General features: G+C 42.5%; 45 protein-coding genes and 3 pseudogenes. 22 read left to right on the top strand and 26 right to left on the bottom strand.

Features of this window, described 5'->3' with window-relative positions; translation table 11 throughout:
• Positions 1–213: pseudogene (locus tag HWQ40_RS20250) on the top strand (hypothetical protein); the annotation flags it as partial.
• Between the two features lie 197 nt (positions 214–410).
• Here HWQ40_RS20250 and HWQ40_RS20245 read toward each other — a convergent pair.
• Together HWQ40_RS20245 and HWQ40_RS20240 are read right to left on the bottom strand one after the other, a co-directional pair.
• Complete coding sequence (locus tag HWQ40_RS20245) at positions 411–2123, bottom strand: diflavin flavoprotein (RefSeq protein ID WP_292780944.1); 1713 nt, start codon at positions 2121–2123, stop codon at positions 411–413.
• Between the two features lie 164 nt (positions 2124–2287).
• Positions 2288–4012 (bottom strand): diflavin flavoprotein, encoded by a 1725-nt coding sequence (locus HWQ40_RS20240; RefSeq protein WP_292780941.1) that lies wholly within the window; start codon positions 4010–4012, stop codon positions 2288–2290.
• A gap of 109 nt (positions 4013–4121) precedes the next feature.
• Between HWQ40_RS20240 and HWQ40_RS20235 the strand changes: the two genes are divergently transcribed.
• A complete protein-coding gene (locus HWQ40_RS20235; protein WP_292780938.1) occupies positions 4122–4970 on the top strand; it encodes a pantothenate kinase in 849 nt (282 codons plus the stop codon).
• Between the two features lie 403 nt (positions 4971–5373).
• Here HWQ40_RS20235 and HWQ40_RS20230 read toward each other — a convergent pair whose 3' ends face one another.
• Both HWQ40_RS20230 and HWQ40_RS20225 read right to left on the bottom strand, forming a co-directional pair.
• The gene (locus HWQ40_RS20230; RefSeq protein ID WP_292780935.1) at positions 5374–6216 is read right to left on the bottom strand and encodes an alpha/beta hydrolase; all 843 of its coding nucleotides are present in this window, start codon (positions 6214–6216) and stop codon (positions 5374–5376) included.
• Positions 6217–6412: 196 nt separating this feature from the next.
• Positions 6413–6907 (bottom strand): NUDIX hydrolase, encoded by a 495-nt coding sequence (locus tag HWQ40_RS20225; protein WP_292780932.1) that lies wholly within the window; start codon positions 6905–6907, stop codon positions 6413–6415.
• A gap of 645 nt (positions 6908–7552) precedes the next feature.
• Here HWQ40_RS20225 and HWQ40_RS20220 point away from each other — a divergent pair.
• A complete protein-coding gene (locus HWQ40_RS20220; RefSeq protein WP_167407613.1) occupies positions 7553–7717 on the top strand; it encodes a hypothetical protein in 165 nt (54 codons plus the stop codon).
• A gap of 185 nt (positions 7718–7902) precedes the next feature.
• On the opposite strand, the gene argH is transcribed toward HWQ40_RS20220, so the two are convergent.
• The 9 genes from argH to trmD form a co-directional block, all read right to left on the bottom strand.
• The gene (gene argH / locus HWQ40_RS20215) at positions 7903–9288 is read right to left on the bottom strand and encodes an argininosuccinate lyase (protein ID WP_292780929.1); all 1386 of its coding nucleotides are present in this window, start codon (positions 9286–9288) and stop codon (positions 7903–7905) included.
• Between the two features lie 104 nt (positions 9289–9392).
• On the bottom strand, positions 9393–9599 hold the full coding sequence (locus HWQ40_RS20210) for a hypothetical protein (RefSeq protein ID WP_292780927.1): 207 nt from the start codon (positions 9597–9599) through the stop codon (positions 9393–9395).
• Between the two features lie 107 nt (positions 9600–9706).
• Positions 9707–10495 (bottom strand): nickel pincer cofactor biosynthesis protein LarB, encoded by a 789-nt coding sequence (larB, locus tag HWQ40_RS20205; protein WP_292780925.1) that lies wholly within the window; start codon positions 10493–10495, stop codon positions 9707–9709.
• Between the two features lie 80 nt (positions 10496–10575).
• On the bottom strand, positions 10576–12366 hold the full coding sequence (locus HWQ40_RS20200; protein ID WP_292780922.1) for an ABC transporter substrate-binding protein: 1791 nt from the start codon (positions 12364–12366) through the stop codon (positions 10576–10578).
• Positions 12367–12593: 227 nt separating this feature from the next.
• Positions 12594–14378, bottom strand: a complete 1785-nt coding sequence (locus HWQ40_RS20190; RefSeq protein WP_292780919.1) for an ABC transporter substrate-binding protein — start codon at positions 14376–14378, stop codon at positions 12594–12596.
• A 24-nt stretch (positions 14379–14402) separates the two neighbouring features.
• Complete coding sequence (locus HWQ40_RS20185) at positions 14403–14972, bottom strand: hypothetical protein (RefSeq protein ID WP_292780916.1); 570 nt, start codon at positions 14970–14972, stop codon at positions 14403–14405.
• A gap of 39 nt (positions 14973–15011) precedes the next feature.
• Positions 15012–15524 (bottom strand): hypothetical protein, encoded by a 513-nt coding sequence (locus tag HWQ40_RS20180; RefSeq protein ID WP_292780913.1) that lies wholly within the window; start codon positions 15522–15524, stop codon positions 15012–15014.
• A 54-nt stretch (positions 15525–15578) separates the two neighbouring features.
• Positions 15579–16064 (bottom strand): 2-C-methyl-D-erythritol 2,4-cyclodiphosphate synthase, encoded by a 486-nt coding sequence (gene ispF, locus HWQ40_RS20175; RefSeq protein WP_292780910.1) that lies wholly within the window; start codon positions 16062–16064, stop codon positions 15579–15581.
• 41 nt (positions 16065–16105) lie between these two features.
• Positions 16106–16831: a tRNA (guanosine(37)-N1)-methyltransferase TrmD gene (gene trmD / locus HWQ40_RS20170; RefSeq protein ID WP_292780907.1), complete on the bottom strand. Its 726-nt coding sequence runs from the start codon at positions 16829–16831 to the stop codon at positions 16106–16108.
• Positions 16832–17369: 538 nt separating this feature from the next.
• On the opposite strand from trmD, the gene HWQ40_RS20165 reads away from it, so the two are divergent.
• Positions 17370–18233, top strand: a complete 864-nt coding sequence (locus HWQ40_RS20165; protein WP_094348499.1) for a cyanophycinase — start codon at positions 17370–17372, stop codon at positions 18231–18233.
• Between the two features lie 174 nt (positions 18234–18407).
• A complete protein-coding gene (gene cphA, locus HWQ40_RS20160; protein ID WP_292780950.1) occupies positions 18408–21113 on the top strand; it encodes a cyanophycin synthetase in 2706 nt (901 codons plus the stop codon).
• A 48-nt stretch (positions 21114–21161) separates the two neighbouring features.
• Here the strand turns inward: cphA and tatA are convergent, their stop codons facing one another.
• Both tatA and HWQ40_RS20150 read right to left on the bottom strand, forming a co-directional pair.
• A complete protein-coding gene (gene tatA, locus HWQ40_RS20155; RefSeq protein WP_094348761.1) occupies positions 21162–21335 on the bottom strand; it encodes a twin-arginine translocase TatA/TatE family subunit in 174 nt (57 codons plus the stop codon).
• Positions 21336–21416: 81 nt separating this feature from the next.
• A complete protein-coding gene (locus tag HWQ40_RS20150; RefSeq protein ID WP_292780904.1) occupies positions 21417–22811 on the bottom strand; it encodes a serine/threonine-protein kinase in 1395 nt (464 codons plus the stop codon).
• Between the two features lie 93 nt (positions 22812–22904).
• Here HWQ40_RS20150 and cbiT point away from each other — a divergent pair, with 93 nt between their 5' ends.
• Both cbiT and HWQ40_RS20140 read left to right on the top strand, forming a co-directional pair.
• The gene (gene cbiT / locus HWQ40_RS20145; RefSeq protein ID WP_099100273.1) at positions 22905–23507 is read left to right on the top strand and encodes a precorrin-6Y C5,15-methyltransferase subunit CbiT; all 603 of its coding nucleotides are present in this window, start codon (positions 22905–22907) and stop codon (positions 23505–23507) included.
• A 208-nt stretch (positions 23508–23715) separates the two neighbouring features.
• Positions 23716–24603, top strand: a complete 888-nt coding sequence (locus tag HWQ40_RS20140; protein ID WP_292780947.1) for a phosphatidate cytidylyltransferase — start codon at positions 23716–23718, stop codon at positions 24601–24603.
• Positions 24604–24733: 130 nt separating this feature from the next.
• Here the strand turns inward: HWQ40_RS20140 and HWQ40_RS20135 are convergent, their stop codons facing one another.
• Positions 24734–25447: a DUF2993 domain-containing protein gene (locus HWQ40_RS20135; protein ID WP_292780901.1), complete on the bottom strand. Its 714-nt coding sequence runs from the start codon at positions 25445–25447 to the stop codon at positions 24734–24736.
• Between the two features lie 134 nt (positions 25448–25581).
• Here HWQ40_RS20135 and HWQ40_RS20130 point away from each other — a divergent pair, with 134 nt between their 5' ends.
• On the top strand, positions 25582–26340 hold the full coding sequence (locus HWQ40_RS20130) for a pseudouridine synthase (RefSeq protein ID WP_292780898.1): 759 nt from the start codon (positions 25582–25584) through the stop codon (positions 26338–26340).
• 29 nt (positions 26341–26369) lie between these two features.
• The gene (locus tag HWQ40_RS20125) at positions 26370–27182 is read left to right on the top strand and encodes a RodZ family helix-turn-helix domain-containing protein (RefSeq protein WP_292780895.1); all 813 of its coding nucleotides are present in this window, start codon (positions 26370–26372) and stop codon (positions 27180–27182) included.
• Positions 27183–27274: 92 nt separating this feature from the next.
• On the opposite strand, the gene malQ is transcribed toward HWQ40_RS20125, so the two are convergent.
• The gene (gene malQ / locus HWQ40_RS20120; protein ID WP_292780892.1) at positions 27275–28783 is read right to left on the bottom strand and encodes a 4-alpha-glucanotransferase; all 1509 of its coding nucleotides are present in this window, start codon (positions 28781–28783) and stop codon (positions 27275–27277) included.
• A gap of 201 nt (positions 28784–28984) precedes the next feature.
• Between malQ and HWQ40_RS20115 the strand changes: the two genes are divergently transcribed.
• Together HWQ40_RS20115 and HWQ40_RS20110 are read left to right on the top strand one after the other, a co-directional pair.
• Entirely contained in the window at positions 28985–29416 is a 432-nt protein-coding gene (locus tag HWQ40_RS20115) for an NUDIX hydrolase (protein ID WP_292780889.1), read from the top strand.
• A gap of 109 nt (positions 29417–29525) precedes the next feature.
• On the top strand, positions 29526–30716 hold the full coding sequence (locus HWQ40_RS20110) for a Rid family detoxifying hydrolase (RefSeq protein WP_292780886.1): 1191 nt from the start codon (positions 29526–29528) through the stop codon (positions 30714–30716).
• A 73-nt stretch (positions 30717–30789) separates the two neighbouring features.
• On the opposite strand, the gene tumE is transcribed toward HWQ40_RS20110, so the two are convergent.
• Both tumE and tumA read right to left on the bottom strand, forming a co-directional pair.
• Positions 30790–31173: a toxin TumE gene (gene tumE, locus HWQ40_RS20105; RefSeq protein WP_292780884.1), complete on the bottom strand. Its 384-nt coding sequence runs from the start codon at positions 31171–31173 to the stop codon at positions 30790–30792.
• Positions 31163–31393: an antitoxin TumA gene (gene tumA, locus HWQ40_RS20100; RefSeq protein WP_292780882.1), complete on the bottom strand. Its 231-nt coding sequence runs from the start codon at positions 31391–31393 to the stop codon at positions 31163–31165. The genes tumE and tumA overlap by 11 nt, the downstream gene beginning before the upstream one ends.
• Before the next feature lie 166 nt (positions 31394–31559).
• Between tumA and HWQ40_RS20095 the strand changes: the two are divergent.
• Positions 31560–31838 (top strand): annotated as a pseudogene (locus tag HWQ40_RS20095) (hypothetical protein); the annotation flags it as partial.
• Between the two features lie 136 nt (positions 31839–31974).
• Here the strand turns inward: HWQ40_RS20095 and HWQ40_RS20090 are convergent.
• The 3 genes from HWQ40_RS20090 to HWQ40_RS20080 all read right to left on the bottom strand — a co-directional run bounded on the left by HWQ40_RS20090 (position 31975) and on the right by HWQ40_RS20080 (position 33678).
• Positions 31975–32397 (bottom strand): hypothetical protein, encoded by a 423-nt coding sequence (locus HWQ40_RS20090; protein WP_292780879.1) that lies wholly within the window; start codon positions 32395–32397, stop codon positions 31975–31977.
• A gap of 291 nt (positions 32398–32688) precedes the next feature.
• Complete coding sequence (locus HWQ40_RS20085) at positions 32689–33357, bottom strand: (2Fe-2S) ferredoxin domain-containing protein (RefSeq protein WP_292780877.1); 669 nt, start codon at positions 33355–33357, stop codon at positions 32689–32691.
• A gap of 63 nt (positions 33358–33420) precedes the next feature.
• Positions 33421–33678 (bottom strand): Asr1405/Asl0597 family protein, encoded by a 258-nt coding sequence (locus tag HWQ40_RS20080; protein WP_292780874.1) that lies wholly within the window; start codon positions 33676–33678, stop codon positions 33421–33423.
• A 455-nt stretch (positions 33679–34133) separates the two neighbouring features.
• On the opposite strand from HWQ40_RS20080, the gene HWQ40_RS20075 reads away from it, so the two are divergent.
• The 7 genes from HWQ40_RS20075 to nblB all read left to right on the top strand — a co-directional run bounded on the left by HWQ40_RS20075 (position 34134) and on the right by nblB (position 43025).
• The gene (locus HWQ40_RS20075) at positions 34134–34688 is read left to right on the top strand and encodes a Dps family protein (protein ID WP_194044835.1); all 555 of its coding nucleotides are present in this window, start codon (positions 34134–34136) and stop codon (positions 34686–34688) included.
• A gap of 539 nt (positions 34689–35227) precedes the next feature.
• Positions 35228–38494: a carbamoyl-phosphate synthase large subunit gene (gene carB / locus HWQ40_RS20070; RefSeq protein WP_292780871.1), complete on the top strand. Its 3267-nt coding sequence runs from the start codon at positions 35228–35230 to the stop codon at positions 38492–38494.
• A 569-nt stretch (positions 38495–39063) separates the two neighbouring features.
• Positions 39064–40020, top strand: a complete 957-nt coding sequence (locus HWQ40_RS20065; RefSeq protein WP_292780868.1) for an RNA polymerase sigma factor, RpoD/SigA family — start codon at positions 39064–39066, stop codon at positions 40018–40020.
• A gap of 222 nt (positions 40021–40242) precedes the next feature.
• The gene (locus HWQ40_RS20060; RefSeq protein WP_292780866.1) at positions 40243–40587 is read left to right on the top strand and encodes a DUF760 domain-containing protein; all 345 of its coding nucleotides are present in this window, start codon (positions 40243–40245) and stop codon (positions 40585–40587) included.
• A 605-nt stretch (positions 40588–41192) separates the two neighbouring features.
• Positions 41193–41609 carry an 8-oxo-dGTP diphosphatase MutT gene (mutT, locus tag HWQ40_RS20055; RefSeq protein WP_292780864.1) on the top strand — a complete coding sequence of 139 codons (417 nt, stop codon included), beginning with the start codon at positions 41193–41195 and terminating at the stop codon, positions 41607–41609.
• A 180-nt stretch (positions 41610–41789) separates the two neighbouring features.
• A complete protein-coding gene (locus tag HWQ40_RS20050; protein WP_292780861.1) occupies positions 41790–42254 on the top strand; it encodes a CBS domain-containing protein in 465 nt (154 codons plus the stop codon).
• 105 nt (positions 42255–42359) lie between these two features.
• Positions 42360–43025: a phycobilisome degradation protein NblB gene (nblB, locus tag HWQ40_RS20045; protein ID WP_292780858.1), complete on the top strand. Its 666-nt coding sequence runs from the start codon at positions 42360–42362 to the stop codon at positions 43023–43025.
• 247 nt (positions 43026–43272) lie between these two features.
• Here nblB and HWQ40_RS20040 read toward each other — a convergent pair whose 3' ends face one another.
• Positions 43273–43959: a PEP-CTERM sorting domain-containing protein gene (locus HWQ40_RS20040; protein WP_292780855.1), complete on the bottom strand. Its 687-nt coding sequence runs from the start codon at positions 43957–43959 to the stop codon at positions 43273–43275.
• Between the two features lie 548 nt (positions 43960–44507).
• A complete protein-coding gene (locus tag HWQ40_RS20035) occupies positions 44508–45026 on the bottom strand; it encodes a DUF456 domain-containing protein (protein ID WP_292780852.1) in 519 nt (172 codons plus the stop codon).
• A gap of 328 nt (positions 45027–45354) precedes the next feature.
• On the opposite strand from HWQ40_RS20035, the gene HWQ40_RS20030 reads away from it, so the two are divergent.
• The gene (locus HWQ40_RS20030; protein WP_292780849.1) at positions 45355–46269 is read left to right on the top strand and encodes a M48 family metallopeptidase; all 915 of its coding nucleotides are present in this window, start codon (positions 45355–45357) and stop codon (positions 46267–46269) included.
• A 163-nt stretch (positions 46270–46432) separates the two neighbouring features.
• Here HWQ40_RS20030 and HWQ40_RS20025 read toward each other — a convergent pair whose 3' ends face one another.
• On the bottom strand, positions 46433–47071 hold the full coding sequence (locus tag HWQ40_RS20025; RefSeq protein ID WP_292780847.1) for a cofactor assembly of complex C subunit B: 639 nt from the start codon (positions 47069–47071) through the stop codon (positions 46433–46435).
• Between the two features lie 65 nt (positions 47072–47136).
• The gene (rpaB, locus tag HWQ40_RS20020) at positions 47137–47865 is read right to left on the bottom strand and encodes a response regulator transcription factor RpaB (RefSeq protein WP_012412029.1); all 729 of its coding nucleotides are present in this window, start codon (positions 47863–47865) and stop codon (positions 47137–47139) included.
• A 170-nt stretch (positions 47866–48035) separates the two neighbouring features.
• Here rpaB and radA point away from each other — a divergent pair, with 170 nt between their 5' ends.
• A complete protein-coding gene (gene radA, locus HWQ40_RS20015; RefSeq protein WP_292780845.1) occupies positions 48036–49562 on the top strand; it encodes a DNA repair protein RadA in 1527 nt (508 codons plus the stop codon).
• 73 nt (positions 49563–49635) lie between these two features.
• Positions 49636–50385: pseudogene (locus tag HWQ40_RS20010) on the top strand (Uma2 family endonuclease).
• Positions 50386–50491: the final 106 nt, after the last annotated feature.

Raw genomic sequence — 50491 nt, 5'->3', positions numbered from 1 at the left:
TCCGCGCTTCCTAAATATTCTCGAATGGCTGGTACTTTATTTTTTCGCAAGTCCCTTATCAGAGTCCTTGCACGTTTGGGCGGAGGATCTGATCTCATTGCTATGGCTGTTATGTCGAAGGCTGAAGCTCTTCAATTATTAGAATCAGGTGGGTTGATTGTGGAAAATTCTAAAGACTATAGCGATTCCCATTCAGATGCGGTACAACGTTAAATCGCAAGTAGGGGAACGGTATGGCGTGCCCTTACAGGTCTACCTCACGTCAACGAGAACTGTTATAGTATCGCAAGGCAGAAGTCAAAGTTCAAAATGAATACAGCGTAAGCGTTTCGTTCATTTTGAATGAGCGGTTTATTTCCGCCGCGCTGTACTAGGTAAGAATTTCCTAATAGCCAGTCCCCAGTCCCCAATTAATAATGAGTTGCCGACTTGCGATGATGAACAGCTGTAACGCCATCATTATCTAACAATTTGCCACTCTCGACAGTCGCATAAACCAGCCAGTGGTCGCCAGATTCCATCCGGTTTTGTACGGAACATTCGAGATATGCTAGAGCATCCGTAAGTATGGGAGAACCGCTTTCAGTTTCTTCGGCGGCGACATCAGCAAATCGGTCTTGTCCTGGGCCAAAAGGTTTGAGGAAGTGCTTCATCAACCCCAAGTGATTGCCTTCTTTAAGGATGTTGAGGACAAATTTGTTTCCTGTATGGGTCAGTGTTTCTACTGCGCGGTCTTTGGCGACGGCGATGGTTAAACCAGGGGGACTAAAGCTAGCTTGAGACACCCAAGAAGCTAACATGGCACTGGAGCGATCGCCTTCCTTGGCAGTGAGAACGCAAAGAGAACCGACAATCCGACCAACTGCTTGTTCTACAGTTGTTGCAGGTTGACTTGGCGATCGCACTTTTCTCGCTTTCTTCAGTGCTTGGGCAAAGTCGGTTCCAGCTTCTTCACACAATTGCAGGGTAGCATCGTCGGGTTTGAATTTTACGCGGATCGTATCAAAACCAAACCGATAGCCAGCATCTTTTAATTTACTCTCAATTAAATCAACCGCTTCCCCACTCCAGCCAAAGGAACCAAAAGCACCAGCGAGTTTATTGTTAGTAGCAGTGGATAGCACAATTCCTAATGCTGTTTGCACAGGTGTGGGTGCATGACCACCAAGGGTAGGAGAACCAATGATGAAACCACCCGCTTTTTCCACAGCCGCCCGGATTTCTTCTGGTTCCGTAAATTCGCAGTTAATCGATTCTACGGCGACGCCAGCTTTTGTAATTCCACGAGCGATCGCTTGGGCTAATGTGGCTGTATTTCCATAAGCGGATGCATAAATTAACGCTACTGTCAAGTCAGCAGAAGTTTGCTGTTGACTCCATTCCCGATAAGCTTTGGTTAGGTCTATTAAGCCATAGCGTACCAAAGGGCCGTGTCCAGTGGCATACATTCGCACAGGAAAATCGACAAGTTTATCCAGTGTTGTTTCAACTTGACGCGCGTGGGGAGCCATGAGGCAATCAAAATAATAGCGCCGATCCTCGTTATATACTTCCCACCCTTCATCAAATACCTGATCTCCACAAACGTGCGCCCCAAATAACTTATCTGTGTACAGAATTTCTGTTTGCGGATCGTAGGTGCAAAGTTGATCTGCATAGCGGGGATTGGGGGTGGGAATAAATTGTAAATTATGCCCGTTACCCAAATCTAGAGTTTCTTCGCCCCGCATAACAAGAATTTGCAAGTCTAGATTTTCCAGCGCCGCACGTAAATTTATCGCCCCTGGATTAGAACAGACAAAGGTGATTTGCGGGGCTATTTCTAACAAAGCTTTTAAAGTTGCAGCGCGGTTAGGATTTACGTGTCCCAAAATTACATAATCTAAATCTTCGAGATGGAAACGTTGTTGCAAAGCTTCTAAATAAATTTGCGTAAACGTTTCCCCTGGAGGGTCAATGATGGCGGTTTTATTGCTTTCGATTAAATAAGAGTTAGCAGTTGTACCCTTAGCAAGAGCGTATTCAATTTCAAATCTGAGCCTTGACCAACTGCGCGATCGCAGTACTCTTATATCTGTAGCAATGGGAAAAACTTGAACGTCACGGGGTTTATTTTTTGACATGGCTAAAACAGGAGTTATGAGTTGTGAGTTATGAGTTATGAGTTGAAGAAAGTCGTTAATCTAAATTTTTTAACTTCCGTTGTGCAGACGATATTTTTTATTAAACTCGTCTCTACAACTCCTAATTTTTAACTTCTAACTCCTAACTCCTAACTCCTAACTTTTTAGTAGTGGTTGCCAACTTTACGATGATGCACAGCAGTCAAAGCTTCTGGCTTAGAAACCCGTCCGGCGTAGACTGTGCTGTATACTGCCCAATGGTCGCCGCAATCCATTCTACTGATGACTTCGCACTCCATGTAGGCGAGGGCGTCGTTAAGGATGGGCGCACCATTTTCGGCTGGCTGAGTTCTCACACCTTCAAAGCGATCTGCACCAGGGGCGAACCGTTTCAAAAAGTGTTTCATTAGTGGTTGGAAATTGCCTTCTTCTAAAACGTTGAGAACAAAGCGATCGCCTACTTGCATGAGTGATTCAATTGCCCGATCTTTGGCGACTGCAATGGAAAATCCCAAGGGTTTAAAACTGGATTGAGCAACCCAAGAGGCTAGCATGGCACTGGAAACATCGCCTTTTTTAGCAGTAATAATATATAACCCACCGCTGATTCTACCTAGTGCTTTATCTAAGTCAGCACTAAGGGATTTCATAGCTTTGATGCTGCGATCGCGTGTTACCCATTGAGCTAAGTCTGTACCCGCTTCTTCACACAACTTGTAAGTGTTTTCTGTGGGTGTTTGTTTAATCCGAATCGCTGGAAAAACTGTTGTCAAACCTAAATTGCGGAATTTACTCACCAAAGGATCTATTGGCTCATCATCGCCACCACCGGTTTCAAATACGCCAATAGCTTGCTTTTCTTTGGCTGATCCTAAAACTGTGCTGAGTGCAGATTGGATGCTAGCAGCACCAGAAGCCGGAGTTAGACCAACGATTAGCCCAGCACACCTGCTGACTAGTTCCCGCAGTTCTTGTAAATCGACTTCAGATCCCAAATCGACAATTTCCACAGCGACACCAGTTTTACCGATGCCGTTAGCAATTGCTTGCGCGAGGCGATCGCTATATCCGTATTCAGAAACGTAAAATATCCCAATTGTTGTTTCTGCCTTGGTTTGGCTTTGGCTCCAAGTGCGGTAACGTCCAACTAGTTCTTCAACATTGTGAGATAATAATGGCCCGTGGCCTGTAGCAATCATGCCGATGGTTTTCAGTTCTGCCATCCGCTTCAGGGCAGACAGAACTGATCGGGCATTCGGCCCCATCAAGCAATCGTAGTAGTAATGAAAGTCTTCTTCGATCGCTGCTAAGTCTTCATCAAAGGTGCTATCAGAGCAGTAATGCAACCCAAAGGCATCGCAGGTGTAGAGAATTTTGGTTTTGTGGTCGAAGCTGAAAATGGTATCCGGCCAATGTAAATTTGGAGCAATCACGAATTCAAATTCATGACCATTGCCCAAATCTAAGCGATCGCCATTTTTCACAATCCGCCGTTTAAATGGCTGATGTACTAAATCCTCAAGAAACTGAATCGCCACTTTAGAACCGACAACGGTTATTTCTGGAGCCATTTGCAGCAAATCTTTAACTAAACCGCTGTGGTCTGGCTCAGTGTGACTGATAATTAAATAATCAATCTCTGTTGGGTTGATTAGTCCAGTAAGCGTATCAAAGTATAGTTGACGAAACTTTTCATGGGAGGTATCAACTAAGGCAGTCTGCTCCCCACGAATGAGAAACGAGTTATAAGTAGTACCGTTTTGCAGACCAAACTCAATATCGAAGCGATCGCGATCCCAATCCAAAGAGCGAATAGCCGTCGTCTCTTGAGCAATCTTTACAGTCTGTATGGTGAGCCGTTTTTCAGTTTTTTCGGTGAGCGCTACCATAACTCCCTCCTTGACACAATGAGTATTTGTTCCTCTTGTTTTATTGTTACACGGCTTGAATGTTAATTTTTATTAAAAAACCTATAGTTGACTTAAAAAAGTTAAAAGTGTGAAACCGCAGAGGCACACAGAGGAAATTTGGCTAGCCTTGGAAATTGGTAATTCTCGGCTGCATTGGGCATTGTTTTTAGGCGAGACGCTTTACTCAGCTTGGGATATCGACTATCTTCCTGAATCCGTCATCATACAACATCTAGCTGAATATCAAACTCTAGATGATTTATTACTGGCAATTTCTCCACCCGATCAACAAGATAATTTTCTCACAAATACTGCACCCCTTTGCGCTTTTGTCTCTCTGCCCCCGTGCCCTCTTCTCCTTGCCTCGGTAGTTCCCAGCCAAACTGCTATTTGGCAAACTTACCCAAATACTCGCGTTATTACCTTAGACCAAATATTACTAACAGGCGTGTATCCCACACTAGGAATTGACCGCGCTTTAGCTTTGTGGGGTGCGGGGAAAACTTGGGGTTTTCCGATGTTGGTAATTGATGCTGGAACAGCGCTGACTTTTACAGCTGCGGATGCTAATGAGTCTCTAGTTGGAGGTGCAATTTTGCCAGGATTAGGTTTGCAATTTGCAACTCTCGGTCAACAAACAGGACAATTACCATTTGTAGAGACGCAAAATTTTCCTTCTCTACCACCACGTTTTGCGCTTAATACAACAGAGGCTATTCAAAGTGGAGTTATTTACACTTTATTAGCTGGAATTAAAGATTTTATTGAGGCGTGGCGGGATTTATTTCCTAATGGAAACATTGCGATTAAAGGGGGCGATCGCATTTTTTTACTAAACTATCTGCAAGCCTTATATCCTGAAATTACAGCATCTTTAATTGTGGAACCAAATTTAATTTTTTTGGGAATGCGGGAAGTATTCATAAATGATGGTTAAGTTGCCTTACCCAATCAACTAAGCTAATCGATAATCTGTTGGCAACTTTGCAGCTTACTTCATTACGATTGCACAGGCGAGTATAGCAATGTTGGGAAACAGTTAAATATTGGTATCGAGTCACAAGATAACCAACATTCATTTACAAACGGAACTTCTGTCGAAAATATCGGGTCTTATCCTGTAGGTGCATCAGGATTTCAGAATTACACTGGAACTGCACCTGTCGCTGCAGAAAATAATAACCGTGGGTGATACATTTTTTTGCTTCTCCATAAATAAATTTAGGGGCTTGTATCATGAGTTGTTTTCGGTCATAGTTATGACAACAAACTTGAAACACATATCACGCTTTGAGAGCGAAGGAATATGTGTTGTGGATTGGCAGCAAACTCTTAATGAGCTAGTTTAATTCGTTGAAATTATGGTTTTTCAAAATATCTTGAATAAACTCCCGAATCTCCATCGCTACAACCCCAGCAGAAGATTCTGGTAAGTCATTTCCGGCATGGGCAATCATTTTCAACTCGACTTTCGGCATCAGTTGAGTATAAACCCGGCTCTTGGCTAAAGCATCTGGTGTATCTTGGCCACCTTGTAAAATAAAAACCGGAATATCTATCATGTAAAGCCGCTTTTGGACTAATTCCGCGTCAATTTCTGCTTGTCGCCGTTTGAAAAGTAACTGGCAAGCTATGGGGTAACGCAACAATTCCTGACGTAATTGCAAATCCTGTGCAATTTTTTCATACCAACCCAGAATTTTAGTGAAGGGAGTTAGCGATCGCAAAAATTTAACTATTAGTGGTGGATAATTCAATAATCGCCGCATCTTCTGGCAATACTCTTCTTGTCCTGCTATCTCTACGCCCTCTGGTGCTAGCAGTACCACACCATCAACTTTCTCTGGATACTTTAAAGCATAGCTAGCAGCAATCCAACCCCCAAGAGAATGCCCCACTAAATATACTTTTTCTAGCTTCACAGCTTGCAAAAATTCAGCTAGACACTCAACTTGTAAATCTATCGAATGGTGGATATTAGGATTTTCTGATTCCCCAAACCCTAACAAATCAGGTGCAAAACAATGAAAATCTTGTGCAAGGGACTCCATCACAGATAACCATTGACTGCTCTCATTCCAAGCACCATGTAAAAAAATTATAGGAGTTTTTTCACCGACTTCACGCCAGAATAATAGCCCTTGAGAGAGCTTTCTCCGGGAGTTACGGAATAGTGTATCCATTTTATTTAGTAGTTAACTTTTAGCACCATAATAAATAGTCATTAGTCATTAGTCATTAGTCATTGGTTATTGGTCATTATTAACTAGTTCTGGACAAATTACAAAGAGAGAAATGTGAAAATGTGAGCCAAGGCTTCGTGAGATCATAACTTTGGCGGCAAATGATAAAGGACTAATGACTAATGAAAAAATATTGTTATGCCAGTGTTGTCAAGCCATTCAAGTAGTCTTGCAACTGCCGAGTATGGTCGTGAGACATCTTTCCTGAAGGTAGTAAACTGGGAGAGAAAGCTTGGATTTCCATGACTTCTAAAGTGTCTTTAATCTCCATTGTCCCATGCACCTCGGCTTCAACCACAATACAAATTGAATGGATTCTGGGATCACGGTCTGGTGCGGAGTAAACTCCTACTAAACGGTTAATTTTCACCAATTCTAGCCCGGTTTCCTCCATCAATTCCCGGCGGACTGTATTGGGAACATCTTCTCCCCAATCCACAATCCCTCCAGGCAATGACCAAAGACCATTGTCGCGCCGCCGGATCAGTACAATCCGACCATCGGGTAAAATTGGGATGATACTAGTGCCAGTAATGGGATGACGAAATATTATACCCAATACTGTTTGTCCAATACGCCATAAGCTACGTGTGGACTCGACAGCTGCCGGAAAAAAAGCAATAACGTTCAATCTTCAAAATTTATGTGTTGTATTCTATAGTTCTCTACCACTTACATAGGCTCAACTAATAAAATTTTTGTTGAGTTTTGTTTTATACAAAAATGTTTGTGGTTTGAGATTTTATTCTCACGATTTACGTAGAATATTATCAATTCTAACATCAAGTTTCATGAGAAGCACTGTATTTATATATACATGATATTTCTTGAGCCAAGTAAATTTTCAGTTTATAGCTAGCATTAGTGCTGCTGAAACTAGCTGTTACTAATAGATTTTTAGAACACAAAAAAATAATATGAATAATAAGTCAAAATCCAAAATTCTGAATTTATTAAGCTATGTCTCCTGAGTTTTAATGACTGACTCTTGAATTATTTTTTGATAATATTGGTTTGTTTCAAGAACAACAACTAATGAGCTAATTTACAATCATTTGACAGGTTGGAATCTCAGAAAAGATATTTTTCAGCTTACTGGCGGGGATAATTCAGAATTTTTATTGACAAAGTTGGGTATAATGCGATAGGCTAGTACACTGTTTAAAGCGTATTTATTGCTGCACTAGGCTAAAAGTATATCAATAACATTGGTACCTCATATTGCCTACGTGATGCCTAGTTGCTACTTTTTTGTTGTTTATTAATAGAGGTGAACATGGCCAAGCGCCGTAACCCGAAAAAAGAAAAGGCGCTACGTAACCAGGCGTATGCCAGAAAGTTTCGTAAACGGACTACGACAGGAAGAATGCAGAGAAGGTTCCAACAAAGACCACCAAAGAGTGAGGAAGAAGAAGGCGCAGCAGCAGCTGACACTGAATAAGCTGCCTGCCTAAATCCTTATTGTTTGGGTTATTTACCTTTTGGGGCGCACATTTATTTGTACGCCCTTATTTATTTTTGGGAATTGGGGCATTGGGCATTAGGCATAGAGAAAAGACAAGGGAGAGGTTTATTCAATAATTCCCCTTCTTCCCTTATCCTCCCACTCTCCATTCCCCAATCCCTCTATTGAGCAATTTGAGCACGGGCGGCTATGAGTGCTTTGCTTACCTGTACAAAGCCAGTACCTCCGTAACTGTTGCGGGCAGCAACAACTTGACGGGGGGATATTGCCTCATAAATATCTGCTGCAAATGCCGGGTGTAGTTGTTGCCACTCTTCCAATTTCAAATCTTTTAGGAGTTTACCTGCGGCAATACTAGTTTTTACCACCTTACCCACAAGGTTGTAAGCTTCCCGAAAAGGAACGCCCCGTGCTGCCAGATAATCTGCTACATCGGTAGCATTAGAAAAATCTTCCGCCACAGCTGATGCTAACCGCTGGGTACGAAATTCTAAGCCTTCCCTGAGCAAAATCGTCATCGCTTCTAGAGACGCTTTGACTGTGTTAACGCTATCAAATAGACCTTCTTTATCTTCTTGTAAGTCTTTGTTATATGCCAGGGGTAGCCCCTTCATGATGACTAACATCGCCTGGAGATGACCGAATACACGTCCTGTTTTCCCTCGCACCAATTCTGGGACATCGGGATTTTTCTTTTGGGGCATGATACTGGAACCAGTAGCACAGCTATCTTTGAGGGTGACGAAGCGAAATTCTTCAGATGACCAAAGAATGACTTCTTCTGCAAGGCGGCTGAGGTGAACCATAATCAAGCTAGCAGCACACAAGAATTCGATCGCAAAATCGCGATCGCTCACTCCATCGAGGCTATTAGCATAAATATCGTCAAAATTCAAGAGTTTGGCTGTGTAGTGGCGATCGATAGGGAAAGTAGTTCCCGCTAAAGCACCACATCCCAAAGGTGAGATATTCACGCGCCGAGAAACATCTCCTAAGCGTTCCCAGTCACGTTGCACCATTTGAAAGTATGCCAAGAGGTGATGAGCTAAACTCACCGGTTGGGCGCGTTGGAGGTGGGTATAGCCAGGAATCAGAGTTTCAACGTGCTTTTCGGCTATATCCAGTAAAACACTTTGAAATTCTCGCAATTCGCTTTTGATTTGTTGGATTTGCTCGCGGAGGTAGAGTCTGGTGTCGGTGCCAACTTGGTCATTACGCGATCGCGCTGTATGCAACTTTTTACCCACATCGCCGACAATTTCTGTCAGTCGGCGTTCAACTGCAAAATGCACATCTTCAGCATCGACACCGGGCTGAAATTTACTCTGGCGGTACTCTTGGCGAATTTGTTCTAAACCGGCAACCAGTTGCTCTCCTTCTTCTGAGGAGATGATGCCCGTGTGAGCAAGCATTTTGGCATGAGCTTGAGAACCAGTGAGGTCATATTCGATTAATTCAATATCAAAACTTATACTGGCATTAAAACGAGCGATCGCTGGATGCAACGCTGATTCAAACCGCTGGCTCCAAGTTTCTTTTTTAGTCATAAATTATGAAAAGAGTGGGCGAGAGTTAAGAGTTAAGAGTGAGGAGTTATGAGTTTTTGACTCCTAACTTCTCACTCCTCACTTTCAACTCCTAACTTTTAAATTTAACCGTAGCTAGTTAGATTCCGAATCATATAGCCAATGACTAAACCAATCAACAATGCCCACACTTGACCTGTTTGTATAAAGTGGCTCCAAGCTTTTTGCATCTGACCCATAACGTTTGGATCGGTGATTGTTTGTGCTAATGCTGTCCAATTTACAGGCAAATGCCAAAGTAACTGAGATGTCAAATCGCTGTAATTGCTCATCTTTGGTGATTAAGAAGTTAGGGGTGGCAAATTTCAGCATCAGTTTATTATTTACATTAATTACTGATATTTACTGAAATATTTGGATGTAACTTCAATGTCTTAACTCAAGATGTAGCTGATGCCAACCGCAATTTCTCGGCAGTCCGCAAAATCTGTCCCGCCAAAACTGCTGCACCAAAACCATTATCGATATTCACTACACCTACTCCCGCAGCACAAGAGTTAAGCATTGTCAATAGTGGTGCTAAACCACCAAAACTTGCGCCATAACCAATGCTGGTGGGTACAGCAATTACAGGACAACTCGCTAAACCAGCGACAACGCTGGGTAAAGCGCCTTCCATCCCCGCTACAACAATCAACACCGATGCTGACTCAATCAGGTGGCGGTTACTCAGCAAACGATGAATCCCAGCAACGCCAACATCCCAGAGGCGCTGGACGCGAAAACCAGAAAGTTCAGCGGTGACAGATGCCTCTTCCGCAACGGGTAAATCGGCGGTACCAGCAGAAAGAATACCGATCTCACCCCAGAATTGTGGTTCGATGGTAGGTGGAGCGATCGCACAAATTCGCGCCGATTCGTAATATCGCAAACCGCTAACTTTTGATTCCAGTGCGGCATAAACTGCTGGTTCAATGCGGGTTGCCATCACCACCGGGTTGCGCAGGCGCATCACTTCCATAATTTGAGCAATTTGGTCGGGCGTCTTACCAGGCCCCCAAATCACCTCTGGGAAACCAGTTCTTAGCTGGCGATGGTGGTCAATTTTGGCAAACTCACCCACAGATTCATAAGCCAAGTCTTTGAGTGAGTCTAATGCCGTATCTGGCGTAACTTTACCATTAGCAACCGCAACGAGTAGCGATCGCAAGGTTTTTTCATCGGTCATTGGTTATTTGTCCTTTGTCCTTTATCAATTGTCACTTGTCATTCTTACTCTGCGAATAACCAATGCCCCATGCCCAATACCTAATCAGTTACTTTTAGTTCATAGAGATTCCAAAATGGGCCACCAAGAGCAGTATATTTAATTCCTTGGAAGCGATCGCGCACTGCTTGCAGATTCAACCTCTCCACTAAATGAATAAACGGCAATTGTTCTGAGGCGATGCGCTGATATTCGTAATAAATTTCCTTGCGCTTGCTTTCATCTAATACCTGTGCGCCTTTAATGTAAAGGCTGTCAATTTGCTTTTCCCAGTCGGAAACTTCCCAGCCAATTATGGGTGGATCTCCCGGTTGTGGCCCCAAATTAAATGCGTGGGATGCACCGGTAATTCTCCATATTTTGCTAGCGCCGTGGGGTTCAATACCGCCTTCAGTAAATCCTCCAAGGTAACAATCCCAATTATGCGTAACTTTGAGTTTTTCTAGATAGGAATTGAAGCTGAGAATTTGCAAATCTACTTGAATCCCAATATTAGCGAGATCCCGCCTGATTTGGGATGCCATATCTCCTCTAACTTTTCTTTCCGAATTCGTTAAGAGTGTAAATCTGACTCTGTTACCATTAGCATCTAAAAGCTGATTTTGGTCATTATATTTAAACCCAGCTTGTAACAGTAATTTCTTTGATTTATCTGGCTCGTAATTATATACCTTTAACCCTTTTTCTGGAGTCAGGAAGTAGGGACTTTTGACATAAACAAATGAATTTTGCAGTTCACCCAGTCCCCGATAAGCATTTGTTTTCATGGTTTCGCGGTCGAGGGCGTAGGCTATAGCCTGCCTGAATTCCTTTTTATTAAACCATATAGATTTAATTGGGTCTACAAAAGGTTTACCCTGAGAATTCTTTGCTTTACTCAGATTGAAAGCAATAAAACTCGTACTTGTACCTGGTCCACCGTTATAAATTTTAAACTTCGCCCGTTTTTCTTCTCGCTTCAGCAAACTGAAACCTTCAGGAGGAACTTCTAAATCATCCAACTGCCCAGAGCGAAAACTAATCAACTGGTTTTCAGTAGATTCAATAATTTGCCAAACAATACGCTCAATGTAAGGCTGAGAATTACCCTGAGCATCTTTGCGCCAGTAATATGGATTACGCCGAAATATAATTCGCTGACTGGAAACGTAACTTTCCATGATATATGGGCCGTTACCAACAATTTGTTTCGGATCAGTGCCTGTTCGCCACATTGAGAGAAACTTAGGATTTCCATCAGATCCAACTGTGCGAATTGCTTTCTGTAGAGCATGGGCTGGCATAATTGGGATACCACCTACATATCTTAAAAAAGGAGCAAAGGGTTCTAGTATACTGAATTCAACTCGGCGCTCATCGATTTTTTTGACCTTTGGCAAAGTGCCCTTATCACCAATTCTTAGGGTATCCTTGGTAGAGGTGGGAATTTTGGGGTTGAGATAGATTTCGTTATAAGTAAAGACAACATCATCAGCAGTCATTGGCTGACCATCTGACCACTTAATTCCTTCTCGCAGAGTGATCACAATCCGTTGACCATCTTCAGAAACTTCCCAGTCCTCTGCTAAAGCAGGCTCTAGTTTTGTGGTTAGGGGATTCTGATTAATCAATGAGTCATAGATGAAGCTAAAAACGCTATATGCTGATTCATTTAAAGCATAGTTAAAAGTTGAAGGCTCACTCAAAACTGCGGTGACAACTTGCGGCACTTGAGCAGCTGCACTTTTGAAGTTAGCTGGGTTGCAGGCGGTAACTGTAAGTGCTATTGCTGAAGTCAGAATTATTGGCAACCAAAAACGCCTAATTGCAAAAAAGATGGAGGGTGATTTCATAGAATTCAATTTACTGGAATTCTGTCTAATTATGATCAATAAATTCACCCGCAGGTTTATAGGACAAAGATTCAAGTGCGTCTAATCCTATATCTGAGGTAGCTTTACCATTGGCAACCGCTTCTAAGAGCGATCGCAAAGCTTTTTCATCGGTAATTAGTCTTTTGTCCTTTGTCCTTCGTTATTTGTAATTAACCATTAGTTAATGGACAACTAATGACTAATGACTAATCAATTACTTTAATTTCATAAATGTTCCAGAATGCGCCACCAAGGGCAGAGAATCTGATCCCTTGAAAACGATTACGTACAGCTGACAGTGACAAGGGGTTAACTAGATAAATAAACGGTAAATTTTCCTGGGTAATCCGTTGGGTTTCGGCATAAATTTCTTTTCGCTTCGCTTCGTCTAACTGCCTTGCTCCTTTAATATAAAGCTTACCAATTTCTGCTTCCCAAGGAGCCACCTCCCAACCCTCAATCGGCTTTTGTCCTGCTTGGGGTTTTTGATTAAACATATGCAATCCACCTTCGGGAGACCAGACGTTAGCCCCATCATTCGGTTCTAATCCACCTGTCAAACCCAGCATCGAAGCTTCCCAGTCTAAGGAGTTAGAAAGCTTATCTGTATAAGTATTCCATGCCAGTGGAGTGAAATCGACTTGAATCCCGATTTTACTCAAGTCTTGTTTAATCTGCGAGCCAATTGCTTCGCGGATCTTGTTCCCAGCATTAGTGAGCAACGAGAAGCGGACGCGGTTCCCCTGAGCATCTATTAGTTGGTTTTTGTCGTTATATTTGAATCCTGCTTTTAATAGCAGTTCTTTCGCTTTTTGCGTATCGTAATTATAAACTTTTAGCCCTTCTTTAGGTGAAAGGTAATAGGGGCTTTGCACAGAAATTGATGAATCTTGTGGAGTACCTAAACCGCGAAAAGTGTTGTTAATCATTGTTTGGCGATCAATAGCATAAGCTACTGCCTGCCGAAATTCCACAGTGTTGAACCAACTCGATTTTACTGGATTTACCAGGGGTTTTCCATCCCTTTTACCTTTATTCAAATTAAACAAAATAAACGTCGTACCACTTGCTGGACCACCATTGTAAATTTTAAAATTACCCTGCTTTTCTTGCGCCTTCAGCAAAGAAAAGTATTCTGGTGAAACTCCTTCAATATCTAAACTGCCAGAACGGAATTGTAGCAGTGAAGTATCTGTTGATTCCACAATTGGCCACACTATCCGTTCAATATAAGGTTGGGGTTCTCCTTTTGATCCTTTGCGCCAATAGTAAGGGTTGCGCCGGAAAATTACACGTTGACTTGTGTCATAGCGCTCTAACTTATAAGGACCGTTAACAACAATTTGATCGGGAGGAGTATCAACGCCCCACATTGATAGAAATGTTGGCTTACCCTCCTGGTCTTTTGTATTTACAGATTTTTCTAAGCTATGGGCAGGTAAAATTGGTAATCCTATAGTTCCCAAGAACGGCGCAAACGGTTCTGGATTAGTAAATTTAACTCTTTGATTATCGATTTTTTGCACCTTAGGAAATGCCCGACTTTCACCAATTCGCAGGACATCTCTAGCATCTGTGGGAATTGCCTCATTCAGATAAATTTTATTATAGGTAAACACCACATCATCTGCTGTTAGTGGCTGTCCATCAGACCATTTCAATCCTTCACGCAAAGTAAAAATAAACTGCAATTTATCATCAGAAATTTGCCACGATTCTGCTAAGTCTGGCTCCATTTTGCCGGTTATGGGGTTTTGGGTAGTTAATCCCTCATAAATTAGACCAAAAACATTGGGAGACTCTTGACTGAGCGGGTAGTTAAAGGTTTTGGGGTCACTGAGAATACTATCTACTAATTGAGATACTTCAGCGGCTGCGCTTTTGAAATTAGCTGGGTTGCAGGCGGTAACTGTAACTGCTATTGCTGAAGTCAAAATTATTGGCAACCAAAAATGTTTAATTGCTAAAAATATTGTTCTCAAAAATTTCATAATTTCAATACACGAATAGTGTAATTAATGTGATTGAGATTGTAGCCAACCAAGGAAGTTTTGAGTTTTATTGAAATACTGAATATCAGTATCTCGTAAAACCTCCATAACTTCACGTCTGCCGAATTCTTTAGAATTGCTACTTAAAAATAATTTGTTTTTATTAGGATGTAAGCCAGCATGAAAAATTATACACTCCAATATTATTCTATATATAATGTGCTTCTCCAAAATTGCTCTATTTAAAGTTCCTTGAAAAATACCCTTACTTAATGTAATCATTTCTGATTCCATCGCCAGCTGATTAAAAGCTAGATCAAAACGTTCTTTAATTTCGTTATTTCGTTGAAAAAAGCTAGTTCTTGATTGTTCTAGGCGAGACAGCAGTAATCGTGCATTATCTGAATTATCCCGCTCTGCTTGATTAATTTGTATATCTAACTTGCGGAGGAAATCTAGATTATATTTTTCCTCTTGTTCCAATGTTGTCAATGATTCTACAAAACAAATACTTGGCACTACGAGACGTAAAGAAGAGGGTGTATTTTGCAGTAATTCTTGTGCTTGTGAATCTTGCCCTTTAGCAATACTCATCAAGAAATTAGTTTCAACGTAAATTATCACTACACAATATTAATAAATTTCAGTTCTTTCGTCTTCTACTAATTGCAATAAACCAATTTCTGCCATTTCCTTTATGAAAGGTGGTATTTCCGATTTCCAATGATATGCCAAATCGTGCAGCCAAGCTTCTGTAAGACCTTTAAGGTAAAGACTAAATATGCTTTTATCACGGAATTCTGGCTCGTAATGACTAAGCACGTCAGCAGTATTAAGACTGATAATCGGCTCTGATAAATTATTGCCATCCCATTTAAAAATCAAAATTTTATTTACATCAACAAGCATAGCAAAGAGAATTGCTATCTTTGCTGCTTGTAAGTAATCAATCAGCCGCAAGATAGCATATTTTTTGGCTTTTATTTCTTTAAAATTGAATGGTAAACCTTTGACTTCAGCTATCAGAACAATTTGTCCCTCTTTGTCTAAAGCAACAATATCAGGAAAGTCTATATCTTCTATGTTTGTAGCTTGTATGGCTCTAAATTCCCACCAAGTTAAGGTTTGTTTGTCGCTATAAATCATTGATTTCTATCCTCGCGAGTCTTCAATATCTTTACCCATGGTTTCAAAGAAAAGTTACTCTGAAGCCACTAGCAAAACGACAGCATAAGCACATATACCTTCTTCGCGTCCAACGGGTCCTAATTTTTCATTGGTGGTAGCTTTGATGCCAATTTGATTTGGTTCTAATTCTAAAACAGCCGCTAGTTTGTCGCGCATGTTGTGAATATGCGGTTTTAATTTTGGACGTTCTGCTACTATCACCGAGTCAATATTTCCCACCTGCCAGCCTCGATCCTGAATCAGTTGATTTACTTGAGTTAATAGTCCTAAACTATTTGCTCCCGCCCATTTAGAATCGCTAGGAGGAAAATAATGACCAATATCCCCCAAAGATAATGCTCCAAGCATGGCATCCATAATTGCATGGGTCAGCACATCAGCGTCACTGTGCCCCAACAAACCCAATTCATGGGGAATTTGAATTCCACCTAAAATCAAAGCGCGATCGCTCACCAGTTGGTGAATATCGTAGCCATTACCAATACGAATTTTTGTCATTTGTCATTTGTCATTTGTCATTTGTCAGGAGTTAGAAATTATTATTCTCTCCCTGCTCCCCTGCTCCCCTGCTCCCCCTGCTCCTCCTGCTTCAATTTATCCAGAAGATCGGGGCGGCGATCACGGGTTTTTTGAATTTGTTGTTCGTAACGCCACCGGGCGATCGCTGCATGATTCCCACTGAGCAAGACATCAGGCACTTTCAAGCCGCGAAAATTCGCAGGACGAGTATATTGGGGATAGTCCAATAACCCTTCCTCAAAACTTTCTGCTGTCAGGGACTCAGTTTTGGCTACGGTTCCTGGGATCAGCCGCACCACGCCATTAATCAAAGCCATTGCTGGAATTTCCCCACCAGTCAGAATAAAATCGCCTAAAGATACTTCACGAGTTACCAAATGTAGCACCCTCTCATCCACTCCTTCGTAATGCCCACAAATAACTACTAACTGGTCATAATTTGTCACCAATTCTTTCAAAAGAGGTTGATTAATTGCTTGACCCTGGGGACTCATCAAAATTACTTCTCTTCGGGGTAGAATCGGCAGCGACTCCACAGCCGTAAAAATAGGTTCTGGCTTCATTAGCATCCCAACACCGCCGCCGTAGGGTTCATCATCTACTTTTCGGTGCTTGTCAGTCGTAAAGTCCCGTGGATTAATCAGATGCACTTCGGCAATCTGTTTGGCTAAGGCTTTACCCAGCAGCCCAGAATTGAGAACAGAGTTAAAACAGTCAGGAAAAAGCGTAACTATATCAAAGCGCACAGTTATTCGTATTCGAGGACACTAATCTTAAATTTGAATGTCTAGCAAACACCAGCAAGCCAAGGTCGGGTCAAACTCCAGTTAAACTTTATCAATAGTATCTAAAACTACCAGACCTCCTGGATTTTAGATGGGATCAAAAGTTTTTCTAATTACTTAATTTATGTTTAAATGTTGTCACAACTACATTTAAATTAATAATCATATCAAGTTAACAACTTCCAGGATGCATCGAGCCAGTCTCAGAAAAAAGCGTAGTCTTAACTGCTCGTCCCTAACCCAAGAGTGGGAATCTAGCCCCCTAAAGACTATTTTGCCCTGCTGCAAGTGGACAGGTGAAAAACAAGGCGCTGGCTTTGATGAATGGGAACGAACACGTTTAGACTGAGGTTTCGTGTGCGTTAAGCAAGAATTTGGAGAGTGGCTTTCCCCAGTTCCAAACTTCAAAAAAGTGTCCTCTCAAAGAAGCAAAGCGCAAAAATCATTAGGCTTCTGAACCTTGTTAAATTCACCTGAAGTTGTTGACAGGAGAACCAAAATGCCGCAATTACAAGCTAAATCGCTAGAAATGAGGACACCCCAAGCAACAAAAACCGCCGTTCTGGTTATCGGAGGTGCAGAAGATAAAGTTCATGGGCGCGAAATCCTACGAACTTTTTTTGGACGCGCCGGTGCTAGTAAGGCTTATATTACAATTATTCCATCTGCCTCTCGCGAACCTGCCATCATCGGTGGTCGGTATATTCGCATTTTTGAAGAAATGGGTGCCCAGAAGGTAGAGATTTTAGACATCCGCGAACGAGAACAGTGTGAAGCCTCCCAGATCAAAGCATCCTTAGAAGCCTGTAGTGGGGTATTTTTGACAGGAGGAGACCAGCTGCGTCTTTGTGGCGTATTGGCAGATACGCCAGCAATGGAAATTATTCGCCAGCGGGTAAGGGCGGGGCAACTTACGTTAGCAGGCACCAGTGCAGGAGCGGCGGTGATGGGGCATCACATGATTGCTGGCGGCGGTAGTGGAGAGACGCCCAATCGTTCCCTAGTGGATATGGCAACGGGTTTGGGATTTATTCCGGAAGTAATCGTTGACCAACACTTTCACAACCGTAATCGGATGGGGCGACTGATTAGTGCGATCGCAGCTCATCCCGATCGCTTAGGTATTGGCATTGACGAAGATACTTGTGCTGTGTTTGAACGTGATGGTTGGCTACAAGTTATGGGCAAAGGCAGTGTCACCATTGTCGATCCCACTGAGCTGACCCACACCAACGAACCCCATGTCGGTGCTAATGAACCGTTAACCGTGCATAATTTACGTCTCCATATCCTCAGCTACGGCGATCGCTTCCACTTGTACCAGCGGACTGTATTGCCTGCTGTACACCGAATCTCCAGCTGACGGGATAGAGTATCTGAGGTTACACTGAGTTGACCGCACATTTATTATTTCTTACCGTAGAAAAATGATAAGAATACCATGTAAAAAGAAAAAACTGTTTTTAACTAACAGTTTAGCGGTCAATTCCAGTAAGAAACTAGAATTTTGGTTCCGAATCTCCATCTACCTATTCCCATGAGAATTCTCAAGATCCAGACATTACGCGGCCCAAACTATTGGAGCATTCGACGCCACAAACTGATCGTCATGCGCCTCGATTTAGAAAACCTTGGCGAGACGCCCTCGAATGAAATCCCTGGCTTTTATGAAGGATTAGTTGAGGCGCTGCCAAGTCTGGAGGGTCACTATTGTTCGCCTGGCTGTCGCGGTGGTTTTCTAATGCGAGTCAAAGAAGGCACTATGATTGGCCACATAGTGGAACACGTAGCCTTAGAACTCCAAGAATTAGCTGGGATGCATGTTGGCTTTGGTCGCACCCGCGAAACTGCCACACCCGGAATTTACCAAGTAGTAATCGAGTATCTGAACGAGGAAGCGGGACGCTACGCTGGACGAGCCGCAGTCCGGCTGTGCCAGAGTATCGTTGATCGAGGCCGTTATCCCAAGGCAGAATTAGAGCAAGATATCCAAGACCTGAAAGACTTTACCCGTGATGCTTCCTTAGGGCCTTCTACAGAAGCGATCGTCAAAGAAGCAGAAAAAAGAGGTATTCCCTGGATGTCGCTGGAAGCCCGCTTTTTGATTCAGCTAGGCTACGGCGTGAACCAGAAGCGGATGCAGGCCACAATGACGGACAACACCAGCATTCTGGGTGTAGAACTAGCTTGCGATAAAGAAGCCACTAAACGTATCCTTGCTGCTGCTGGTGCGCCAGTACCCAGAGGTACAGTAATCAACTTCTTAGACGATTTGGAACAAGCCATTGAATTCGTTGGCGGCTATCCCATCGTCATCAAGCCTCTGGATGGCAATCATGGACGTGGGATCACCATTGATATCAGAACTTGGGAAGAAGCTGAAGCTGGATACGAAGCTGCCAGACAAGTTTCCCGGTCAATTATTGTCGAAAGATATTACGTTGGGCGTGACCACAGGGTACTGGTCGTAAATGGGAAAGTAGTAGCAGTAGCCGAACGTGTCCCGGCTCATGTCATTGGCAACGGCAGATCCACCATTGCCGAACTGATTGAGGAAACAAACCTTGACCCAAATCGCGGTGAAGGACATGATAATGTCTTGACCAAGATTGAACTAGACCGCACTAGCTACCAGCTCCTAGAAAGGCAAGGTTACACCCTAAATAGCGTGCCACCCAAAGGTACTATTTGTTATCTCAGGGCAACAGCCAACTTGAGTACAGGTGGTAGTGCCGTAGACCGTACCGATGAAATTCACCCAGAAAATCTTTGGTTGGCACAACGAGTAGTTAAGATTATCGGTTTAGATATCGCCGGACTCGATATCGTCACCACAGATATTAGCCGTCCTCTGCGGGAAGTGGATGGCGTGATTGTCGAAGTTAACGCCGCTCCCGGTTTTCGGATGCACGTTGCCCCAAGCGTGGGTATTCCCCGCAACGTCGCTGGTGCAGTGATGGATATGCTGTTTCCTAACGAGCAATCTAGCCAAATTCCTATTCTCAGCATCACGGGTACTAATGGCAAAACCACCACTACTCGACTACTAGCACATATTTATAAACAGACTGCAAAAGTAGTAGGTTATACTACTACTGATGGAACATATATCGGTGATTACTTAGTAGAATCTGGCGATAATACAGGTCCCCAAAGTGCCCACGTCATCCTCCAAGATCCCACAGTAGAAGTAGCAGTACTGGAAACGGCTCGCGGTGGCATTCTCCGCTCTGGACTGGGCTTTGAAGCCGCAAATGTAGGGGTAGTATTGAATGTAGCCGCCGACCACTTAGGAATAGGTGATATAGATACCATTGAGCAGTTAGCTAACCTCAAAAGCGTAGTAGCGGAAGCTGTATTCCCTGATGGCTATGCGGTACTTAATGCCGACGATCGCCGCGTCGCTGCCATGTCAGAAAAAACTAAGGCTAATATTGCTTACTTCACCATGAACCCCGATTCGGAATTAGTACGGAAGCACATCCAAAAGGGTGGAGTAGCGGCAGTATATGAAAGTGGCTATTTGTCAATTGTTAAAGGTGATTGGACACACCGCATAGAAAGAGCCGAAAATATACCTTTAACAATGGGCGGACGTGCGCCGTTTATGATTGCCAACGCTTTAGCAGCAAGTTTGGCAGCGTTTGTGCAAAACGTCACAATTGAGCAGATTCGTGCTGGCTTAAAGACCTTCCGGGCTTCAGTTAGCCAAACACCGGGACGAATGAATCTATTTAATTTAGGCAACTACCACGCTTTGGTGGATTATGCGCACAACGCAGCCAGTTACGAAGCTGTAGGTTCCTTTGTGCGGAACTGGACTACGGGACAACGGATTGGCGTAATTGGTGGGCCAGGCGATCGCCGTGACCAAGACTTTGTTACTTTGGGTAAATTAGCAGCACAAATTTTTGATTACATCATCATCAAAGAAGACGATGATACACGGGGACGCTTACGGGGTTCAGCTGCCCAGTTGATTATTCAAGGCATCACGGAAGTTAAGCCTGATAGCCGCTATGAATCAATTCTGGATGAAACCCAAGCGATCAATAAAGGTTTAGACATGGCTCCTGATAACAGTCTGGTGGTAATTTTGCCAGAAAGCGTTACTCGCGCGATTAAGTTAATTAAGCTGCGTGGTTTAGCGAAGGAAGAGACACACCAACAAAATCCCGGCACAACTGTCATCGATTCCCAAAATGGGATCGCGCCTTCTTCTGTTGTTAATACTTTGCTGTAGCCAGGAATCAGGAGAAAGCAGTGCGCTGGCTCCTCCTAACTCCTTTAATTACTGTTTTTCTTCTTCCTGATTGGTTTCCTCGCTGGGAGTTTTCATCTCCTCCTTAAAACCTCGTAGGGTTTTGCCCAGTGCAGTTCCCAGTTCAGGAATTTTTTTTGGGCCGAAAATTAGAATAGCGACTATGCTAATTACAGCTATTTCTGGCCATCCCAGTCCAAACATATAAATTTCCTCTAAGGCACCTATAATTCAATATAGACATTCATGGCTCGCATCCCATAAGTTCGCCACTGATGAGCGCAACTAACTTCTAATTGGATTAATAATTGGTAAACCTAACCAATCGCTTAATTCCTGAGCTAGCCATTCCAGTTCCGCTTCAGATTTAATCGCACCACCAATACTATATTTCTTTACTCCTACGCAAATATCCAATTGTGCTGGAACGGCAATTCTAGTGCCTTCAGAATCTTTAGTAAAATGTTTTGGAATGTAAACCAACTTAGTAATACTTTGTCTTGGCGATGCACGGGGGCGATAAAATTTCCAAGCAAACAACTCCCAGGTTAGGGTAATTTGTTCGGAATTCAGGCGTAAGCAGATGCGTCCAAATAAATTAAAGAGAAATTTATACATCATGCCAAAGCCAACACCCCAAAAAGGAAGTGAAAGCAAGGCAAAGAGGATGTTGATAAGAAAAGGTGTCGAGAGTGTGCTGATTGTCCAAAATAAGGTAAATGAATTCCAGACGATCGCAAAAAAACCAGTGAATATTATTGATGGATCAAAACCATCTAGTGGAACGATAATTTCTAGAGAATCCCCATTTTTCGTTAGTTGAATCTTACTTCCATCTGGTTTGCCAACAACTAAAGTAGGCAAGTTTGTCAGTTGTGGTTTCTCTAAAGCTGCGATCGTTTGTTCAGCAGAACTCAAACGCCGTTCTAAACTAGGTTCAATCATCCACTTTAACCAATTGCTAAAGCTGGGACTGAGATTAGCCAATTGTTCAAACTGAATGCGAAAATCCTTTTGGGGTAAATCGGCTGGGTGAGTACCTGTCACTAAATAAATTAAGGTTGCGCCTAAACTATAAAGGTCTGATGCTGCAACAGTGCGCCCGCCAAATTGCTCTGGTGGCATATAGCCATAGGTTCCTACCACAGTTCTTGTCCCGGTTTCTGTGGCCAGGACTGTCTGCACTGAGCCAAAATCTACCAAATAAACTTGACCGACACTATTTCCAGAACGCTCCCCCAATAAAATATTGCTAGGCTTAATATCACGGTGAATTACAGGTGGATACAGCCTATGTAGGTAAACGAGAATCTCTAAAAGTGCTTTGGCTATCTGTTTGACTTCAGCTTCGGTAAAAGTCCGCCCAGTTTTTAAGCATTGCTCTAAAGTTTGTGCTCTTATATAAGTTTGTACTAGAGCAAATCCTTTGATGGTTGGTAAATTTACCTCAAAATAGTTTAAATAGCCAGGAATTGAGGGATGTGCTAGGTTTTTTAAAGTTTCAGCTTCTCGCTCAAACAACTTGAGGGAATCCCACTCAAAATCACTACTAAAAGAGAGTAATTTGATAACAACTAATTCCTGAGTTTGCAAATCACGAGCCAATAGCGTCCGCCGCCCTGCTTTTTTTCCAAATAGCTGCTGAACTTCGTAGCGTTCGCCTAATATTTCGCCAATCATTATGGTTTCTTGTAATGCTACGGTTGAAAAGTTTTATAGCTTATAGCTTTTCAATTTGGCAAATCGATATCTTTAGTATAATTGCGTAGTTCTATGCCCTCCCAACTTTGGCCTTATATTACCCCTGGTATTCCCGATGAATTATTCGAGCATTTGCCAGGAATTCCCCTGAGCCAGCGAGAAGTCCGACTGCTATTGATTGCCCAACTGCGGCTGAAATCAGATTCCGTGTTGTGGGATATTGGTGCAGGGACAGGTACAATTCCGGTAGAGGTGGGGCTATTGTGTCCAGGTGGACAGATTATCGCTATCGAAAGGGATGAAGAAGTAGCTAATCTGATCAAGCGTAACTGCGATCGCTTTGATGTGAAAAATGTCGAAGTTGTTGAAGGCAGCGCCCCAGAGTGTTTGCATGACCTCAAAATTACCCCTCACCGCGTTTGTATCGAGGGAGGTCGCCCCATTCAAGAAATACTGCAAGCAGCATGGCATTATTTGCCGCCATCCGGTCGGGTTGTAGCTACAGCTGCTAATCTAGAAAGTCTGTATGCTATTTCCCAAAGCTTTTCCCTGTTAAGAGCTAGAAATATCGAAGTTGTCCAATCTGCGGTTAATCGTCTAGAGACACGCGGCTTTTCTCAAACCTTTACCGCCGTTGATCCCATTTTTATCCTCAGTGGTGAGAAACTGGATTAGGGAATGGGGCATAGGGCATTGGAAGAGGCGGCAAAGGAAGCAGGAAAACGGAGATGAGGAAGTAGGGGGAGCAGAGGAAGCAGGGGAAAAAAGAATAACTAATTAATTAATGCCCCATGCCCCATGCCCAATGCCCAATGCCCCATGCCCCATGCCCAATGCCCCATGCTCAATGCCCAATGCCCCATTCCCAATATTTAATACTTCTATGCCTTGGTCTCGGATTATTAGTGGAATTGTTGCGATCGCTCTTGCTCTTTGGGCAACCCTTTTGGGGGGTTGGTACTTTACCATCATCTTTGCGGTTATCATCTTTTTGGGTCAACAGGAATATTTTAATTTGGTGCGGGCCAGAGGCATCGCTCCCGCTGCTAAAACCACTATGGCTGTCAGCCAAGTATTGCTAGTGATTTGTACCCTTGATGGCAGTTTAGCTGACGCTGTGATGCCAATAGCTGGCACACTTATTTGTTTTTACCTGCTGTTTCAACCCAAATTTGCCACGATCGCTGATGTTTCCGCTTCTATTATGGGGCTATTTTATGTCGGTTATTTACCAAGTTACTGGGTGCGGTTACGAGCAATTGATAGCGCTGCTTTTAGTAATCTCCCTTTCGGAGGTTACTGGCCCACGACCTGGACAGATTTCTGGGAAAAGGCAAATTCCGCTTCTTTAGCACAAGGTTTTACAGCCACACTACTGACTTTTTTGTGTATTTGGGCAGCTGACATCGGTGCTTACACCATTGGCAAATTCTTTGGGAAAACCCGTTTATCTGACATTAGCCCGAAAAAAACTGTAGAAGGTGCTGTCTTTGGTATTACTTCAAGTGTTGCTGTAGCGATAGCAGGAGCCTATTATCTTCACTTGCCTAAATCCCCCTTCACAGGTTTAGCATTGGGTTTGCTGATTGGTATTGCTAGTCTTTTAGGGGATCTCACAGAATCTATGCTCAAGCGGGATGCTGGAGTTAAAGATTCTGGACAGTTAATCCCCGGTCATGGTGGTATTTTAGACCGTACCGATAGTTATATTTTCACAGCTCCTTTGGTTTACTATTTTGTGACATTACTTTTGCCACTACTTAGTAAATAGGTGAATTGGGCATTGGGCATTGGGCATTGGGTGTAGTTATTCCCCTGCTCCCCTGCTTCCCTGCTCCCCAGTCCCCACTAGGCGCCATATCATTTAAAATAGGGTATTAATATTTTTTAATTTGTCATTATCAAGGGTTAACGTTAATTCGCCCACGACAGACCAGCTTACCTGGGATCAGCGTTAATTCTTGGATATCGACATCTGAGCCAAGATCCAGGTTGTACTCATAATTGTCCTTTAATATATCTTCCCGATCGGGCTTGATTGGGATATGTACCAGTTGCAACTCATGCCCACTGAGTAATTGTAAGCCCAGACAAATCTCTAGAGGCGTTGTTTCACTATTGGTGACTCTCAAACCTCGCAGTATAATTTGGTTGTTCCCAAGGAAAATTTCTTGCCACTTGATTAGTTGTGACTGTGAGTAATCTGTTGGTAAAACCTTAACCAATAGATCGCTCAAAGCAGTCGATAATAAGTCTGATGAGAGAGAAGCGTTAAGATCCTTCTCGTCTACGATCAAATCGCCAACCACTGGTACTGTTTCTAACAGTCGTAGGGCTTTTCCCTTGAGTATGGAACCGATATTTACCCGAATATTTTCTGCTATTAATTGAATTTGTGTAATTAGGAGACCTTGATAAACTGCATGAGTAGCAAAAATAGATACCGAAGGAATGCGTCCAGAGAAAAGTTGGCGATCACTGGCTTTAATCTCCACTTTTAATTCCGATATTTGGCTCACCTGTGCTCTCAACCAAAGCTTAACTGCTGTTGTGAGTACCTGCGTAATTATGCGGATTTTATTTCCACTTGTTGTTTGGGGATTTTGCTCTGGCATTTAACCAATCTGTTTATGAGTATTTGCTCAACAACCGAACCGAAATTAAATAAGCTTTAAATGTAACATTTATGCCTACTCGTTACAAAATGCAAATATCATTTAATTGATAACAGTAAATAAGCAATTTCCACATGGAGGTACGGTTACAAAAAATTCTTGCTCAATGGGGTATCGCCTCACGTCGTGAAGCCGAAGAAATGATTAGGCACTCACGGGTGCGGATTAATGGGGTATTGGCACATTTAGGTCAAAAAGTCGATCCCAAAAAAGATGCGATCGCAATTGATGGTAAGCCTGTATCCGAAAAGCAGCGTCCGGCTTTAATATATCTATTGCTGCACAAACCAGCGGGAGTGGTTTCGACTTGCTACGACCCTCATCGCAGACCAACAGTCCTAGATTTACTACCGAAAGAATTACGGGAGGGTTCAGGTATTCACCCAGTTGGTCGTTTAGATGCAGACTCTACAGGAGCATTAATCCTGACTAATGACGGAGAACTGACATTCGGATTAACCCATCCACGTCACAGTATTTCCAAGACATATCATGTTTTGGTCAAAGGACATCCTCCAGAAACAGTACTACAGATGTGGCGTCAAGGTGTGATGTTGGAGAGTAGAAAAACCAGGGCCGCTAAGGTACATCTAATAGAACGTCGTACCGAGCAAAGCGTTTTAGAAATAGTGTTGCAGGAGGGAAGAAATCGCCAAATTCGCCGTATAGCTGAACAGTTAGGATACCCAGTAATCAAGCTGCATCGGACTGCTATCGGCCCAATTCAATTACAAACTCCAAAGCAACCCTTTTTGTCAGAGGGTAAATATCGTTCCCTCAAAGATCGTGAGATTCACTTTTTGCAAGATCAGATAACGCAACCTAATTATTGATTCAGTGGAGTTAAGGAGTGTCAGTAGGCATGAAATGGCTAAGAAAGAAGAATAATCACCAGCCATCACTTTCATTAGAGCAACAACGAGCCGAAAAGTTGGCAGAATTAGGTGCTCAACTTTGGGCATTGCGTCAAGAACAGGGTTTATCTCTAGAGCAAGTGGTTGCATTGACCAGGATTCCCCGAAGATTATTGCAGGCGATCGAAGAAGGTAATTTAAACGATCTACCAGAACCAGTCTATATTCAGGGTTTGATCAGGCAATTTGCCGATGCACTAGGCTTGAATGGAGTAGAATTTTCTGGCACTTTTCCGGTCAGTTCTGCACAAGTTAGCCCTCTAAGTAGGGGGAATACTTCACCCCTGGCTCAACTACGTCCGATTCATCTTTACTTTCTTTACATATTCCTAATAGTATGCTCTGTAAATGGGTTATCTCAGTTATTAAATAACGCCTTACTACAAGCAAGTAATAGCCCAAACCAGCAATATCCAAAACAAAAGTCTGTTGTTAAACCAGAACTAGCTCAACTAAAAGAGTCAACGCAGGTACAACCTGTCAGCGATACCCTGAGCAGTGTCCAAAAGGGACAGGTTGTCCAGGTTGGTGTGACTTTGAAAGCCTCATCTTGGATTCGTGTAGTAGCCGATGGCAAAACCGAGTTTGAGGGTATTCTGCCAGAGGGAACTCACCGAATTTGGAAAGCCCAAGAGCAACTGACAGTGAAAACTGATAATGCTGGTGGTGTGTTGGTGAGCGTCAATCAAGAGAAAGCCAAAAAAATGGGAGAGCCAGGGAAAGAGGAAGAAGTTAGAATTGCTGCCAAGCCTAAATTTTGAAATATGGGTTATGGGGCATTGGGCATTGGGCATTGGGCATGGGGCATGGTAATTCTCTTTGTCCCATGCCCCATGTCCTACTCACCCACTTTTCACTGGGCTTCTGGGGCGCGTCCATTGAGTCTGGTAAGAACTTTCAAGCGATCGCGTAATTCGTCTGTTAAAGCTCCTGCTTGATAGCGCCACTCCCAGTTACCCTCAGCAACACTAGGAAAATTCATCCGCGCTTCGTTTCCTAATCCCAAAACATCTTGCAAGGGAATAATCGCTTGGTTGGCTATGGAACTTAAAGCTAGGCGAATTAAATCCCAGTGGATGCCTTCAGGACTAATACAACCTAAATAAAGCCATAAGTTATGCTTTTCGTTGTCATTAGCTGAATTGAACCAGCCTACAGTTGTGTCATTATCGTGAGTACCAGTATAAACTACAGCATTTCGCGGGTAATTGAATGGTAAAAATGGATTACCAGGATCGGAACCAAAGGCAAACTGCAAAACCTTCATCCCAGGAAATTCATACTTGTCTCGCAGTGCTTCTACCTCTGGTGTAATTACTCCCAAATCTTCCGCCAATACGGGTAGCTTGCCCAACTTCTCCCTAATCGCTGCAAAAAAAGCATCTCCAGGCGCTTCCACCCATTTACCATTCATTGCAGTTTCTTCACCTTGGGGCACAGACCAATAAGCCTCAAAGCCCCGGAAGTGGTCAATGCGAATTATATCTACATAATCGAGCATTGCTTCAAAGCGCTGTACCCACCATTTAAAATCTTGTTTTTGCAATTCCTCCCAGTTATAAACCGGGTTTCCCCACAATTGACCGGTGGAGCTAAAGTAATCTGGTGGAACTCCTGCCATTTGAGCAGCAGCACCTGTCTCTTCGTCTAAGCAAAAAATGTCGGGATGCGCCCACACGTCGGCACTATCATGAGATACGTAGATGGGGATATCGCCAATAATGTCAATGCCGCGCATATTAGCGTAACTTTTTAGTTCTGACCACTGGCGGAAAAACTCAAATTGGACGAATTTGTAATAATAAATCTCTCCGTTGAGGTGATGCTGTACTTGCTCCAATGCTTGTGGGTCGCGCTTGACAAATTCAGGCTTCCATGCGTGCCAGTTTGCATTCTCGTTGGCATCTTTCAGCGCCATAAATAAGGCGTAATTATCAAGCCAATAGGCTTTACTTTCGCAAAAACCTGCAAACTCTTTCTGCTGGATGGGCGTAGCATTCCCTCTAAAGTTGTCACAGGCTTTTTTGAGTAGCCCAATCTTAATTGGCACAACCTGCTGGAAATCTACCTTTTCTACCGGAAATCCTGGTAAATTAGCAAAGTCTTCTTCAGATAGCAAACCTTCTTCTAAGAGTTTTTCTGGGCTAATTAGCAGAGGATTTCCTGCCATTGCCGAGTAGCACATATACGGAGAATTGCCGTATCCAGTGGGCCCCAGTGGTAAAACTTGCCAATATTGTTGATGGCTATCTTTGAGAAAATCAATGAAGCGATAGGCTTCTAAGCCTAAATCCCCAATGCCAAATCGACTGGGAAAAGAGGTAGGATGCAGCAAAATGCCACTGGATCTAGGAAAAGGCATAAGTAACCTGAGTTATGAGAGGGAGCAATTGTCTGATGGAGACGCTAGGCGATCGCATCGAATTTATCACTGAACGGTATTTGCAGGGGAGATCAAGTAAACTCATTTTGTTTGTCATTTGTCTTTTGTCCTTTGCGCTTTGGGAATAACCAATGACTAATGACTAATGACCAATGACCAATGACTAATGACTAAATAACTATGACTTACCGAAATCCTACACCGACAGTTGATATCATCATTGAACTAGTAGATCGACCTCATCGGCCAATAGTGTTAATTGAAAGACATAATCTACCTTTAGGTTGGGCTATTCCTGGTGGTTTTGTAGATTATGGGGAAGCGGTGGAAGTGGCGGCGCGGCGAGAAGCTAAGGAAGAGACGGGTTTACAGGTGGAGTTGGTTGAACAATTACTGGTATATTCTGACCCAAATCGCGATCCGCGTCAGCATACGATTAGTATTGTGTTTTTGGCGACAGCTACGGGAGAACCTGTGGCTGGAGATGATGCTAAGGGTGTAGGCATTTTTGAGTATTGGTGTGTCCCTGGTAATTTATGTTTTGACCACGATCGCATTTTGCGCGATTATTGGCGATATCGGCATTATGGGATACGTCCGAGGTTGGGGTAGGAGGGACGAACCGCAAAGGCGCAAAGGGCGCGAAGGAAGAGGGGAGAGGAATACCTGTGACACAAAGTTTTTGTGATTATACTGTGTCAGTGGTATTTAAAGGTGCATTATGAATGCTGAAGAACTTTTAAAACAATATGCAAAAGGTCAAAGAAAGTTTGATTCAGTAAATCTGAGAGGAGTAAACCTTAAAGGTGCAAATCTGAGTGGGATAGACCTAACAAGTGCAGATTTGACGGGAGCGGATTTAAATAATGCCAACTTGAGTAAGGCATGTCTCAAAAGCACAAATCTTACCAGGGCATCTCTGAGAAGCGCAAACTTAAGTGGTTTAGTGGAAAGTTCTCATTTAAATTTGAGTTGGGTAGACCTAGATAATGCCAATTTGAGTGATGCTACGCTAAATTCTGCCAATCTAACTGAAGCTTCTTTGAAAAAAACAAATCTCGTGAGAGCTAACCTTAGTAATGCAAATTTAAATGGGGCTAACTTGTCTGAAGCTGATTTGAGTCAAGTAAACCTAATTCATGTACAAATCAAAGATACCAATTTGCAAGGAGCTAAAATTCGGGGTGTTAATTTATCTCAAAAGAATTTGTCTGGTATGAATCTGGCTGAGGCTGATCTAGGTGCAGCAAATCTCAGAGCTACAAGTTTCAGAAAAGCCTGTCTAAAAGAGACAAATTTAGAGAGAGCGGATTTACAACAAGCGGATTTAATGAAAGCAAATCTGAATGGAGTAAATCTTAGAAAAGCTGACTTAACTGGAGCAAATCTTTACGGAGCCAATCTTCAAAATGCAGACCTGACTGGTGCGATAATGCCAGATGGAGAAGTCTACAAACCGATCGCCTCAGAGGTGGAAATCGGTAAACAGGAAACATCGTTAAATAAAGTAATATCTATGACTCGTAAAGTAATTAATACTGATAACGCACCCGCTCCAGTGGGCCCTTATAATCAAGCGATCGCAGCTTCAGGTCAATTTGTATTCATCGCTGGACAAATTGCCATCGATCCCCGCCTTGGTGATGTCGTCTACACTGATGATGTCAAAAAGCAAACTGAGCAGGTATTAGCTAACCTTGAAGCCATCCTCACAGCAGCTGGTGCGACTTTTGAAGATGTGGTGAAAACCACTGTATTTTTGGCTGATATGAATGATTTTGCGGCGGTGAATGCCGTATATGCGAAATATTTCCCGGAAAATACAGCTCCGGCGCGGGCTTGTGTGCAGGTATCGCGCTTACCTAAAGATGTGTTGGTAGAGATTGATGCGATCGCTGTGATTAGGGGTTAGGAGAAATAGAACAATGAGTAAAATTTTAACGGTTACATTTGATTGTTCTGTTTTGCGACGCAAATTCCATACTCTACTCTAAAAACTCCATCACTTCTTGTAGCACATCGGCTATATGTGGCTTATCAGAAGCAATTACATTGTCGAAAAGATGTTTATGGTGCGGGAAGGTAGGCAAGTTGGGAAAGTGTGGTGTACTGTCATAACAAAAAATCAGACTATTTTGCTCATCTTGAAAGTGATAGCGGTAATCGATATATGTAATTTGATTATCTACAATAACCAAGGCTTCACTGACTGGCAGTAAATATTTAAGAGCGAAACGTATCCTAATGCGGAGATTAACTCTCTCTGTCGTTAAAATTATTGCACTATATTCCTCAACGTATGTGTTAGAGCAGTTGAGTAAAACTTGCTCAACTTCATCTAAATAGGCTTGAATAACTTTACGCGACATCTCTGAGTTTGCTCTTTATATCTTGGTGTAGAGCTAGATAATGTTGGTAGTTTGCTGCCCATTCGACAAACACTTCATCGTCAGAAGTTTCGCCTTGGCTATATTTAGCAAAAAAATCTTCTGAATTCATTTGGTACTTTATTTCATAGGTATTTAACTGTTTGGTCAGGGTAATCAGCGCATCTAGTGGAGATGTATATTCGATGATTTGTTTACGCATTTATTTCTGCATTCAGTTTCATTAGTTTATCCTAAGCCTCTTCTTATAAACTCCCGTCTCTTTTTTGCAAATCTAGATAAAATTCTATTAATTACCTCTCAACAAACGCGATCGCTTCTACAACTTTGGGAATACTGAAATTAAGTACCCTAAAGGAGTATTAAAAATGGCAGAAAATCGTATCAGTGCCAGTTTAGCCCCAGCAGACAAAGAAGCGGTCATGCAGGCGATCGCTACAATTAGAGAAAAGTTACCGTTTTTGGTTGATTTGACCCCTGAAGATCGGCGAACAATGCTGAAGATGGGAGATAAAAGTCGGGCTTTTGTCAGCAAAGCCTTACAAGTGGCAACACAAAACCCTAACTTTTTGCCTCGTTACTTTGATTTAGAAGAAATGCGCCGGGACTTGGAAATATATGAGGACTTGTATCCGGTGCTGTTGTCTTCGGTTGAGGAATCAATGCTGTTTTGCGGTTCTAATACCAATTTGAAAATGATTGCGATGATTTTACCTTTGGTATGACAAACTGGATTGCGTAGGCGTAGGCCTACGATATCAGCCAGGTAAAAACGGCATTTATCTAAATCCACTCAAATCCCTGTGTGGCTAAAAATTCTTTAGCTGGTTCCAAAATATCTTTGCTTAAAATCAGTTTGACTTTTAGAGAACTAAGATACAAACGAAAACGCTCAATAAAAAGTTGGTTAGCAGGTTCAATCTTCCTAATGGCACTCCAAGGAATCAACAACGGCGTAAGTCCAAAGCTAAATAACGGGAAAATAGTCAAATAAATCCCTTGAGAATTTGTACCAACGTTTAAAGTTCCCTTGTAATACACCAAACCCACAGAACCGCTATTCATTCGCGAAAAGTTTTGTGGCGGTGCTTCTTGGGTGCTGTAGAGATTAGCGAGGCGATTCCAGTCATGACGGAATAGAAAAATCATGACTATTGTAGAAAATGTCAAAAAAACGATGTATATCCACTGCGGGGTGTGTGGCATTTGTTTTTAAGTCATTGATGATTGACGCTTCCACTGTAAGCGATGTCTAACAAAAAGCCTCAGTGCGTCTACGTATTCATCAATCAACCACATTCTCTTGAATTTTTCCAAATTATGGGAGCATCCCAGTTAAAAATTGCTTAATAAAAATCCTCTTCATTCAAAAAACTGGCCTTAATTAAAGCCAGTTTTTTGATTTTATTGCAAACTTCTAGCGGATTTTACGGCCGAGTATTAACGGAACACACTTGAGAAGATATTATTAAGCTTTCTCATTCAAATGTCAAGATTTTATGAACTACTTCCCCAAAGTTTGCCATTAGATATCGCTACTTCCCTTAAATTCTCAGGCTGTGCTTCTAAATTTTTGTCGCCAAAATGCTGATTCATCAAGGCTGGAACCTGTGCAGCTTGAATTCGGCTATGGCGGGTTTTATCTGGCATTACTAAATTCGGCCCAGCTTTACAGTTCTTCATACAACCAGTGCCCTTGATTGTAACTTGGTCTTCTAAACCGCGATCGCTTAAAGCCGCCTCCAACGCCTGACAAACTGCTTTACCACCGCGTTTCATACAATCAGACTTTTGACACACCAAAATCGTGGCCTTAGTCTTAGCTGGTTTTACTTTGACATTATCAATAGACGAAGGTTCTTGTGGTGCTGCGATGGTTTGAATTGTTGCTGTTTGAGAAGGCGCCGCCATCACACGTTCAGCTTTCAGTGTAACTTTGTCTTTTTTTATATCGTATTCTTTATAACCAACAACTTGTAGCCAAGTACCTGCTGGTAGCCGCATGTCAAAAGCAGCCCGTAAATGTTTAGCGAGTTTAACGTAGCATTCACCCTCATGAGTCGCCAGCACTAAACCTTTCAGCTTATAGCCATCTTTAATAACAAAATCTATAAATCTGCCCTCAAGGCAAAATTCTGATACTTCCATATTCTGAGATGCACCCATTTTTAACCTCCTTTTAATTAATACAAGCTATCAAGCAAGATATTCTCAGCAGCTAAAAAAAAATTAGAACTGTTGGTAGCGACTTTTCCAGCAACACTCAAGAGTCCAAATCTGGTCTTGACGAGGGGCTGTAAATCGCCGTACTACACTCCAAAGTTGAACAGCCGCAGTCAGATTGCTAATTTCAACTTTTAATGGCTGGTTAGCCGCACAACTACAGGGAATGTCTAACTCCTCTAGACGTTGATAGACTTGCCAGCGGTCTACCCAATTCACCTCTACAAGGTGGTTTATTTGTATTTCTGAACTATACGATTTCAAGAGAATTGCCCTCAAAGTGCAACAAACTTGCAGTAACTACCGCCATTTAACTCCCTGCTTTTTGAAAGTCTTAGTAGTCTAGTGTCTTAAAACCAGCATACCTTAAGTGCAAAGAATTCTCATTAATTTTGGAAAAAAAATAAAATTCTTGCAATCATCTCATGAGGGAGATTAGGGAGATGACGAGGAGTATCAGGGCAAAGAGGCATTTACTCCCCCATTTCTCCTCACTCCCCTCGGAATATATGCCCACTTAACTTTTCATGTCAACAGTAATGAGAAATATACATAACTTGATGAGCGTACGATAATCCAGCAAACAATAAACTTAAGACTTTTAGTAAACAAAAATACAAAATCTTGTGATGGCAAATTGGCTTGCTCTGATTGTGAAAATGTTAATATGTAAAGAATGAGCAGTTAAAATCTATAATTGCTAAATAGCGAGGAGAACAATGTCTGAAACGCAAACTTTGTTACGGAATTTTGGTCATGTATATGACAATCCTGTGTTGCTGGATCACAGCGTAACAGCTCCAGTTACAGAAGGATTTAACGTTGTATTAGCTAGTTTCCAGGCACTGTACTTGCAGTACCAAAAGCATCATTTTGTAGTTGAAGGCTCAGAATTTTATTCTCTGCATGAGTTTTTTAACGAAAGCTACAACCAAGTACAAGACCACGTTCATGAAATTGGAGAACGTTTGGATGGACTGGGTGGTGTGCCAGTAGCTACCTTCAGCAAATTAGCAGAATTAACCTGTTTTGAGCAAGAATCTGAAGGCGTATATTCCTCTCGCCAAATGGTGGAAAATGACCTAGCTGCCGAACAAGCAATCATTGGCGTAATTCGTCGTCAAGCCGCTCAGGCAGAGAGTTTAGGCGATCGGGGCACACGCTATCTGTACGAAAAGATTTTGTTGAAAACTGAGGAACGTGCGTATCATTTATCTCACTTCCTCGCCAAAGACAGCTTAACTTTAGGGTTTGTCCAAGCAGCTCAAAGCTGAAATTCTCATAATCTAGATTTGTCTACCTAGACTGAAAGAAAAAGTTGGCAGCACCAACTATTAAAATATTATAAAAAATGGCAGAGAATGGTATCCCTATTTCTCTGCCATTTTTAATCTAAGTAAACATATTTATATAATATTTAACGTTGAAAATATTTATCAATTAGCTAGTTAAGATAAATTTTTATCTAAGTAATCTATTTGTGCATAAATAAGCAGACAGATATATACCAAAATAAATCATCATTTATTGCAAGGTTCATCAGATCAAATAATAAAGATTCGCAAAAGCTTTAGAAAGTTGAGCATCATAATTAAATAAAATTAGGAATACAAAATAATTGTTGGGCATTGGGCATTGGGCATTGGGGATTGGGCATTGGTTATTAATTATTCTCCCCTGCTCCCCTGCTGACCCACTCCCTTCCTGTCATCAAACTTAGAAAACTTAATAATAAAATAATAAAAAGCACCAGAGGGGGTAAAGACCCTTAAAATGATCAGGATTTGTATTCTCGTATTCCAAGGCAACGACTATGCCCCGCCGTGACGACCTCCAGAAGATTCTACTGTTAGGTTCTGGTCCAATTGTGATCGGACAAGCCTGTGAGTTTGACTACTCTGGCACTCAAGCCTGCAAAGCGCTCCGAGAAGAAGGTTATGAAGTGGTTTTGGTCAACTCTAACCCTGCAACGATTATGACCGACCCGGAAACGGCCGATCGCACTTACATTGAGCCGCTAACTCCAGAATTGGTCGAAAAAGTCATCGAAAAAGAACGCCCCGATGCTCTACTACCGACGATGGGAGGACAAACCGCCCTCAATCTCGCCGTTGCTTTAGCCAAAAATGGCGTGTTGGAAAAGTACGGCGTTGAGTTAATCGGCGCGAAACTACCAGCGATCGAAAAAGCCGAAGATCGAAAACTGTTTGGTGATGCAATGGCAAGGATTGGGATAGCTGTTTGTCCCAGCGATACAGCCGAATCTTTAGAAGAAGCCAAAGCTGTTGCCCGCCAAATTGGTACTTATCCCCTAATTATTCGTCCAGCTTTCACAATGGGTGGAAGTGGCGGCGGTATTGCCTACAACCAAGAAGAATTTGAAGAAATGGCACAGGTAGGTATAGATGCTAGCCCTGTTTCGCAAATTCTCATTGACCAGTCTTTACTCGGCTGGAAAGAATATGAACTCGAAGTGATGCGTGACTTGGCAGATAACGTGGTGATTATCTGTTCCATCGAAAACCTTGACCCGATGGGCATCCACACCGGAGACTCGATTACCGTTGCTCCCGCGCAAACCCTCACTGATAAAGAATATCAAAGGCTGCGGGATATGGCAATTAAAATCATCCGCGAGATTGGTGTGGAAACTGGCGGTTCTAATATCCAGTTTGCTGTTAATCCGCTTAATGGGGATGTGGTTGTAATTGAGATGAACCCCCGTGTTTCCCGCAGTTCAGCTTTATCTTCCAAAGCCACGGGTTTCCCCATTGCCAAAATGGCCGCAAAATTGGCTGTGGGCTACACCTTGGATGAAATTAAAAATGACATCACCAAGAAAACTCCTGCATCCTTTGAGCCGACAATTGACTATGTGGTGACAAAAATCCCCCGCTTCGCCTTTGAAAAGTTCCCCGGTTCCGACCCAGTGCTGACAACCCAAATGAAATCTGTCGGGGAAGCAATGGCAATTGGGCGGACGTTTAACGAATCCTTCCAAAAGGCACTGCGATCGCTCGAAACCGGACGCGCTGGTTGGGGTTGCGACAAAGCCGAAAAATTACCCAGTGGTGAACAAATTCGCGCCCAACTGCGGACACCTAACCCCGATCGCATTTTCTCCGTGCGCCATGCCTTGCAACTAGGAATTAGTGCTGAGGAAATCTATGAACTGACTGGTATTGACCCGTGGTTCCTAGATAAATTTCAGCAACTGCTAGATGTCGAGAAATTTCTCAAGCGGACACCTTTACAGCAATTGACAAAAGAGCAACTTTATGAAGTGAAGCGGGACGGATATAGCGATCGCCAGATTGCTTACGCCACCAAAACCACTGAAGATGAAGTTCGCGCCTACCGCAAGTCATTAGGAATCATCCCAGTTTATAAAACCGTAGATACCTGCGCCGCTGAGTTTGAAGCATTTACCCCTTACTATTATTCTAGCTACGAAGAGGAAACAGAAGTTTTGCCAGCAACCAAACCAAAAGTATTAATTTTGGGTGGTGGCCCCAACCGCATTGGGCAGGGAATTGAGTTTGATTATTGTTGTTGTCATGCCGCCTATGCTTTGAAGAAAGCGGGCTATGAGACAATTATGGTCAACTCTAACCCAGAGACAGTTTCCACAGATTACGATACCAGCGATCGCCTTTACTTTGAGCCTTTAACAAAAGAAGATGTCCTTAACATCATCGAAACTGAAAATCCAGTTGGGGTGATAATCCAGTTTGGCGGACAAACACCGCTGAAGTTGGCTATCCCATTACAAGAGTTTCTTAACAATGACACATCAGGACTGCTCACTAAAATTTGGGGTACATCACCCGATTCCATAGACATGGCAGAAAACCGGGAACGGTTTGAAAAGATTCTCCAAGAGTTGAATATTTCACAACCGCCCAATGGTATTGCCCGGACTTACGAAGATGCGCTGATTGTCGCCAAACGCATTGGCTATCCGGTGGTGGTGCGTCCTAGCTATGTGTTGGGGGGACGGGCGATGGAAATCGTCTATTCCGATACTGAGTTGGAACGCTACATGACCTTTGCGGTACTAGTAGAACCAGAACATCCGATTTTGATTGATAAGTTTTTGGAAAACGCGATTGAAGTCGATGTTGATGCGATCGCCGATCATACAGGAAGGGTGGTGATTGGTGGCATCATGGAACACATCGAACAAGCAGGGATTCACTCAGGAGATTCCGCTTGTTCCTTACCTTCCATTTCCCTATCACCAGCAGTTCTCAATCAGATTCGCACTTGGACGATACAGCTAGCACAAGCATTGTCTGTCGTAGGGTTGATGAATATTCAATTTGCTGTTGTGGGCGCAAGCAGCTATTCTCCCCAAGTTTACATTCTAGAAGCTAACCCGCGCGCTTCCCGCACAGTGCCATTTGTATCTAAAGCTACGGGTGTGCAGTTAGCGAAACTAGCATCCTTAATTATGTCGGGCAAAACCTTAGAGGAGCTAAATTTTACAGAGGAAGTCATTCCCACACATATTGCTGTAAAAGAAGCTGTATTACCCTTTAATAAATTCCCAGGAACTGATACAATATTGGGCCCAGAAATGAGATCCACTGGTGAGGTGATGGGGATTGACAGCGACTTTGGCCGTGCCTTTGCCAAAGCGGAAATGGGTGCTGGGGAGCGTTTACCGTTAACGGGAACTGTATTTGTATCAATGAGCGATCGCGATAAAGCTGCTGCAAGTGGTGTGGTGAAGGAATTTATCGATTTGGGCTTTACAGTGATGGCTACCCTTGGTACACGCCGAGTTCTTCTGGAACAGGGGTTAAATATTGAATTAGTGTTAAAACTCCATGAAGGTCGTCCCCACGTCCTAGATGCGATCAAAAACCAGAAAATCCAACTTATTATCAACACACCATCAGGGGAAGAAGCCCAGACTGATGCTAGGTTAATCCGCCGCACAGCCTTAGCTTACAAAATTCCCATCATTACTACCATAGCCGGTGCAAAAGCTACCGTCGCCGCCATCCGTTCCTTACAAAATACGACTTTGGATGTAAAAACTATCCAAGAGTACTGCCCGATCGCTAGAGAGTAGGGGAGCAGGGAAGCAGGGGAGCAGGGGAGACAAGGGGAATAACTACACCCAATGCCCCATGCCCCATGCCCAATTCCCCATTTACAATTCCCAATTCCCAGAAAAAATTAAACAATTGTTAGAAGAGAATGAATATAGTTCTCATTGAGATACTTTAACAAATATGAGGAAAATTATTTGAACCAGATCATTTCTTAAATTGACTTTTAGTCAGCCTTAAGATAGAGGGCAACGTTAGATGAACTGGAAAAACCAGGAAATTTCATGTCGCCATCTAGCCAAAATCTTCTCATAAATGTTACAATTATTAATAGGACTTGCATAAAAAATGTTTAAAAAGCAACCTTTTATCTAACTGTAGATACTTGTGAAAAGTAGGAAATAACTGTAGTTTTAGCAGTTAAGAAGCCTAAATTTGATTATTATGAGCAGCCGAGTTTCTCAGGCGCGTAAGTTGCAAACCATAGCATAGGTTCCCAGTCTGACTGGGTAGCACCCTAATAAATAAAGAAAGCATCTATCCCTTAATGACCCTACCGCCAACCCCATCATTACCAAAGAGTAGCGCCATGAAGACCGCTCAGACAGCCACAGACCTCGTGCGGACTTACCTGCGTGAGATTGGCCGTGTGCCACTCTTAACCCACGAGGAAGAGATTTTCTATGGTAAACAGGTGCAACGTTCCTGTGCTTTGCACGAATCAAGGGAATCTCTTGCCACGCAGCTAGGTCATCAACCGACTCTAGAAGAGTGGGCCACAGCAACAAACCTAGAACCAGCAGAGTTGAACGAAGCGATCGCAGATGGTGAAATTGCCAAGCGCAAGATGGTAGAAGCCAATTTGCGGCTGGTAGTCTCCGTTGCCAAAAAATACATCAAGCGCAACGTCGATTTACTGGACTTGATCCAAGAAGGTAGTATCGGTATGCAACGGGGTGTAGAAAAGTTTGACCCCACCAAAGGGTACAGATTTTCTACTTATGCCTATTGGTGGATTCGGCAAGCTATTACTCGTGCTATAGCCGAAAAAGCTCGTACAATTCGGTTGCCGATCCATATCACTGAAAAATTAAATAAGATTAAAAAGGCACAGCGCCAATTGTCTCAAAAGTTGGGACGCGCTCCTACGGCTGGGGAGCTAGCTCAAGAATTAGAATTGACGCCCAAACAAGTGCGAGAGTATTTAGAAAAGGCGCGTTTGCCTCTTTCCTTGGATTTGCGGCTGGGTGATAACTACGACACCGAACTCGGAGAAATGCTGGAAGATCCAGGGGCTTCTCCCGAAGAGTTTGTTATGCAATCTTCCCTATCTTATGACTTAGATCGCCTAATGGGCGATCTCACGCCACAACAGAGGGAAGTAATCACGCTGCGCTTTGGCTTAACTGATGGACAAGCCCTGACTCTGGCTAGAATTGGTGAAATATTGAACATCAGTCGAGAACGAGTCCGACAAATTGAACGGGAAGCCTTAAGCAAACTTCGCAAGTCTAAAGCCAATATGGATGAATATTTGGCAAGTTAGAAGTTAGGAGTGATGAGTTTGTAATTAACTCCCCACTCCTCACCTATTTATTGGGGTGAGAAAATACGCTGACTTTGGTACGGTTACACCTACTTCCACTCTTACGTTAGGCTGTTACATTAGTTGACAGGAAGACAAAATAACTAAGTCAAATCCAAAACAGACATTTAATATTCAAATCACAAGCACCGCAGCTAATAGTGGTAGTTAAGGAGCTAAAAAATGAGTAACCCATCCAATCGTGTCTCAGAATTTTTTAATAGCGAATCAGAAACTAACGATTTACTCTGGCAGTACGTTAAATCCTTGAGTCCAGAGGCAGTTACCCAGCTATCCAAACCCACGTCTGCCGAAGTGTTTCAGGTGATGGAACGGAATATTACAGGACTATTAGGTAATCTACCTTCAGAACACTTTGGTGTTACTGTAACCACAAACCGGGAAAATCTAGGTAGGCTTCTTGCTTCTGCGATGATTAGTGGTTATTTCTTGCGTAACGCTGAACAGAGAATGAATTTTGAAATGGCTCTACAAGGATCTGAAACCGACAACAGCGAAATTGACTAGAAATGTAAAATTTGGGAAATTAAATCAATATTGTTGGGCTGATAGCTAGTCATAGTTACGGCGATACGAATTGAAAATAAGTCTCTGCGAAATCTTTGCCGCTAATTCCCGATTATACATCAGCTAAGTTTTTTAAAATATCCAAAATAGTGACGAATTCAGGTTGAAATTTCAACGCATAGGCGCTTCTCTACGAGACGCTACGCGAACGCCTTCCCGCAGGGTAGGAACGCTGAGGTTGGCGCAGAGGAACGCGGAGTCTTTGATTTCGCTTCTCTGTGAACTCCTGTAATTTTGTGATTAATTCAATCAATTATATGATGTCAGGGTAGTTAGTCATAACTCTCCAACCGATGCAGAAAGCCAGAAAATTCCTCCCCTCTAAGCCTCTACGGTCTGAATAATAAGTTTTTAACCAGACACGATATTAGAGGTGTATTTATAAATGATTAATGCACATTTGTGGATAAACGAACAGTGCTAGATGACCTTTACAATAAGTAAATCAAAACTCGGCAGAGTTACAACTAGTCTGCCGAGTTTTGTTATTAGTCAAGAGTCAAAATTCAGGAATTCTTTCCCTACTCCCTACTCCCCATTCAATTATGAGTGAAACCAGTTCTTTCCCACCCCATAAAATCATCGGTGTTGCAGTAATTTGGAATGACCAAAAGCAAATTTTAATTGACCGTCGTCGTCCAGAAGGAGCGATGGGTGGTTTATGGGAATTTCCTGGTGGTAAAATAGAGCCTGGTGAAACCATTCAAGAATGTATCCAACGGGAAATTTACGAAGAACTGGGAATAGTAATTGAAGTGGGAGAGCATCTGATTACTATTGAACACAGTTATACAAACTTGCGCGTTACCCTCACAGTACATCATTGCCGCCATGTTACAGGTATCCCTCAACCTTTGGAATCCGATGAAATTCGCTGGGTAACTTTGGAAGAACTGGAGCAGTTTAGTTTTCCTAAAGCAAATACTCAAATTATTGCTGCATTAAAAGGGATTGGGGAGTAGGAAAGAAGCAGAGGGAGCAGAGGAAAATAATTAATAACCAATCCCCAATGCCCAATGCCCAATGCCCAATTCCCAATTTCTAATGACTAATCCCGTAACAATCTATTAATTGCATCAGGTTGAGTCCCGCAATTTTCTACAATAGGCGCAGGGACTTTGATTTGAGGTGTCAGCAAATAAATGCCTAAAACCGTTGCCGATGTGATGAGCCGCGATCCTATTGTTGTCCGGGAGGAAACTCCACTCAAGGAAGCTATCCAAATTCTCGCAGAACGCCATATCAGCGGACTACCTGTTGTGGACGATCTCGGTAAATTGGTGGGCATTATCTCGGAAACCGATTTGATGTGGCAAGAAACTGGTGTTACTCCACCTGCGTACATTATGTTTCTTGATAGTGTTATCTATTTAAAAAATCCTGCTACGTATGACCGTGATTTGCATAAGGCTCTAGGGCAAACCGTCGGGGAGGTGATGAGTAAAAACCCGATCGCTATTTCCCCTGACAAAACTTTAAAAGAAGCAGCTACAATCATGCACGATCGCAGTGTTCATCGCTTGCCAGTACTTGAGGGCACGGGTCAAGTAATTGGTATCCTCACTCGTGGTGATATTATTCGGGCTATGGCAGCAAGTCAAGATTAGTCAAAAATAGAGACGCGATTAATCGCGTCTGTACAAAAGCCAAAAGTAGAGACGCGATTAATCGCGTCTGTCTTTTTTATACATTTGAAAATCAAGGATAACTAAATGAGTATTACTCCGGAGTCTGTTAAGCAATTGCTCAGTTCTGAGGATTTAGGCGATCGCTTACGTGCAGTAAATCAAATCCGCCAATTGGAACCTGCGGTTGGCTTTGAATTAATTCAAAGTGCTATTGGCGATCGCAATTCCCGTGTCCGTTACTCAGCGGTGAGTCAAATGGATACACTTGGAACCCAAGATTTACAGTTATCCTTAGATATCTTGCGCGATCGCTTACTTCATGACTCCGAAGTAGATGTACAAGCAGCAGCAGCAGACTGTTTGGGCGCTCTGAAGTTACGTGAAGCTTTTGAAGATTTACAGCAGCTTTATCATACAACCAGTGAATGGCTAATACAATTCAGTATTATTGCTACATTGGGAGAGTTGGGCGATCCGCGAGCCTTTGAATTACTCAAAGAGGCACTCTCATCAGAAAACGAGTTAGTTCAAACTGCTGCTATTAGTTCTTTGGGTGACTTGGGAGATGTACAAGCAGTTCCTCTGTTGGCTCCCTATGCTACCAATCCAGATTGGCAAATTCGTTACAGACTTGTACAAGCCTTGGCTCGTTTGGGTAATCCAGAAGCCAAATCTATATTAGAAATTTTGGCTAATGATGAAGTAGATGCGATCGCAAGCGAAGCCAAAAATTCTTTGCAGTCAGTCTGAGTTCGTCTTTCTAGGAATAGTTAACTTGACTTTTCCATAGAATTACCGAAACTGGAAAAGTCGTTTTCAATAAAGTTTTTCTTGGAAATAATTAAAGGTTCGCAGTAATCGCTAAATTACTACGAACCAAAACCTATAACACTTCATTGAAAACCGATATAATTGGATAGATTTTGTACAGGGTGGTAGTCTTTACAATTGTTCTACCACCTTTTTTCTCAGCAATTTATCTGCTGGATATTTTTCATTAATTAGCCAGAGTTTTGCGACGGCGAGACATAGTCATGACTGCACCTACTGCACCCAAGCCTAGTATTGTTGTTGGCTCAGGAACGGATTGTGAGATAGCATCTATTTGAAACTCATAGCGCCCAGGACGAGTATTATTTGTGTTCTTCTGAAGTGCATTAATCGAGCCATCGCCTACAGCATTTACACCATTATAGAAGGTTCCTAAAACTGAAAAGGCATCTATACTGGTAGTATACGACCCAGAACCAGGACTAGTTTCTTGCCTTCTCCTAGTAATATTAGATATACTAGTTGCCTTAAACTTGATCCCATTATCAAAAGTAAGGAACGGATCAACTACTGAACTCATATCAACTTTGTACAAAGCTGATGTAGAGCTTAGGACTGAAAGTTGATTTAATATTAAGCTGTAAGGATCGGCGTTACCTACCGTAACATTAGTCACACCATTAAATATACCATCTGCAAACGATACATCTGCTGGATTATCAAATTTGAGTACTTCAGTCGTTGGAGTGTTCTGTGTTTTATTCTGAAATATCAAATTTCCGTCGAAAGTGGCACTTCCAATAATAGCTGCTTGTGCAGAACCAGCAGATGTAAACATCCCAGCAGTAGCCAAGGGGATTGCAAAAGTAGCAGCCAGAGTCGCGTTTACTAATTTAGATTTTAAACTAATCATGGTCGTTTGATAGTCCTAACAATAATATGGAACAGAGAAATTGATTGCTTAACTTTTACTATCAGTAATCTATTTAAAATACTGTCAGTGAAAGCGAAACTTGTGTGATGTATTTCTTATCTCCATAGAATCACATAGACTTAGAATCGGCAATATTTACTGAGTGGTCTTCATTACATCTTCAACTAGTAAATCGTCTTCATAAAGTTTTAATTTATTACATATCTGCGCTTCGTATATCTCTGACTCTTTAGTGTTTAAATTATTGGCAATAGTTATAACTTGAAGAAAAATTATTTACGTAACTAGATGGAAAATTGTCTGTTTTTAAACTATTTACTGCTAAACTACGTTTTAGATAAATGGAGTATGAATTGTATCTATAATCTTTCTAGTTACTAAATATTTAGTGAAACGGTTCCTCTCATAGAATAAATGGGAGGAACCGCTATATTTGTTTACTATAGATAGTCTTTTTGAATGTTTGTAACAAATAGCTAGTTGCTAGCTATTTGTTTTGTTCTCAAATCTGTGAGATTTTTCAAATGTTAAGAGCCATATACCTGTGGCCAGGTTGTCACAACAAAAACTACAACTGCAGCGATCGCTAACAATCCTTGAATTAAATTTCCAACCAAAGACCCGACTACAATTCCTATACCTGCTTTAACCGCCAACCTGAATTCACGTCGGTAAAGATACTCACCAATAATTGCTCCCAAAAGCGGGCCTAGTAAAATTCCTAAGAGTGGCCCCCCAAAAGGTAAAGTTGGCAATAATCCCAAAAATCCTACCACCAAACCAACAATTGCGCCAATTTGCCCCCACTTGCTAGCTCCAGCTTGTTTTGCTCCCACATAGCTAGCTAAAAAATCTACTCCGACACTGAGCAGTAAAACTATAATTGTCACAATTAGTGGAAGCTTGATAGCTGCAAAGGAACTACTAACGATTCCCCAGATGATAATTGCAATTAAAATTAAGCTGCTACCGGGAATGGCTGGAACTACAGCACCAATAATACCCACAACCATTACAGCAACTAATAGCCAATAAATAATTTGCATAGATCAATTGTAAACTTCCAAATTTTTTCATAGGGGCGTACATCTGCCATTGGTGTCAACTTAACGCGAAATGAGCGGTTAGAAACCGCGTCTACACAAACAAAACCCACCTCCGTGGGTTTAAAAACTTTGATTTTCCGTTAGTCCGCAGAGGCGGACTTTGCCTGTGTAGCCGCGAATTCCATTTGCCAAGGCTTAAGTTGACACGTATGCACATCTGGCGCCCCTACTGTTTATTCTATCTGGGTAAGATAGCGAAAAATGCCTAGTACAATGTGGTACAAGTTTGCCTAATGCTTCTAAACTGCTATTTAAAAGCTCAAAACCTATGACGAGAAAAATATTAACTGGACTAAGTTCGGAAGCATACGAACACCCCTTCGATCGCAAAGCCTTGGCTTCTTTGCAAAATATGCCCGGTGTCTCCTTGCTACTCAAAAAAATTAACGAATACGGTATCGATCGCCTACTTAGACTGCAAAGCCTTGGTAGTGAAATCAGAATTTCGCCCCGTAATTTTCCCGAATTACATCAAGCATTTGTAGAAACCTGCCAAATTCTTGATGTTGCTCCACTTCCTGAATTGTATCTATTTCGAGGCACAGGTCACATTCAAACCTACATTGTTGGCGTAGAAAAACCCCTTGTCGGTATCAATTTAGATGCAATGGAGTGGCTTGACGTAGATGAGTTGCTTTACGTTTTCGGACACGAAATCGCTCGTATCAAAAGTCAGCATATGGTTTATCACCAAATGGCAATTGTTATGCCAACGTTGAAAAATTTGTTGAGCAGTACCACACTAGGAGTCGGTGGCTTAGTAGCTGGCGGAATGGAACTAGGTTTGTATAATTGGCGGATGATGGCTAGGTTCACTGCTGATCGGGCTGCAATGCTTGCTTGTCAGGATATTGACGTAGCAACTACTACACTGATGAAACTCGCGGGTTTACCAGATGAGTACTTGACTAGTGCTGTAATTGAAGATTTCCTTGTCCAAGCCCGTGAGTTTGCATCCAATAACTTTGATAGTGTGGATAAAGTCACCAAAATATTAAGCTATACAGAATCTGGGCTTTCTTGGGTAGTTATGCGGGCTGGCGAGTTATTGAAATGGGTTGATTCAGGAGCTTATGATAATTTAATTCAACAGACAAATCTAAAGACACCGGAAGAACTAGAAGAAAAAGAAGGAAATACACCGCAAGAAAAGGAAGGTTGGAATTTTTTAACTTCTTGGTGATTGAATTTTAAGTTTTAGATTTTAGATTTAATTTTTAAATTTAAAATACGCTTATGACATTCAATGACTTGCTAATACCGATTAGCTGCGAGCTTGCTCCTAAACAAGGGGCTTAAGCCCCTTGTCTCACTAAAATTGGCTGACTTCTAAACTAGCTGACAACCTAAGTACTAAGAGTAACGGCTAACTTATCAGCAATTCCCGCAATCCAGTTTTCATCTTGTTTGGTGTAACTTCGAGGAGCATTTGCTCCCAAAATTAATGCACCTTGGTTGTCAATAGGTTGACAAATTACACCTTGAGTATTTTCTGGTAAATAATCAAATTCAAGCCTACCTGGATATATTTTTAGAGCAACTAAATAAATCGGTTTTTGTTTTTCGAGTACCTGTTTTAAGATTACTCCTGGCACAACTTCAGATTTAGTACCCAGAATCCCGCGACGCAACAAAACTTTACCTTGATAAAAAACCACAAGCGATCGCGTTACTGTGTTAGTCAACAATAAATGAGATGCCCAGGCTAGCTCTGTCTTTACGGATTCTGGTAAATCTGCTGCGAGTACAAAACCTTCTTCTCCAATTAGTTCTACAATATCAGGCGATCGCGGCTGAACTTGCTGCCAAATTAAACCCGTCAAAATTAACACCGCACTCAAAATCACGCCCACTACATCACCACGCGATTGAGACTGGGTTAATTCCGGTGTTAATAAACGGTTAATCAGTAAAAGCACAGCGCCTAGCCCACCCACAACAATGGGTAGACGCCGCAAAACTCGATTAGGATCAGGTTTAGTCATTAGAAATTGGGAATTGGGCATTGGTTATTAATTATTCTCCCCTGCTCCCCTGCTCCCTCATTTCCTCACTCCTCCCCTGGTTCAATAATCCGCTGGAAAAGATAACCAGTACCCCGTGCGGTGAGAATCAATTCTGGGTTACTAGGATCATCTTCCAACTTTGCCCGCAAACGTGATATATGCACATCTACTACGCGGGTATCTACATGACGTTCTGGTGTATAACCCCAAACTTCCTGCAAAATTTCCGAACGAGAAAAAGCTTCTCCAGAGCGACTGACTAACAACTCTAACAAGCTGAACTCCATACCCGTCAATCGAATGCGCTCATCGCCTTTGTAGACTTGTCGCTTATTCGTATCGATTTTAATATTAGCGACATGGATTACCCCAGAACTGGGAATTCCAGAAGCACCGTTTTTATCTACTCGCCTTAGCACAGAGCGAATCCGGGCTTCTAGCTCCTTGGGGGAAAATGGTTTAACTACATAGTCATCAGCACCCAATTCTAATCCCGTGATGCGATCGGCGACATCACCCAAGGCTGTTAGCATAATAATGGGGACATCTGATTCTTTTCGTAATTCTTGACATACACCATAGCCGTCTAGCTTTGGCATCATTACATCTAAAACTACCAGGTCAGGCTCTGTTTTGCGAAAAGTTTCCAAAGCTTCTTCCCCGTCGCCAGCTGTCACTACATCGTAGCCAATCATGGAAAGGCGTGTTTCCAAAATCCGGCGAATGCTGGCTTCGTCGTCTACCACCAAGATTTTTTCTTTATGGCTTTCCAAGTTTCTCTAGGCTCCTTGACTAAAAATTTACATGATTAATTTTTAATACCATAATATTAAGATATCATTCCATGAATTGATTTGGAAAAAGCTCTAAATACCACTATTATTAGTTTTTAGTTTTTTTCAAGAATTAAGTAAATATTAAGATTATTTAATAAGATTTAAGAATGGCAAAGCCAAAAACCTTTTTCACTTGTAATGAATGTGGAGCAGAATCGCCCCAGTGGTTTGGTAAGTGTCCAGCTTGTGGCACTTACAATTCTCTAGAAGAACAAATTTCTATTCAATCCTCAGTAGATGTACCCAGTCGGGGGGGAGTGAGTAGTTGGCAATCAGCTCAAGGCAATGGCAAATCTCACGGTAAGCCAGCTAAAGCGCGAGCCTCTTTAACATTTGATCAAATTACCGATCGCCAAATTGCCCGTTGGGAGTCTGGTTATGGAGAATTAGATCGAGTGCTTGGAGGTGGGGTTGTCCCTGGCTCTATGGTGCTGATTGGTGGCGATCCAGGTATTGGGAAATCGACTTTATTGTTGCAAGTATCTAATCAATTAGCACAGAAATACCGCATCCTTTACGTAACTGGTGAAGAATCGGGACAACAGGTAAAATTACGAGCTTCCCGCTTAGGAGTATCAAAACCTCTAAGTGTAGTTAGTGAGGGGAAGATTGAAGTAGTAGTAGATCCCGCACTTCCCATAGACCCTGACAGTATAGGTGCTGATTTATATGTACTGCCAGAAACAGATTTAGAAGAAATTTTACGGGAAATAGATTCTCTTAAACCAAATGTGGCGGTGATTGATAGTATCCAAACGGTGTTTTTTCCGGCGCTGACTTCTGCACCAGGTTCAGTAGCTCAGGTACGGGAATGTACCGCAGCCTTGATGAAGGTGGCGAAGCATGAAGATGTCACTATGCTGATTGTGGGACACGTCACCAAAGAAGGAGCGATCGCTGGGCCAAAAGTTTTAGAACATTTAGTCGATACAGTGTTGTATTTTGAAGGCGATCGCTTTGCCTCCCATCGGTTATTACGGACAGTCAAAAACCGCTTCGGCGCAACTCACGAAATCGGTATCTTTGAAATGGTGACAGATGGATTGCGAGAAGTCTCCAATCCCTCAGAGCTATTTTTAGGCAACCGTGACGATCCTGCTCCCGGTACTGCCATTGTCGTTGCTTGCGAAGGCACTCGCCCGATTGTTGTAGAATTGCAGGCTTTAGTGAGTCCTACCAGCTACCCTTCCCCTCGGCGGGCTGGAACTGGCGTAGACTACAACCGTCTAGTGCAAATTCTCGCCGTCTTAGAAAAACGAGTGGGAATTCCTATGTCAAAGTTAGATTCCTACGTTGCCTCTGCGGGTGGGTTGAATGTGGAAGAACCGGCGGTAGATTTGGGAATAGCGATCGCGATCGTAGCTAGTTTCCGCGATCGCATCGTCGATCCCGGTACAGTATTAATCGGTGAAGTTGGGCTAGGTGGACAAGTGCGATCGGTTTCCCAAATGGAACTGCGGTTGAAAGAAGCTGCTAAGTTGGGATTTAAACGAGCGATCGTGCCCAAAGGGACAAAATTTCCCGACTTGAATATTGAGATATTACCAGTATCTAAAGTCATAGATGCGATTATCGCCGCAATCCCGCATCAGGAATTGACAGCAGACGATTTAGAACCCGATGAAGATGAGTAACCATAGCCGCTTCGGGACTAGGTATTAGGAAAACAGTCCCTAATCCTTTTTACACACCAAAGGAAAACCGATCATGACAGCCCTCACCCAAGACTACCAAATCACTTGGGAAAAACTACCCGATGATTACAAACTCCCGGATGATCCAGTGGACAACATCAATCAACCAGCCTTAGCTGCTGCACTTACAGAAAGTCTACAATTATCCGGAAAAATTTCAGTTAATGCCTTAACTCCAACCAATTACGGTATTTGTGCCACCTTGAATGGCAGAATGGTCATCAAAGCTCCTGATTGGGCATACATACCTAATATTCGTGTTGAACGCGAAGAGGTAAAACGCAGTTACACTCCCCAGCTACAAGGAGAAATACCAGTAATTGTGATGGAATTTATTTCCGATACACAGGAGACAGAGTATTCTATCAAAGCGACATATCCCCCAGGAAAATGGTTTTTCTACGAGCGCATTTTAAAAGTGCCAAACTAGATTATCTTTGAGCCAGATAGCGGTAGTTTCGAGATGTATCGCTTAAAAAACACAGAACAGTACATTTTGCAAGAGCCTGATGAAAATAAACGCTACTGGATAGCAGAAATGAATCTTTACCTTGGAATGTGGCAAGGTACTCGTGAAAATCGCCCAGGAAAGTGGTTACGGTGGTGGGATGAACAAGGAAACCTTTTACCTTGGGGTTCTGAGTTAGCCCAACAGGAACGCGAACGCGCCGAACAGGAACGCGAACGCGCTGAACAAGAACGCCAACGTGCTGAACGACTAGCAGCACAATTGCGGGCGGCGGGAATTGAGCCAGAAGATTAGACTTCCTGTAAATAATTTAGGTTTGCTAGATTAGCAAAAAATTTGCTAATCTAACCTGAGTTCGGGTTAAAGGTAAGAAGGTAAAACCCAGTCTAGATGTAGGCTA

Origin of the sequence: Nostoc sp. NMS9, assembly GCF_017114995.1 — a bacterium.
Classification (GTDB): Bacteria; Cyanobacteriota; Cyanobacteriia; order Cyanobacteriales; family Nostocaceae; genus Nostoc.
The sequence above is the reverse complement of the archived record's forward strand: the minus strand, read 5'-3'. Positions and strand labels throughout refer to the sequence as shown.

Coding starts and splice junctions, on each gene's coding strand:
- HWQ40_RS20065 (WP_292780868.1), top strand. CDS start 39,064: ATGAAGACCGCTCAGACAGCCACAGACCTCGTGCGGACTTACCTGCGT.
- mutT (WP_292780864.1), top strand. CDS start 41,193: ATGAGTGAAACCAGTTCTTTCCCACCCCATAAAATCATCGGTGTTGCA.
- cphA (WP_292780950.1), top strand. CDS start 18,408: ATGAGAATTCTCAAGATCCAGACATTACGCGGCCCAAACTATTGGAGC.
- HWQ40_RS20135 (WP_292780901.1), bottom strand. CDS start 25,447: ATGCCAGAGCAAAATCCCCAAACAACAAGTGGAAATAAAATCCGCATA.
- HWQ40_RS20050 (WP_292780861.1), top strand. CDS start 41,790: ATGCCTAAAACCGTTGCCGATGTGATGAGCCGCGATCCTATTGTTGTC.
- HWQ40_RS20230 (WP_292780935.1), bottom strand. CDS start 6,216: ATGGATACACTATTCCGTAACTCCCGGAGAAAGCTCTCTCAAGGGCTA.
- HWQ40_RS20190 (WP_292780919.1), bottom strand. CDS start 14,378: ATGAAATTTTTGAGAACAATATTTTTAGCAATTAAACATTTTTGGTTG.
- HWQ40_RS20185 (WP_292780916.1), bottom strand. CDS start 14,972: ATGAGTATTGCTAAAGGGCAAGATTCACAAGCACAAGAATTACTGCAA.
- HWQ40_RS20090 (WP_292780879.1), bottom strand. CDS start 32,397: ATGCCACACACCCCGCAGTGGATATACATCGTTTTTTTGACATTTTCT.
- HWQ40_RS20035 (WP_292780852.1), bottom strand. CDS start 45,026: ATGCAAATTATTTATTGGCTATTAGTTGCTGTAATGGTTGTGGGTATT.
- HWQ40_RS20220 (WP_167407613.1), top strand. CDS start 7,553: ATGGCCAAGCGCCGTAACCCGAAAAAAGAAAAGGCGCTACGTAACCAG.
- HWQ40_RS20115 (WP_292780889.1), top strand. CDS start 28,985: ATGACTTACCGAAATCCTACACCGACAGTTGATATCATCATTGAACTA.
- tumA (WP_292780882.1), bottom strand. CDS start 31,393: ATGCGTAAACAAATCATCGAATATACATCTCCACTAGATGCGCTGATT.
- HWQ40_RS20075 (WP_194044835.1), top strand. CDS start 34,134: ATGTCTGAAACGCAAACTTTGTTACGGAATTTTGGTCATGTATATGAC.
- HWQ40_RS20085 (WP_292780877.1), bottom strand. CDS start 33,357: ATGGGTGCATCTCAGAATATGGAAGTATCAGAATTTTGCCTTGAGGGC.
- HWQ40_RS20180 (WP_292780913.1), bottom strand. CDS start 15,524: ATGATTTATAGCGACAAACAAACCTTAACTTGGTGGGAATTTAGAGCC.
- ispF (WP_292780910.1), bottom strand. CDS start 16,064: ATGACAAAAATTCGTATTGGTAATGGCTACGATATTCACCAACTGGTG.
- HWQ40_RS20140 (WP_292780947.1), top strand. CDS start 23,716: ATGCCTTGGTCTCGGATTATTAGTGGAATTGTTGCGATCGCTCTTGCT.
- nblB (WP_292780858.1), top strand. CDS start 42,360: ATGAGTATTACTCCGGAGTCTGTTAAGCAATTGCTCAGTTCTGAGGAT.
- HWQ40_RS20150 (WP_292780904.1), bottom strand. CDS start 22,811: ATGATTGGCGAAATATTAGGCGAACGCTACGAAGTTCAGCAGCTATTT.
- tatA (WP_094348761.1), bottom strand. CDS start 21,335: ATGTTTGGACTGGGATGGCCAGAAATAGCTGTAATTAGCATAGTCGCT.
- HWQ40_RS20210 (WP_292780927.1), bottom strand. CDS start 9,599: ATGAGCAATTACAGCGATTTGACATCTCAGTTACTTTGGCATTTGCCT.
- malQ (WP_292780892.1), bottom strand. CDS start 28,783: ATGCCTTTTCCTAGATCCAGTGGCATTTTGCTGCATCCTACCTCTTTT.
- HWQ40_RS20025 (WP_292780847.1), bottom strand. CDS start 47,071: ATGACTAAACCTGATCCTAATCGAGTTTTGCGGCGTCTACCCATTGTT.
- radA (WP_292780845.1), top strand. CDS start 48,036: ATGGCAAAGCCAAAAACCTTTTTCACTTGTAATGAATGTGGAGCAGAA.
- HWQ40_RS20125 (WP_292780895.1), top strand. CDS start 26,370: ATGAAATGGCTAAGAAAGAAGAATAATCACCAGCCATCACTTTCATTA.
- HWQ40_RS20110 (WP_292780886.1), top strand. CDS start 29,526: ATGAATGCTGAAGAACTTTTAAAACAATATGCAAAAGGTCAAAGAAAG.
- HWQ40_RS20040 (WP_292780855.1), bottom strand. CDS start 43,959: ATGATTAGTTTAAAATCTAAATTAGTAAACGCGACTCTGGCTGCTACT.
- cbiT (WP_099100273.1), top strand. CDS start 22,905: ATGCCCTCCCAACTTTGGCCTTATATTACCCCTGGTATTCCCGATGAA.
- HWQ40_RS20245 (WP_292780944.1), bottom strand. CDS start 2,123: ATGTCAAAAAATAAACCCCGTGACGTTCAAGTTTTTCCCATTGCTACA.
- HWQ40_RS20060 (WP_292780866.1), top strand. CDS start 40,243: ATGAGTAACCCATCCAATCGTGTCTCAGAATTTTTTAATAGCGAATCA.
- HWQ40_RS20165 (WP_094348499.1), top strand. CDS start 17,370: ATGCCGCAATTACAAGCTAAATCGCTAGAAATGAGGACACCCCAAGCA.
- tumE (WP_292780884.1), bottom strand. CDS start 31,173: ATGTCGCGTAAAGTTATTCAAGCCTATTTAGATGAAGTTGAGCAAGTT.
- HWQ40_RS20030 (WP_292780849.1), top strand. CDS start 45,355: ATGACGAGAAAAATATTAACTGGACTAAGTTCGGAAGCATACGAACAC.
- HWQ40_RS20200 (WP_292780922.1), bottom strand. CDS start 12,366: ATGAAATCACCCTCCATCTTTTTTGCAATTAGGCGTTTTTGGTTGCCA.
- argH (WP_292780929.1), bottom strand. CDS start 9,288: ATGACTAAAAAAGAAACTTGGAGCCAGCGGTTTGAATCAGCGTTGCAT.
- HWQ40_RS20240 (WP_292780941.1), bottom strand. CDS start 4,012: ATGGTAGCGCTCACCGAAAAAACTGAAAAACGGCTCACCATACAGACT.
- larB (WP_292780925.1), bottom strand. CDS start 10,495: ATGACCGATGAAAAAACCTTGCGATCGCTACTCGTTGCGGTTGCTAAT.
- carB (WP_292780871.1), top strand. CDS start 35,228: ATGCCCCGCCGTGACGACCTCCAGAAGATTCTACTGTTAGGTTCTGGT.
- HWQ40_RS20130 (WP_292780898.1), top strand. CDS start 25,582: ATGGAGGTACGGTTACAAAAAATTCTTGCTCAATGGGGTATCGCCTCA.